The sequence below is a fragment of the Streptomyces sp. NRRL F-6492 genome (assembly GCF_001280125.1).
GTDB lineage: Bacteria > Actinomycetota > Actinomycetes > Streptomycetales > Streptomycetaceae > Streptomyces.
Map to the genome: position 1 here is coordinate 1 of NZ_LGEG01000268.1, position 42,123 is coordinate 42,123.

39 protein-coding genes are annotated in these 42,123 nt (G+C 74.2%); 9 read left to right on the forward strand and 30 right to left on the reverse strand.

All coding sequences use genetic code 11. The features are described 5' to 3' along the window. Window positions 1-205 precede the first annotated feature (205 nt). Window positions 206-1,393 (reverse strand): glycerophosphodiester phosphodiesterase, encoded by a 1,188-nt coding sequence (locus ADL08_RS31800; protein WP_053649157.1) that lies wholly within the window; start codon window positions 1,391-1,393, stop codon window positions 206-208. Window positions 1,394-1,634: 241 nt separating this feature from the next. Here ADL08_RS31800 and ADL08_RS31805 point away from each other — a divergent pair, with 241 nt between their 5' ends. Further along, a complete protein-coding gene (locus ADL08_RS31805) occupies window positions 1,635-2,306 on the forward strand; it encodes a lysophospholipid acyltransferase family protein (protein WP_053649160.1) in 672 nt (223 codons plus the stop codon). 73 nt (window positions 2,307-2,379) lie between these two features. Here the strand turns inward: ADL08_RS31805 and ADL08_RS31810 are convergent, their stop codons facing one another. Both ADL08_RS31810 and ADL08_RS31815 read right to left on the reverse strand, forming a co-directional pair. Then, window positions 2,380-3,924 (reverse strand): MFS transporter, encoded by a 1,545-nt coding sequence (locus ADL08_RS31810; protein ID WP_053649162.1) that lies wholly within the window; start codon window positions 3,922-3,924, stop codon window positions 2,380-2,382. Continuing rightward, window positions 3,921-4,472: a TetR/AcrR family transcriptional regulator gene (locus tag ADL08_RS31815; protein ID WP_053649164.1), complete on the reverse strand. Its 552-nt coding sequence runs from the start codon at window positions 4,470-4,472 to the stop codon at window positions 3,921-3,923. Before ADL08_RS31815 ends, ADL08_RS31810 begins: the two co-directional genes overlap by 4 nt. Window positions 4,473-4,557: 85 nt before the next feature. Here ADL08_RS31815 and ADL08_RS31820 point away from each other — a divergent pair, with 85 nt between their 5' ends. After that, on the forward strand, window positions 4,558-5,067 hold the full coding sequence (locus ADL08_RS31820; protein ID WP_053649217.1) for an HAD domain-containing protein: 510 nt from the start codon (window positions 4,558-4,560) through the stop codon (window positions 5,065-5,067). Window positions 5,068-5,077: 10 nt separating this feature from the next. On the opposite strand, the gene argH is transcribed toward ADL08_RS31820, so the two are convergent. Continuing rightward, complete coding sequence (gene argH, locus ADL08_RS31825; protein WP_053649166.1) at window positions 5,078-6,505, reverse strand: argininosuccinate lyase; 1,428 nt, start codon at window positions 6,503-6,505, stop codon at window positions 5,078-5,080. Window positions 6,506-6,688: 183 nt separating this feature from the next. Between argH and ADL08_RS31830 the strand changes: the two genes are divergently transcribed. Both ADL08_RS31830 and ADL08_RS31835 read left to right on the forward strand, forming a co-directional pair. Beyond that, on the forward strand, window positions 6,689-8,008 hold the full coding sequence (locus ADL08_RS31830) for a hypothetical protein (RefSeq protein WP_053649168.1): 1,320 nt from the start codon (window positions 6,689-6,691) through the stop codon (window positions 8,006-8,008). A 14-nt stretch (window positions 8,009-8,022) separates the two neighbouring features. Further along, a complete protein-coding gene (locus ADL08_RS31835; protein ID WP_053649170.1) occupies window positions 8,023-8,628 on the forward strand; it encodes a pyridoxamine 5'-phosphate oxidase family protein in 606 nt (201 codons plus the stop codon). 47 nt (window positions 8,629-8,675) lie between these two features. Here ADL08_RS31835 and ADL08_RS31840 read toward each other — a convergent pair whose 3' ends face one another. The 6 genes from ADL08_RS31840 to ADL08_RS31865 all read right to left on the reverse strand — a co-directional run bounded on the left by ADL08_RS31840 (window position 8,676) and on the right by ADL08_RS31865 (window position 15,632). Next, window positions 8,676-9,206 (reverse strand): arginine repressor, encoded by a 531-nt coding sequence (locus ADL08_RS31840; RefSeq protein ID WP_053649172.1) that lies wholly within the window; start codon window positions 9,204-9,206, stop codon window positions 8,676-8,678. 7 nt (window positions 9,207-9,213) lie between these two features. After that, window positions 9,214-10,449 carry an acetylornithine transaminase gene (locus ADL08_RS31845; protein WP_234352342.1) on the reverse strand — a complete coding sequence of 412 codons (1,236 nt, stop codon included), beginning with the start codon at window positions 10,447-10,449 and terminating at the stop codon, window positions 9,214-9,216. After that, the gene (argB, locus tag ADL08_RS31850; protein WP_053649174.1) at window positions 10,449-11,360 is read right to left on the reverse strand and encodes an acetylglutamate kinase; all 912 of its coding nucleotides are present in this window, start codon (window positions 11,358-11,360) and stop codon (window positions 10,449-10,451) included. Before argB ends, ADL08_RS31845 begins: the two co-directional genes overlap by 1 nt. Next, a complete protein-coding gene (gene argJ / locus ADL08_RS31855; protein ID WP_053649176.1) occupies window positions 11,357-12,499 on the reverse strand; it encodes a bifunctional glutamate N-acetyltransferase/amino-acid acetyltransferase ArgJ in 1,143 nt (380 codons plus the stop codon). The genes argB and argJ overlap by 4 nt, the downstream gene beginning before the upstream one ends. Window positions 12,500-12,587: 88 nt before the next feature. Then, window positions 12,588-13,616 (reverse strand): N-acetyl-gamma-glutamyl-phosphate reductase, encoded by a 1,029-nt coding sequence (gene argC / locus ADL08_RS31860; protein ID WP_053649178.1) that lies wholly within the window; start codon window positions 13,614-13,616, stop codon window positions 12,588-12,590. A 129-nt stretch (window positions 13,617-13,745) separates the two neighbouring features. Further along, window positions 13,746-15,632 carry an ankyrin repeat domain-containing protein gene (locus ADL08_RS31865; protein WP_234352343.1) on the reverse strand — a complete coding sequence of 629 codons (1,887 nt, stop codon included), beginning with the start codon at window positions 15,630-15,632 and terminating at the stop codon, window positions 13,746-13,748. Between the two features lie 165 nt (window positions 15,633-15,797). Here ADL08_RS31865 and argG point away from each other — a divergent pair, with 165 nt between their 5' ends. After that, entirely contained in the window at window positions 15,798-17,243 is a 1,446-nt protein-coding gene (argG, locus tag ADL08_RS31870; protein WP_053649182.1) for an argininosuccinate synthase, read from the forward strand. A 161-nt stretch (window positions 17,244-17,404) separates the two neighbouring features. Here argG and ADL08_RS31875 read toward each other — a convergent pair whose 3' ends face one another. From ADL08_RS31875 to ADL08_RS31900, 6 genes are all read right to left on the reverse strand, one after another. Next, window positions 17,405-17,830 carry a MerR family transcriptional regulator gene (locus ADL08_RS31875; protein ID WP_053649184.1) on the reverse strand — a complete coding sequence of 142 codons (426 nt, stop codon included), beginning with the start codon at window positions 17,828-17,830 and terminating at the stop codon, window positions 17,405-17,407. A gap of 45 nt (window positions 17,831-17,875) precedes the next feature. Beyond that, window positions 17,876-18,895 (reverse strand): MDR family NADP-dependent oxidoreductase, encoded by a 1,020-nt coding sequence (locus ADL08_RS31880; protein ID WP_053649186.1) that lies wholly within the window; start codon window positions 18,893-18,895, stop codon window positions 17,876-17,878. 141 nt (window positions 18,896-19,036) lie between these two features. Further along, entirely contained in the window at window positions 19,037-20,197 is a 1,161-nt protein-coding gene (locus ADL08_RS31885; protein WP_078968560.1) for a methyltransferase, read from the reverse strand. 120 nt (window positions 20,198-20,317) lie between these two features. After that, on the reverse strand, window positions 20,318-20,893 hold the full coding sequence (locus ADL08_RS31890; protein WP_053649221.1) for a histidine phosphatase family protein: 576 nt from the start codon (window positions 20,891-20,893) through the stop codon (window positions 20,318-20,320). A 69-nt stretch (window positions 20,894-20,962) separates the two neighbouring features. After that, the gene (locus ADL08_RS31895) at window positions 20,963-21,415 is read right to left on the reverse strand and encodes a GNAT family N-acetyltransferase (protein WP_053649190.1); all 453 of its coding nucleotides are present in this window, start codon (window positions 21,413-21,415) and stop codon (window positions 20,963-20,965) included. A 103-nt stretch (window positions 21,416-21,518) separates the two neighbouring features. Then, the gene (locus tag ADL08_RS31900) at window positions 21,519-22,955 is read right to left on the reverse strand and encodes a PLP-dependent aminotransferase family protein (RefSeq protein ID WP_053649193.1); all 1,437 of its coding nucleotides are present in this window, start codon (window positions 22,953-22,955) and stop codon (window positions 21,519-21,521) included. Between ADL08_RS31900 and ADL08_RS31905 the strand changes: the two genes are divergently transcribed. Both ADL08_RS31905 and ADL08_RS31910 read left to right on the forward strand, forming a co-directional pair. Then, a complete protein-coding gene (locus tag ADL08_RS31905; protein WP_078968561.1) occupies window positions 22,954-23,985 on the forward strand; it encodes a DMT family transporter in 1,032 nt (343 codons plus the stop codon). The genes ADL08_RS31900 and ADL08_RS31905 overlap by 2 nt on opposite strands. Before the next feature lie 122 nt (window positions 23,986-24,107). Further along, a complete protein-coding gene (locus ADL08_RS31910; RefSeq protein WP_053649225.1) occupies window positions 24,108-24,308 on the forward strand; it encodes a DUF1918 domain-containing protein in 201 nt (66 codons plus the stop codon). Between the two features lie 25 nt (window positions 24,309-24,333). On the opposite strand, the gene ADL08_RS31915 is transcribed toward ADL08_RS31910, so the two are convergent. Next, the gene (locus tag ADL08_RS31915; protein ID WP_053649195.1) at window positions 24,334-25,626 is read right to left on the reverse strand and encodes a glycoside hydrolase family 10 protein; all 1,293 of its coding nucleotides are present in this window, start codon (window positions 25,624-25,626) and stop codon (window positions 24,334-24,336) included. 170 nt (window positions 25,627-25,796) lie between these two features. On the opposite strand from ADL08_RS31915, the gene ADL08_RS31920 reads away from it, so the two are divergent. After that, window positions 25,797-26,657 (forward strand): 3-hydroxybutyryl-CoA dehydrogenase, encoded by an 861-nt coding sequence (locus ADL08_RS31920; RefSeq protein WP_053649227.1) that lies wholly within the window; start codon window positions 25,797-25,799, stop codon window positions 26,655-26,657. Window positions 26,658-26,773: 116 nt separating this feature from the next. Here ADL08_RS31920 and ADL08_RS31925 read toward each other — a convergent pair whose 3' ends face one another. The 10 genes from ADL08_RS31925 to infC all read right to left on the reverse strand — a co-directional run bounded on the left by ADL08_RS31925 (window position 26,774) and on the right by infC (window position 38,295). Beyond that, window positions 26,774-27,304, reverse strand: a complete 531-nt coding sequence (locus ADL08_RS31925; RefSeq protein ID WP_053649196.1) for an NUDIX hydrolase — start codon at window positions 27,302-27,304, stop codon at window positions 26,774-26,776. Window positions 27,305-27,436: 132 nt separating this feature from the next. Further along, on the reverse strand, window positions 27,437-28,777 hold the full coding sequence (locus ADL08_RS31930; protein ID WP_053649198.1) for a hypothetical protein: 1,341 nt from the start codon (window positions 28,775-28,777) through the stop codon (window positions 27,437-27,439). A gap of 358 nt (window positions 28,778-29,135) precedes the next feature. Next, window positions 29,136-30,203, reverse strand: a complete 1,068-nt coding sequence (locus tag ADL08_RS31935) for a PP2C family protein-serine/threonine phosphatase (protein ID WP_053649200.1) — start codon at window positions 30,201-30,203, stop codon at window positions 29,136-29,138. A gap of 286 nt (window positions 30,204-30,489) precedes the next feature. Further along, the gene (gene pheT / locus ADL08_RS31940; protein WP_053649202.1) at window positions 30,490-33,018 is read right to left on the reverse strand and encodes a phenylalanine--tRNA ligase subunit beta; all 2,529 of its coding nucleotides are present in this window, start codon (window positions 33,016-33,018) and stop codon (window positions 30,490-30,492) included. Next, the gene (gene pheS / locus ADL08_RS31945; protein ID WP_053649204.1) at window positions 33,018-34,157 is read right to left on the reverse strand and encodes a phenylalanine--tRNA ligase subunit alpha; all 1,140 of its coding nucleotides are present in this window, start codon (window positions 34,155-34,157) and stop codon (window positions 33,018-33,020) included. Before pheS ends, pheT begins: the two co-directional genes overlap by 1 nt. A 157-nt stretch (window positions 34,158-34,314) precedes the next feature. Next, on the reverse strand, window positions 34,315-35,592 hold the full coding sequence (locus ADL08_RS31950; protein WP_107092153.1) for a sensor histidine kinase: 1,278 nt from the start codon (window positions 35,590-35,592) through the stop codon (window positions 34,315-34,317). A gap of 94 nt (window positions 35,593-35,686) precedes the next feature. Continuing rightward, window positions 35,687-36,526 carry a TrmH family RNA methyltransferase gene (locus tag ADL08_RS31955; RefSeq protein WP_053649207.1) on the reverse strand — a complete coding sequence of 280 codons (840 nt, stop codon included), beginning with the start codon at window positions 36,524-36,526 and terminating at the stop codon, window positions 35,687-35,689. Between the two features lie 298 nt (window positions 36,527-36,824). Further along, window positions 36,825-37,211 (reverse strand): 50S ribosomal protein L20, encoded by a 387-nt coding sequence (gene rplT, locus ADL08_RS31960; RefSeq protein WP_015032398.1) that lies wholly within the window; start codon window positions 37,209-37,211, stop codon window positions 36,825-36,827. A gap of 106 nt (window positions 37,212-37,317) precedes the next feature. Then, window positions 37,318-37,512 carry a 50S ribosomal protein L35 gene (rpmI, locus tag ADL08_RS31965; protein ID WP_015032399.1) on the reverse strand — a complete coding sequence of 65 codons (195 nt, stop codon included), beginning with the start codon at window positions 37,510-37,512 and terminating at the stop codon, window positions 37,318-37,320. A 123-nt stretch (window positions 37,513-37,635) separates the two neighbouring features. Continuing rightward, entirely contained in the window at window positions 37,636-38,295 is a 660-nt protein-coding gene (gene infC / locus ADL08_RS31970; protein ID WP_078968563.1) for a translation initiation factor IF-3, read from the reverse strand. A gap of 354 nt (window positions 38,296-38,649) precedes the next feature. Between infC and ADL08_RS31975 the strand changes: the two genes are divergently transcribed. Then, the gene (locus ADL08_RS31975) at window positions 38,650-39,027 is read left to right on the forward strand and encodes a DUF1844 domain-containing protein (RefSeq protein ID WP_053649211.1); all 378 of its coding nucleotides are present in this window, start codon (window positions 38,650-38,652) and stop codon (window positions 39,025-39,027) included. A gap of 70 nt (window positions 39,028-39,097) precedes the next feature. On the opposite strand, the gene ADL08_RS31980 is transcribed toward ADL08_RS31975, so the two are convergent. The 3 genes from ADL08_RS31980 to ADL08_RS38885 all read right to left on the reverse strand — a co-directional run. Beyond that, window positions 39,098-39,838 carry an SseB family protein gene (locus ADL08_RS31980; RefSeq protein WP_053649213.1) on the reverse strand — a complete coding sequence of 247 codons (741 nt, stop codon included), beginning with the start codon at window positions 39,836-39,838 and terminating at the stop codon, window positions 39,098-39,100. 45 nt (window positions 39,839-39,883) lie between these two features. Then, entirely contained in the window at window positions 39,884-41,065 is a 1,182-nt protein-coding gene (gene mycP, locus ADL08_RS31985; protein WP_053649215.1) for a type VII secretion-associated serine protease mycosin, read from the reverse strand. Further along, window positions 41,062-42,123, reverse strand: a 1,062-nt coding sequence (locus tag ADL08_RS38885; protein ID WP_324615461.1) for a hypothetical protein, incomplete at its 5' end; no start/stop codon positions are given. The genes ADL08_RS38885 and mycP, both read right to left, overlap by 4 nt.

Below are 42,123 nucleotides of genomic sequence, written 5' to 3' on the forward strand. Positions count from 1 at the left end.
GTGCGGGGGTGCCGGGGGTGGGTGCGGGGGTGCCGGGGGCGGGGGTGGGGGTGCCGGGGGCGGGTGCGGGGGTGGTCATGCCCCGCACGATGCCGGGGCACGCGCCCGTGGTTGCGGTACGGGGCGTAAACCACCCGGGAGGGGGTCGTACGGGCCGATGGCGGGGAGGTTCGCGCGGGCCCGGGAGTCCGGGCCCGCGGGAGCGTCAGCGGTGGGCGGTGAGGTCCGCGGCGGCGAGCAGGGCGGTGTCCGGGTTGTCGGAGAAGATGCCGTCGATGCCCGTCTCCAGGTACTTCTTCAGGGCCCCGAAGGAGTCGCCGTAGGCGTTCGGGTCGGTGCCCCTGCGGAACTCGGCGGGCAGGAAGGCGTTCTCGTTGCGGTGCGTGTACGGGTGGAGGACGAGCCCGGCCGCGTGGGCGTCGCGGACCAGGGTGGTCGGGGTGCCGAGCCGGCCGTCCGCGCCCCGGGGGATCACCAGGTCGAGCGTGGGCCCGATGCCCTTCGCGTACGAGGAGATCCACCGCAGGCCCTCGGGGGTGACCAGGTCCGCGACCGTGCGCGGGTCCCCGGCCTCGGTGAAGTCCCAGGGGCGGGTGCCCGCGCCGGAGAGCAGGACCACGCCGGGGGCGTCGACCAGCTTCGCCAGGCGCCGGATGCTGCTCGGCTCGAAGGACTGGAGGATGACCGGGGAGTTCGCGCGGTGGCGTCCGTACCGGCGCAGCAGCCGGGCGAGCCGCTCCTCCAGGCCGAGGCCGAGGGAGCGGAAGTAGCTGGGGTGCTTGGTCTCGACGTACAGCCAGACCTCGCGGCCCCGGCGGCGGCCCTCCTCGTCGGCCCAGCGCAGCACCTCCTCGAAGGTGGGGACCGTCCAGCGCCCGTCGTAGAGGGTGTTCTCCTGCCGGTTGCCGGGGATGCGCTCCTTGGCGCGCAGGGTCTTGAGCTCGGCGAGCGTGAAGTCCTCGGTGAACCAGCCGGTGATCGCGGTGCCGTCGACGGTCCTGGTGGTCCTCCGGGAGGCGAACTCGGGGTGGTCGGCGACGTCGGTGGTGCCGGTGATGTCGTTCTCGTGGCGGCAGACCAGGTGTCCGTCCCGGGTGGGGACGAGGTCCTGCTCGATCACGTGGGCGCCGAGGTCGAGGGCCAGCCGGTAGGAGCCGAGGGTGTGTTCGGGGCGGTAGCCGCTCGCGCCGCGGTGGCCGATGACGGTGGGGACGGGCAGGGAGCGGTAGCCGCGGCCGCGGCCGTGCGCGCCGCTCGCCGCGACGGCCGGTGCGGCCTGGGCAGCGGCCTGCGCGGGGCCGGCGGTGAGGGCCGGGGAGGCACCGAGGACGGTGGCGCCCGCCACGCCGAGAACCGTTCTCCGTGCCGGGGTCCGGCGTTCGGCCTGGGTCATAAGGGATCCTCCTGAGTGGACCGGGGTGTGATGTCCCGCACCTGTCGGCGGTGATCCCGACGCTAGGCACGCGGCCCCTACGGGCGGCGGACCTGCGCCGAACTCGGCGGAAACACATGTCAACACTGCGTATCCACCCGGTGAACCCGATGTGCGCGCGGTGGTGACCCGCGAGTATCGTCGCCACCTGCACCGTCGGTGCGGCCGCCTTCGCCCGACCCGCTTCCCACCGGAGGAACCGTTGTCCCGTCTCGCGATCATCAAGGCAGTGCTCGGGCCGGTCATGCGCCTGATGTTCCGCCCCCGCGTGGAGGGCGCCGAGAACATTCCGGGGACGGGTCCCGTGATCCTCGCGGGCAACCACCTGACCTTCATCGACTCGATGATCATGCCGATCTGCCTGGACCGTCCGGTCTACTTCATCGGCAAGGACGAGTACGTGACGGGCAAGGGGCTCAAGGGCCGGGCGATGGCCTGGTTCTTCACCAGCGTCGGCATGATCCCGGTGGACCGGGACGGCGGCCGGGGCGGTGTGGCGGCGCTGATGACGGGCCGCCGGATCCTGGAGGAGGGCAAGGTCTTCTCGATCTACCCGGAGGGCACCCGCTCCCCCGACGGCCGGCTCTACCGGGGCCGTACGGGCATCGCGCGGCTGACCCTGATGACGGGCGCGCCGGTGGTGCCGTTCGCGATGATCGGCACCGACAAGATCCAGCCGGGCGGGGCGGGCTTCCCGCGTCCGGGCCGGGTGACGGTCCGCTTCGGCGAGGCGATGGAGTTCTCGCGGTACGAGGGGATGGACCGCGACCGCTACGTCCTGCGGGCGGTGACGGACTCGGTGATGGCCGAGGTGATGCGGCTCTCCGGGCAGGAGTACGTGGACATGTACGCCACCAAGGCGAAGGCCGCGTAGGCCTTCCGCACGCGCGTGAGGGTGCCCCCGTACGGTCCGGCCGTACGGGGGCACCTTCGTATGTGGGGGCGCGTCAGTGCTCGACGCCGTCCTCCAGCTTCTGGCCCCTGAGCAGGAACCAGGCCGCGACCGCCGTCGCGAGGAGGACCGCCGCGCCGACGCCGGCCGCGATCCGCAGGCCGTCGACGAAGGCCTCCTGGGCGGCCGACACGAGGGCCGTCGCCGTGTCCGGGGCGAGGGTGCCGGAGGCTTCGACGGCGCCGCCGAGGGACTCGTGGGCGGCCGCCGTGACGTCCGAGGGGACGCCGGACGGGGTGGGGAAGCCCCGGTAGACCCCGGTGACGATGGAGCCGAGGACGGCGATGCCGAGCGCGGCGCCCAGTTCGTACGCGGTCTCGGAGACGGCGGACGCGGAGCCGGCCTGCTCCTTGGGGACGCTGGAGAGGATCACGTCGGCGGTGACGGTGAAGGCGAAGCCCGCGCCGACGCCGACGACGAGCAGGGCGGCGCCGAGCAGCGGGTAGCCGGTGTGCTGGTCGAGACCGGTCAGGACGGCGAGGGAGAGGCCGACCGCCGCGAGACCGCCGGCCACCACGGACCGTACGGAGAAGCGGCGGGCCACGATGCCCGCGACCAGGCCGGCGGTGACCGCGCCGACCGCGGCCGGCAGCTCGGCGAGTCCGGCCTCCAGGGGCTGGCGGCCCTGGACCAGCTGGAAGAACTGGGACAGGAAGAACACCAGGCCGGAGAGGCCGAGGATGGTCAGCAGGTCCGCGAGGACGGCGCCGGAGAAGCCGCGGTGGCGGAAGAGGCGCATGTCGAGGAGGGGCGCGGGCAGGGTCAGCTGCCTGCGGACGAACCAGGTGAGCGCGCCGGCGCCGGCGAGGGCGGCGAGGCCCGCGTCGAGGGAGGGGCCGTGCGAGGCCAGTTCCTTGATCGCGTAGACGACGCCGATCATGCCGACGAGGGAGAGCGCGACGCTGGGCAGGTCCCAGGGGCCGGGGTCCGGGTTCTTCGACTCGGGGATCAGCTTGACGCCGACGAGGACGAGGACGGCCATGACGGGCAGGTTGATGAGGAAGACCGAGCCCCACCAGAAGTGCTCCAGGAGGAAGCCGCCGACGACCGGTCCGACGGCCGCGCCGGCCGAGGCCATGGCACCCCAGATGCCGATGGCGAGGCTGCGCTCGCGCGGGTCGTGGAAGAGGTTGCGGATGAGCGCCAGGGTGGACGGCATCAGGGTCGCGCCGGCGACGCCGAGGAGCGCGCGGGCCACGATCATCGTCTCGGGGCTGGTCGCGTAGGCGTTGAGCACGGAGACGGCGCCGAAGGCGGTGGCGCCGATCAGCAGCAGCTTCTTGCGGCCGATGCGGTCGCCGAGGCTGCCCATGGAGACCAGGAGTCCGGCGATGACGAAGGAGTAGACGTCGCCGATCCAGAGCAGCTGGGTGCCGGTGGGTTCGAGGTCCTCGGAGAGGAAGGGGGTGGCGAGGCCGAGCACCGTGGCGTCGACCGCCACGAGCAGGACGGCCAGGACGAGGACGGAGAGGGCGAGCCACCGGCCGGGGCGGCGCACGTCCTCGGTACGGCCGGTGGTCCCGAAGGTGCTGGTGGTCACTTCTCCACGCTCCTGCGCGCTCCGCCGAGCAGCAGCTCGACGATCATGTACTGGAAGTCCTTGGCGGCGACCCGGCCGTCCTGCACGGCCCAGGCGCCGGAACCGACGAGCCCGTAGAAGGCCTCGGTGAGCCAGGCGGGGGTCAGGTCGATCCGGAAGACGCCGTTCTCCTGTCCGCGCCGGAAGAGCGCGGACACCCGGGCGTCGATGCGTTCCCAGCCCTCGTTCTGCTGGTCGCCCTCGAAGAGCTGGTTCTCGGTGACGAGGAACGAGAGCAGGGGGGCGACGGGTTCGACCGCGGCGACGAGCCGGCGTACGGCCTCGTCCTCGGGTCCCTCGTCGATCCCGGCCCCGTCGAGGGCCGCCTCCAGCTCCTGGAGCCCGAGCTCTTCGAGCGCCCGCACCAGGGCGTCGCGCCCGGCGAAGTGCCGGTGCAGCGTGGCGCGGCCGATTCCGGCGGCCCGGGCGACCTCGTCCATGGTGGCGGTCGCCTTGCGGGTGAGCAGGGCGGCGGCGGCGCGGAGCACCTGGATGCGATCGACTGACATGAGACGAGCATACACACAATGAGACACAGATGTCTCATTCGATAAATCGACGCCTCGCCGGAGGCGAGAACGGAATGCTGTGAACATGACGAAGCCACTACTGCTCATCGACGTGGACGGGCCGCTGAACCCGTACGGGGCGAAGCCCGAGCGGCGCCCGGAGGGGTACGAGACCCATCGGATGAGCCCCACGGGCTGGACGGGGGCGAAGCCGCTGCGGGTGTGGCTCAATCCGGGCCACGGGGGCGAGCTGCTGGCGCTCGCGGAGGCGTACGAGCTGGTGTGGGCGACGACGTGGAAGGGTGAGGCCAACGAGTGGATAGGGCCTCCGCTGGGACTGCCCGAGCTGCCGTACATCGACTGGCCCCAGATGCACGGAAGGGCCCCTCGCGGGACCTTCTGGAAGACGCAGTACGTCCTGGAGTACGCGGCGGGGCGGCCGTTCGCCTGGATCGACGACGACATCACGCCGTACGACCACGAGTACGTGGAGCGGAACCACCTCGCCGCCGCCCTGCTCCTGCGCGTCGACGAGCGGATCGGGCTGATCCGGCCGGACTTCGACGCGCTCGCGGAGTGGGCGGCGGCGCTGTAGCGCTTGGGGGTCAGTGCTTGGCGGTGGCCCAGGCGTGCTGGATCACCAGGTCCGCCTTGACCTCGACGAGCTGGACGGCGACGGCGGAGGGGGCGGTGCCGCCCCGGCCGTCGCGGGAGGCGAGGGCGCCGGGGACGTCGAGGACCGTGCGGACCTCGGGGGTGAGGTGCTCGGAGATCTTGGCGAACTGCTCGTCCGTCAGCTCGTCCAGCTCCTTGCCCTCGGACTCGGCGACCTTCACGCACTCGCCGGCCACCTCGTGCGCCACCCGGAACGGCACGCCCTGCCTGACCAGCCACTCGGCGATGTCCGTGGCCAGCGAGAAGCCGGCCGGGGCGAGGGCCTCCATGCGCTCCCGGTGGACGGTGAGCGTGGCCATCATGCCGGTGAAGGCGGGCAGCAGGAGTTCCAGCTGGTCGCAGGAGTCGAAGACCGGCTCCTTGTCCTCCTGGAGGTCCCGGTTGTAGGCGAGCGGGAGCGCCTTGAGGGTGGCCATCAGGCCGGAGAGGTTGCCGATGAGGCGGCCGGACTTGCCCCGGGCGAGCTCCGCGATGTCGGGGTTCTTCTTCTGCGGCATGATCGACGAGCCGGTGGAGAAGGCGTCGTGGAGGGTCACGAAGGAGAACTCCTTCGTGTTCCAGATGATGACCTCCTCCGCGATCCGGGAGAGGTTCACGCCGATCATCGCGGTGATGAAGGCGAACTCGGCGACGAAGTCGCGGGAGGCCGTGCCGTCGATCGAGTTGCCCGCACTGCCCCGCTCGAAGCCGAGGTCCTTCGCGACCGCCTCCGGGTCGAGGCCGAGGGAGGAGCCGGCCAGGGCGCCGGAGCCGTACGGGGAGACCGCCGTCCGGGTGTCCCACTGGCGCAGCCGCTCGGCGTCCCGGGAGAGGGACTGGACGTGGGCCAGGACGTGGTGGGCGAAGAGCACCGGCTGGGCGTGCTGGAGGTGGGTGCGGCCGGGCATGGCGACGTCCGCGTGCGCCTCGGCGAGGCCGACGAGGGCGTCCTGGAGGTCGGCGAGCAGACCGCCGATGATCCGGGCGTGGTCGCGCAGGTACATCCGGAAGAGGGTGGCGACCTGGTCGTTCCGGGACCGGCCGGCGCGCAGCTTGCCGCCGAGGTCCGGGCCGAGGCGCTCCAGGAGGCCCCGCTCCAGGGCGGTGTGGACGTCCTCGTCGGCGATCGTGCCGACGAAGGAGCCGTCGGCGACGTCCGCCTCCAGCCGGTCGAGCCCGGCCAGCATGCGGGTCAGCTCGTCCTGGGTGAGCAGGCCGGCGGTGTGCAGCACGCGCGCGTGGGCGCGGGAGCCGGCGATGTCGTACGGGGCGAGGCGCCAGTCGAAGTGGACCGACGCGGACAGCTTCGCCAGGGCCTCGGCGGGACCGTCGGCGAACCGTCCGCCCCAGAGCCGTACGTCACCGTTGTTGCTGCTCACAGCTGCTGCTCCTCGGGAGGGTGGGGTACCGCCGCCTTCCCGCCCCGGGGCCTCGCGGCACGGGAGCGGAGAAGACGATGGCATAACTATGCAATCCTCCGTATGGTTTGTCAACGCGGGCGGGCCAGGCCGCCGCCCCGATATCCGGCGGCGTCCCCGGCCCCGCGGATCTAGGCTCCGCCCATGCCCACCAGTGCTTTCGACGACCTCGCCGACCGGCTCGCCCACGCCCTGGCCGGGACCGACGCGCGCGCGTGGACCGACTTCGACGAGGACGTCCGGGCCGCGCTGCGGTGGGACTCCCGCGTCCCGCCGGTCCCCACCTGGTTGCCCGGCACCCCGGGCGGGCGGCCCACCGCCGTCGCGACGGCCGTCGCCCTGTGCGGTCCCGACGGGCGGACGCGGGAGGCCGCCCTCTCCTTCGCGGGCGGCTTCCCCGAACTCCTCCCCCTGGTCGTCGTCCGGTGCGCCGACTGGGCCGGGCCCGTGAGGGAACGGGCGCGCTCCGTGCTGCGCGCGGAGCTGCCGGGGCTGTCCCCCGGGGCGTTCGGCGGCCTCCTGGCGGTCGCCCTGCTGACCGCCGGGCGGCTGCGCGGGGACGCCGCGCGGGAGCTGCTGGCCGGAGCCCTGCGGGAGGGCTCCGGGAGCCGGGTGACCGCGCTGCTCGGGAACGGCGACCGGAGGGTCCGGCGGCTCGCCCACCGGATCGCCGTGGAGCGCGCCCTCCTCTCCCCCGTACGGCTCGCGGAGACAGCCGCCGCCGACCCCGACGCGGTCGTCCAGGACCTCTGCGCGAACGCCGCGCTCGCCGCCGCCGGGGACGGGGACGGGGACCGGGGGGCCGTCCTCGCCCCGCTCCTGCGCTCCCGGCAGGGGCGGGTGCGGGCCGCCGGGGTCACGGGGCTGCGCCGGACGGGACGGGCGCCCGAGGCCGAGCCGTTCCTGTACGACCGCTCCGCGCTGGCGCGCGCCTGTGCCCGCTGGGTGCTGCGACAGGCGGGCACGGACCCGCTGCCCCTCTACCGGGCGGCCTGCGCCGCCGGAGCCGGGGTGCCCGACGACGCGCCGTCCGGTCTCGGCGAGTGCGGCGACCGGGCCGTGGACGCCCCGGTCCTGTGGGAGCTCACGGGCCACGAGCGGCCCCGCGTGCGGGCGGCCGCCGTGGCGGGACTGCGCCGGCTCGACGCCGTACGGGTGGAGCCCCTCGTACCCCTGCTCGACGACGGTTCGGCGCGGGTCGTGCGCGAGGCCGTGACGGCGCTGCTGCCGTGGGCCGACCGGCTTCCGGCCGACGGGCTCCTCCGGCGCGCGACCACCGCCCCCGCCCCGCACGTCCGCGGGGGCGCGCTGCGCCTGCTCGCCGAGACCGGGGGCGCACCGTGGCGGGAGGCGGTCCGGGTGCTCGTCGACGACCCGGATCCGAAGCTGCGGGCCCGGGCGCGGGGAGAAGCGCCTTCTTCCGCAAGGGACTTGCCAAACGTTCGCTCCGGGCAGGTGCGGTGAGCAGAATGTCGGCCATGGGAAAGACATACGAACGCATCGACGGACGGCTGCGCACCTTCATCGAGGAGCAGCCGGTGTTCTTCACCGCGACCGCTCCCCTGACCGGCGACGGCCACGTCAACCTCTCCCCCAAGGGACGGCACGGCACCCTCGTGGTGCTCGACGAACTGACCCTCGCCTACGTGGACTTCGGCGGCAGCGGCGCCGAGACGATCGCGCACCTGCGGGAGCCGGGCAACGGGCGGATCACCCTGATGTGGACCGCGTTCTCGGGGCCGCCGACCGTGGTGCGGGTGCACGGGACCGGGGAGGCGGTGTTCCGGGACGACCCGCGCTGGGGCGAGCTGTTCGCCCGGTTCCCGGCCGAGGCCGTGGAGGGGCAGGGCAGCGCCCGGGCGATCGTCGTGGTGCGGGCGCGGCTGATCAGGGACGCCTGCGGGTTCGCCGTCCCGCTGATGGAGTACCGGGACGAACGGACCCTGCACGCGGAGTACTTCAACCGGAAGACGGACGAGGAGTTCAACGCGTACTGCGAGGGCAAGGAGCACATCGCGAGCAGCCTGGACGGGCTGCCCGCGCTGCCGCTGCCGCTGCCGCCGCTGCCCGCCGCGGCCGGGTGACCCGTACGGGTCCGAGCTGATCGGCCGTACGGGTCCGCACCGCGGGCCTACTCCTGGGCCAGTTTCAGGAGGTGGTCCGCCAGGGCCTGGCCGCCCACCGGGTCGCGGCTGATCAGCAGGAGGGTGTCGTCGCCCGCGATCGTGCCGAGGATGGCGTGCAGTTCGGCCTGGTCGATGGCCGACGCGAGGAACTGGGCGGCGCCCGGCGGGGTCCGCAGGACCACCAGGTTCGCGGAGGCCTCGGCGGAGATCAGCAGTTCGCCGGAGAGGCGCCGCATGCGCTCCTCCTTGGCGGACTCGCCGAGCGGGGCCTGCGGGGTGCGGAAGCCGCCCTCGCTGGGGACCGCGTAGATCAGCTCCCCGCCGGTGTTGCGGATCTTCACCGCGCCCAGCTCGTCGAGGTCGCGGGAGAGCGTCGCCTGGGTGACGCTCAGGCCGTCGTCCGCGAGGAGCTTGGCCAGCTGGCTCTGCGAGCGCACCGGCTGCCGGTTGAGGATGTCGACGATCCTGCGGTGGCGTGCGGTGCGGGTCTGCGGAACGGACGGCCCTCCGTGCTCGTTCTCCTGCGCGTCGGTCATCGTCGTCTCATTCTCCGCTTCGTCCTTGCCCGTTCACCACGTCGAGGACCCCGGGCAGCGCACCGACGAAGGCGTCCGCCTCGGCGTCGGTGAGGAGCAGCGAAGGCATGATCCGTACGACATCGGGGGCGGGCGCGTTCACCAGGAGGCCGGCGTCCTGAGCCGCCTGCTGCACCTGGGGCGCGAGGGGCTCCGTGAGCACGATACCCAGCAGGAGGCCCGCACCACGGACGTGGGAGACCAGCGGGTGGCCCAGACCCTCGATTCCCTGCCGCAGCCGCTCCCCCACCGCCTTCACGTGGTCGAGGGCCGCGTCGGCGGCGAGGGTGTCCAGGACGGCGAGTCCGGCGGCGCAGGCGACCGGGTTGCCGCCGAAGGTGGTGCCGTGGTGGCCGGGGCCGAAGAGGTCGGCGGCCGGGCCGAAGGCGACGGTCGCGCCGATCGGGAGGCCGCCGCCGAGGCCCTTGGCGAGGGTGACGACATCCGGGTCGACGCCCTCGTGGGCCTGGTACTCGAACCAGTGGCCGCACCGGCCGATGCCGGTCTGGACCTCGTCGAGGACGAGCAGGGTGCCGGTGGCGCGGGTGATCTCCCGGGCCGCCTTCAGATAGCCGGGCGGCGGGACGACGACGCCGTTCTCGCCCTGGATCGGTTCGATGACCACCAGGGCGGTGTCCTCGGTGACCGCGGCCCGCAGCGCCTCGGCGTCGCCGTACGGGACGTGGGTGACGTCGCCGGGCAGCGGCAGGAAGGGGGTCTGCTTGGCGGGCTGGCCGGTGAGGGCCAGGGAGCCCATGGTCCGGCCGTGGAAGCCGCCCCGCGTGGCGACCAGGTGGGAACGGCCGGTGAGCCGGCCGATCTTGAAGGCGCCCTCGACGGCCTCGGCGCCCGAGTTGCAGAAGAAGACCCTGCCGGGCCGGCCGAAGAGGCCGAGGAGCCGCTCGGCGAGGGCGACGGGCGGTTCGGCCACGAAGAGGTTGGAGACGTGGCCGAGGGTCCCGACCTGCCGGGAGACGGCCTCGACGACCGCCGGGTGGGCGTGGCCGAGTGCGTTGACGGCGATGCCGCCGACGAAGTCCAGGTACTCCTTGCCGTCGGCGTCCCAGACCCTGGCGCCCTCGCCGCGGACGAGGGGCAGCCGGGGCGTGCCGTAGTTGTTCATGAGCGAGCCCTGCCACCGCCGGGTCAGCTCCGCGTTGCCGGTCTCGACGCCGTCGCCGGTCTCCATGCCGTTGCCGCCCATCAGTCCCCCTGTCCGTCCTGGCCGTCCGGTACGACCATCGTCCCGATGCCCTCGTCGGTGAAGATCTCCAGCAGGATCGAGTGCTGGACCCGGCCGTCGATCACGCGGGCCGTGGTGACCCCGTTCCGCACGGCGTGCAGGCAGCCCTCCATCTTGGGGACCATGCCGCTGGAGAGCTCGGGCAGCAGCTTCTCCAGCTGGCTCGCGGTGAGCCTGCTGATGACCTCGTCGCTGTTCGGCCAGTCCTCGTAGAGGCCCTCGACGTCGGTCAGGACCATCAGGGTCTCGGCACCCAGCGCCGCAGCGAGTGCCGCAGCCGCCGTATCAGCATTGACGTTGTAGACATGTCCGTCGTCCCGGGAGCGTGCGATGGAGGAGACGACCGGGATCCGGCCGTCCTCCAGGAGTGCTTCGATGGCGCCGGTCTCGATGGCGGTGATCTCGCCGACCCGGCCGATGTCGACCTGCTCGCCCCCGATGACCGGGCGGTGCTGGACGGCGGTGATGGTGCGGGCGTCCTCGCCGGTCATGCCGACGGCGAACGGCCCGTGCTGGTTGAGCAGTCCGACCAGCTCGCGCTGGACCTGCCCGGCGAGCACCATCCGTACGACGTCCATCGCCTCGGGGGTGGTGACCCGGAGGCCGGCCTTGAACTCGCTGACCAGGCCGTGCCGGTCGAGGGCGGCGTTGATCTGGGGGCCGCCGCCGTGCACCACGACCGGCCTGAGGCCGGCGTGGCGCAGGAAGACGACGTCCTGCGCGAAGGCGGCCTTGAGGTCCTCGTCCACCATGGCGTTGCCGCCGAACTTGATGACGACGGTCTTGCCGTGGTGGCGGGTGAGCCAGGGCAGCGCCTCGATGAGGATCTCGGCCTTGGGGAGCGCGGTGTGCTTCCGCGTGGCGCCGGTCACGACGAGTACGCGCTGTTCTCGTGGACGTAGTCCGCGGTCAGGTCGTTGGCCCAGATGACGGCGGACTCGGAGCCGGCGGCGAGGTCGGCGGTGACGGTGACCTCCCGGTAGCGCATGTCCACGAGGTCGCGGTCCTCGCCGACCGAGCCGTTCCGGCAGACCCAGACGCCGTTGATGGCGACGTTGAGCTCGTCGGGCTCGAAGGCCGCCGCGGTCGTGCCGATGGCGGAGAGCACCCGGCCCCAGTTGGGGTCCTCGCCGTGGATGGCGCACTTGAGGAGGTTGTTGCGGGCGATGGACCGGCCCACCTCGACGGCGTCGTCCTCGGTCGCGGCGTTGACCACCTCGATGCGGATGTCCTTGCTGGCGCCCTCGGCGTCGCCGATGAGCTGGCGGGCGAGGTCGTCGCAGACGGCCCGTACGGCTCCGGTGAACTCGTCCTGGGCGGGGGTGGCCCCGGAGGCGCCGGAGGCCAGGAGCAGGACGGTGTCGTTGGTGGACATGCAGCCGTCGGAGTCGACCCGGTCGAAGGTGACGCGGGTGGCGCCCCTCAGGGCGTCGTCGAGGCCCTTGGCGTCCACGTCGGCGTCGGTGGTGAGGACGACGAGCATGGTGGCGAGGCCGGGGGCGAGCATGCCGGCGCCCTTGGCCATGCCGCCGACCGTCCAGCCGTGGACGGTGTCGGTGGTCTTGATGGCGATGGCGGCCTTCTCGCCGCCGTGCTCGGAGAGTTCGGCCGCGGCCTTCTCGACGCCGGGGAGCAGCCTGTCCATGGGGAGCAGGATGCCGATGAGTCCGGTGGAGGCGACGGCGACCTCGCCGGCGCCGACCTCCTCCCCCTTCGCGGAGAGGACCTCCGCGACCTTCTCGGCGGTGGCGTGGGTGTCCTGGAAGCCCTGCGGGCCCGTGCAGGCGTTGGCGCCGCCGGAGTTGAGGACGACGGCGGTCAGCTCGCCGTCGGCGAGGACCCGCTGGGACCAGACGACGGGGGCGGCCTTGACGCGGTTGGAGGTGAACACTCCCGCGGCGGCGCGGCGGGGCCCGGTGTTGACCACGAGGGCCAGGTCCGGGTTGCCGTTCTGCTTGATCCCGGCGGCGATGCCCGCCGCCGTGAATCCCTTCGCTGCGGTGACGCTCACTGTGCTTCTCCGTTCGCTTCTCCGCCCGCACGGCGCAGGGGTGCGGGCTTCGTCGTCGTCTGCCGGCCGGCGGCCGTGCGTGCGTCGCTCACGGAGCGACTCCGATCGTGGAAAGTCCGGTGCTCTCGGGGAGCCCGAGGGCGATGTTCATGCTCTGCACCGCGCCGCCGGCGGTGCCCTTGGTGAGGTTGTCGATGGCGCTGATCGCGATGATCCGGCGCGCGCCGGGGTCGTACGCGACCTGCACCTGGACGGCGTTGGAGCCGTAGACGGACGCGGTCGCCGGCCACTGCCCCTCGGGGAGCAGGTGGACGAACGGCTCGTCCGCGAAGGCCTTCTCGTACGCGGTCCGCACGGCCTCGGCGGTGACGCCCGGCTTCGCGGCGGCCGTGCAGGTGGCGAGGATGCCGCGGGGCATCGGGGCCAGGGTGGGCGTGAAGGAGACGGTGACCCGCTCCCCCGCCGGGCCGCTGAGGTTCTGGATCATCTCGGGGGTGTGGCGGTGGCCGCCGCCGACCCCGTACGGGGACATGCTGCCCATGACCTCGCTGCCCAGCAGGTGCGGCTTGGCCGCCTTGCCGGCGCCGGAGGTGCCGGAGGCGGCGACGATCACGGCCTCGGGCTCGGCGAGGCCGTCCGCGTACGCCGGGAAGAGCGCGAGCGAGACGGCGGTGGGGTAGCAGCCGGGCACCGCGACGCGCTTGGACCCCTCCAGGGCGGCGCGGGCACCCGGCAGTTCGGGGAGGCCGTAGGGCCAGGTCCCGGCGTGCGGGGAGCCGTAGTACGTCTCCCAGTCGGCCGGGTCGTCCAGCCGGAAGTCGGCGCCCATGTCGACGACGAGGACGTCCGGTCCGAGCCGCTCGGCGACGGCGGCGGACTGGCCGTGCGGCAGCGCGAGGAAGACGACGTCGTGCCCGGCGAGCTCCTCGGCGGCGGTGGGCACGAGGACGCGGTCGGCGAGCGGGAGCAGCTGGGGCTGGAGGGCCCCGAGGCGCTGACCGGCGTTGGAGTGGCCGGTCAGGGCGCCGATCTCGACGTGGGGGTGCGCCAGGAGCAGACGCAGGAGCTCTCCGCCCGCGTATCCGCTCGCACCCGCCACCGCTGCTCGTACCGTCATCGAAAGCCTCCTCAGGGATGGCATGACTATACGCAAGACCGCAGTTTTATGCAACGAGTCGTGAGGAGCCGCCCGGTCGCTCCGCACGGCTCCCGCCGCCGGGGGCGTCACTTGGCAGCGGAACGCCCCCTACTTCCGATCCCAGATCACGGAGAGGCGGTGGTCGTGCTCGTAGCCGGGCCGGGAGAGCGGGCCGAGGCGTTCGATCGCCTCGTCGGCGCGCGGGTCGTCGCGCCGGAGGAGGCCGTAGGCGACGTCGAGCCGCGTCACGAAGTCGTCCTCGTCCAGCAGTGCGGCGAGGGCATCGGCGATCACCCCGGTGCGGTCCGCGCCGCTCGCGACGGCGTCCGCCGCACAGGCCCGCACCTTGGCCTCCGGGTCCCGCAGCAGGCCGACGACGGCATCCGTGAAGCCGGGACCGGCTTCGTGGGCCGCGACCACCGGCCGGACGGCTCCGGCGCGCACGTCGTGGTCCTCGTCCCCGGCGAGCGCGAGCAGGGCGGCGCGGGTCGCCGCGCCGAGGAGAGGGGAAGGGGCCCGTCCGTCGAACAGGAGAACGGGGACCTCGCCGCGGACACGCGGATCCGGATGACCGGCATGCCGCAGCCCCACGGCCTCCAGCTCCCCGTGCTCCGCCTCGCTCAGGACGCGGAGCACCTCGGCGAGGACGCGGGGGTCGTCATCGCCGTCGGTCGCCCAGGCGACGAGCAGTTCCGCCGTCTCCCGCTCGTAGGAGTTCCGCCGGTTCGAGGTGAGGAGGAGATGGAGGCAGAGGACGTCCAGGACGAACAGCCGGCGCTCCGGGTCCGGGGCGTGGCGGTGCGCCGTGACGGCCGACCACGTCTCCCTGCTGCGGCGCTTGTCGAGGGTCCACAGGGCGGAGGACCGGTCGACGTGCTCGGGGTCGCGCCGGGCCACGGCCCTGGCCACCAGTTCGTCCACGGGCGTCAGAATGCGGAAGGCCCGTTCCAGGTCGGTGAGGATCGCGCCGTGCCCTTCGCGGACCGTCAGGCCGCCGAGCGTCAGCTCCGACACGGAGGCGTACGCGTCGTCCCTCACCGACGACCGGCGGGCGGGTCCGGACCCGCCCGCCCTGTCGCGGAGTCCGCCCTCCGCGCCCCGCTCGTACCAGCGCCGGGCCAGGGCGAGCAGCCGCCCCCTCTCGGCCTCCGGGAGGCGCAGCCGGGGCTCCCGGCCCAGCACGGCGCTCACGACCGCCGGAGAACCGCCGTCGACCGCCCGCACCAGCGGGGTCGTTCCGTCCGGCAGTCTCCGGTCCGGATCCGCACCGCCCCCGAGGAGCGCCTCCGCGACGGCGGCGTCGTAGGCGGCGACCGCCAGGCACAGCACCGGCAGACCGTCGTCCGCGACCGTGTCCGGGTCCGCCCCGGCCTCCAGCGACGCGGTCACGGCTTCCGCGTCCCCGCGCCGGACCGCCCTCACGAGCCTCGTGTCGTCCATGTTCCGCCGTGCCCCCGTCTCGCATCCGTCTCGCATCCGTCTCGCAGTGGAATGCATCGTCGACCCCGCCCGCCACAGTCGTACTACAGACAGCCGCACCCCTACAGGTGGTCGAAGAATCCGGTCCGCCAGGCGACTCCACCACCGGGGCCGACCCACTCGGTCATGCGCGTCACGCCGTCGCAGGGGGCGCCGCAGGGCCGGTTCCGAGACCAGTACGCAACCGAGGGAGCGCGCCGCCTCCTCGGCGACGACGGCGAGGTCTGCGAAGTCGCTCAGCCGGAGCGTGATCCGCTCCCCGGCCTCCGCCGCCCCGGCCGGGACGGCGACGTCCGCGTGGAAGCCCGCGTCCTGGATGCCGGTGCCGGCCGGGCAGGGGCAGTCGAAGGCGGCCCGCGGCCGTTCGACCAGCGCGCGGACGCGGGCGAGGGCCCCCGCGCGGTCGAAGCCGTACGGGAACTCCGGGTGGGCGGGGGTCGGCGCACGGTCGGCCGCGCACAGGACCGCGACGGCGTCCGCGTCTTCCGTCGCGTCTTCCGTCGCGTCTTTCGTCACGTCCGTGGTCGGCCCTTCCGTCGCGTCCGCCCTCGCCCCTTCCGTCACGGGTTCACTCTCCCGCGGAGCCACCGGCCGGGCGCGGGCGGTGCGGGCCCCGGTCCCCTCGCCCGGAATTCCCCGACCCTCTTTGCATGACCATGCGAGATGATGCATACTCTTCCTATGTCCAAGGTCCTCACCTCCCTGCCCGCCGGCGAGCGCGTCGGCATCGCCTTCTCCGGCGGCCTCGACACCTCCGTCGCGGTCGCATGGATGCGCGACAAGGGCGCCATCCCCTGCACCTACACCGCCGACATCGGCCAGTACGACGAGCCCGACATCGCCTCGGTGCCCGGTCGCGCGAAGACCTACGGTGCCGAGATCGCGCGCCTGGTCGACTGCCGGGCGGCGCTGGTCGAGGAGGGCCTCGCCGCGCTCACCTGCGGCGCGTTCCACATCCGCTCGGGCGGCCGTGCCTACTTCAACACCACGCCCCTGGGCCGCGCCGTCACCGGCACCCTCCTGGTCCGGGCGATGCTGGAGGACGACGTCCAGATCTGGGGCGACGGCTCGACCTTCAAGGGCAACGACATCGAGCGGTTCTACCGCTACGGGCTGCTCGCCAACCCCCACCTGCGGATCTACAAGCCGTGGCTGGACACCGACTTCGTGACCGAGCTCGGCGGCCGCAAGGAGATGTCGGAGTGGCTCCTCGCCCACGACCTCCCCTACCGCGACAGCACGGAGAAGGCGTACTCCACCGACGCCAACATCTGGGGCGCCACCCATGAGGCCAAGACCCTGGAGCACCTGGACACCGGCGTCGAGACCGTCGAGCCGATCATGGGCGTCCGGTTCTGGGACCCGTCGGTCGAGATCGCCGCCGAGGACGTCACCATCGGCTTCGACCAGGGCCGTCCGGTCACCGTCAACGGCAAGGAGTTCTCCTCCGCCGTCGACCTCGTCATGGAGGCCAACGCCATCGGCGGCCGCCACGGCATGGGCATGTCGGACCAGATCGAGAACCGGATCATCGAGGCCAAGAGCCGGGGCATCTACGAGGCCCCCGGCATGGCCCTGCTGCACGCCGCGTACGAGCGCCTGGTCAACGCGATCCACAACGAGGACACCCTCGCCCAGTACCACAACGAGGGACGGCGTCTCGGCCGGCTCATGTACGAGGGCCGGTGGCTCGACCCGCAGGCGCTGATGGTCCGCGAGTCCCTCCAGCGCTGGGTCGGCACGGCCGTCACCGGCGAGGTGACGCTGCGGCTGCGGCGCGGCGAGGACTACTCGATCCTCGACACCACGGGCCCGGCGTTCAGCTACCACCCGGACAAGCTGTCCATGGAGCGCACCGAGGACTCGGCCTTCGGGCCGTCGGACCGGATCGGCCAGCTCACCATGCGGAACCTCGACATCGCCGACTCCCGCGCCAAGCTGGAGCAGTACGCGGGCCTCGGTCTGATCGGCACGGCCAACCCCGCCATCGGCGCCGCCCAGGCCGCCGCGACCGGGCTGATCGGCAGCATGCCGGAGGGCGGGGCCGAGGCCATCGCCTCGCGCGGCGAGTCCTCGGACGACGACGAGCTGCTCGACCGGGCCGCGATGGAGTTCGGCACGGACTGACGCGCGGGCCGTCGGGCGACGGCTCGTCAGCGGCGAAAGGGCCGGTCCGGCACCCTCGGTGCCGGGCCGGCCCTTTCGCCGAGCGGCCCTGAGAGGGCCCGGAGGCGGTACGGACGGTCTTCTCGCGAGCCTCCTGGACCCGGTGCGGGCGGTACGGCGGGTCAGGCCGTCACGCCGCCGGGCGGGGCCGTCGTCTCCTCCGGGTTCCGGCCGCCGCGCGGCGCGGCCGCGCGGGAGGCCAGTCCGTCGCGCATCCGGGTCAGCCGGGCGATCTCCTCGTCGAGGGCCTCGATCCGGCGGTTCACGACCGGGGAGGTCCGCGCGCAGACGCCCTCCGGGACCCGCCGGGAGCGGATCGCCTCCACGTCGAGGAGGGAGAGGCGGTCCACGCAGGCGCGGACGTCCTCGATCGTCAGGCCGAGGGCGAGGAGTTCGCGCACCACGCGCACGCGTGCCACGTCGTCCGGGCCGTACTCCCGCTGACCGGCCGGGGTGCGGACGGGGGGCGGGAGGAGGCCCCGCTGCTCGTACAGGCGCAGGGCCCTGGGCGTGGTCCCCGCCGCTGCCGCCGCGTCGCCGATCCGCATGCCGACCGCCCTCCGTCGCCGCCGTGGCCCGGGCGGCCACCTCCGTCAGGGCAACTCGACCACGACCGCGCCGAGATGCCGTCCCGTCAACACCTCGTGCAACGCGTCGGCGGCCCGTTCCATGCCCGTCACCGCGACGTGCGGGAAGGTGATCCCTCCGGTGCGGAGCCACCCCCCGAAGCGCTCCCGCCACTCGGCGTCCGTGTCCGGGTGGTCGAGCGGGCTGAAGCCGCGCAGCGAGATCCTCTTGAGGACGAGCGCGTACGAATCGAGCTCCACGCGCGCGGTGGCGCCGGTTCCGGCGGGGTCGAGCTGACCGGCGAGCGCGCCGACGAGCACGGCGCGGGCTCCGGGGCGGGCCGCGTCGACGGCCGCGCGCAGTTGTTCGCCGCCGACGTTGTCGAAGATCACGTCGAGGCCGTCGGGCGCGGCCTCGGCGAGCTGCGCGGCGAAGGGGACGCCGGCGTCCCGTACGACGGCCGCGTCGTAGCCGAGTTCGGTGACGAGCCGTTCGGCCTTGGCCGGGGAGCCGGTGGTGCCGACGACCCGGCCCGCGCCGAGGAGCCGGGCGATCTGCCCGGCCATCGTGCCGACGGCGCCCGCCCCGCCGGTCACGAGGACCGTGTCGCCCGCGCGCATCCGCGCGCCCCGGGTGAGCGCCGCGTACGCGGTCCTGCCCTGGGAGAGGTGGGCGACCGGGTCGGGCAGCGCGTCGCCGAGGGGCGTGCAGGCGGCGACGGGGACGGCGGCGTACTCGCGCCAGCCCTGCCAGTGGGAGACGAGCTCCCCGGGACGCGGGCCGCCGCCGTGCGGGGCGGACACGACCTCGCCGACGGCCGCGCCGAACAGCGTGTCGCCCGGCTCGACGGACGGGAGGGGCGCGCCCTCGATCCGGCCGGAGATGAGGGTCCGCAGCGCGGCCTGGACCGCGAACCAGCGGTTCCTGACGAGGACTTCGCCGGGGGCGGGCACGGGGAGCGCGGTCGTGACGAGTTCGAGGTGGTCGGGGGTCGGGAGGCCGTGCGCGGGTCGGGCGCGCAGCCGGATCTCGCGGTGGGTGGCCATGGCGTGCTCCAGGAGGAGGGCGGGCGGGTCGGCGGGACCGTAAACCCTGACCCGCGCGTCAGGGTCAAGCCCGCCCGCCGGTCGCCCCTCCGGAGACCCTGGTTCGCCGCTCCGGAGACCCTGGTCGCCCCTCCGGAGACCTTAGGAGCGGACCGCGCGCAGGACCACGAACTTCGGGTCGCTCGCGACCAGTTCGCTGTTGCCGAAGATCCGGCGGAGGGTGGCGTGGTAGCCGAGGTGCCGGTTGCCGACGACCCACAGTTCGCCGCCGGGGCGCAGGGCGCGCCGGGCGTCGGCGAACATGCGGCGGGCGGTGCGGTCGGTGGTGGCCTGGTGGCTGTGGAACGGCGGGTTGTTGAGGACCAGGTCCACCGAGCCGGGGGCCAGGTCCGCGAGTCCGTCGCCGACGAGGAACTCGGCCGCGCGCCCGTCGCCCGCGTGGGCGCGGAAGTTCGCCTCGGCCGAGGCGACGGCCTGGTACGACTCGTCGGTGAGGACCAGTTCCGCGTCGGGTTCGGCGAGGGCGACCGCGAGGCCCACCACGCCGTTGCCGCAGCCGAGGTCGGCGACGCGGGCCCGGCCCAGGTCGCGGGGCAGGTGCGCGAGGAGGAAGCGGGTGCCGATGTCGAGGCGGTCGGCGCAGAAGACGCCCGCGTGGTTGGTGACGGTCCGGCCGGGGAGGCCGGGCGCGGGGGTGTCGGCGGGCAGGGCGTACCGGTACGGCCAGGGGTTCGGGCCCGGGGCGGCGGCGGGGTCCGGCGTGGTGTGGATCAGCCGGGCCTTCTTCACCGCGAGGGAGGTGCGGGTGGGTCCGAGGATCCGCTCGAAGAGCTTCAGCGTGGAGGTGTGGATCTCCTTGACCATGCCGGTGCCGACGACGACGGTCCCCTCGTGGACGGCGGGGGCGAGGCGGTGCAGCTGGTCCTCCAGGAGCGCGAGGCTCTTGGGGACGCGGACGAGGAGCACGTCGATCCGCTCGGGCGGCGGGTCCTGGGTGGTGAGCAGCCGGACGGCGTCCGGGGCGGCGCCGGCGCGGGCGAGGTTGGTCCGGGTGGCCCGTCCGCCGAGGTACGAGTCGGTGATCTGGACGAGTTCGCCGGGCCCTGCCGCCCGGAGCGCGGTGACGAGGGCGCCCCAGCGGTCGCCGAGGACGACGACGGTGCCGGAGAGGTCGGTGCCGGTCTCGGCCAGGTGCCCCAGGAGGTACTCGTCGGACGCGTCCCAGGCGCGCAGCGGGTCGCGCGGGTCCTCGGGGTGGCGGGTCAGCGCGAAGGCGCCCCATGACGTGCTCAAACGGTTCATCGTGGGTTCAGGCTAGCCGGTCGCGGGGCCGGGCCGCCCCTCGTCCCGGTCGCGGGGCCGGGCCGCCCCCCGTCCCGGTCGCGGGGCCGGGCCGCCCCCCGTCCCGGTGGCGCGGGCCCGTCAGCGCAGGGCCGCGTCGAGCTGGAGGTGCCAGAGGCCGGGGCGGCCGGTGAGGGTGACGGTGGAGAGGGGGCGGACCTCGACGTTCCAGTACGTGGCGGGCGGCGCCTTCAGGGCGTACACGAGGGCGGCCCGTACGACGGAGGGTTCGGCGACGGCGACGATGGCGCCGTCCTCGGCTGGTCTGGTGTCGAGCCAGTTCCCTATCCGGGTGATGAAGGCGAGGAGGGGTTCGCCGCCGTGCGGGGCGGTGCGGGCGTCGGTGAGCCAGGCGTCGACGGCGACCGGGTCGAGGGCGGCGACCTCGGCGAGGGTCAGGCCGCGCCAGCGGCCCATGTCGCAGTCGCGCAGCGCGGGCTGGACGAGCGGCGCGTAGCCGAGGGCGGTGCCGGTGGCGCGGCTGCGCGGAGTCGGGGAGCAGTAGCGCAGTTCGGCCGCGCCGAGCGGGATGAGCGCGGGCGCGGCCTGCTGCACCTCGTACCAGCCGGCCTCGTCCAGCGGCCGGTCGTCGTCGAACCGTTCGGCGAGGAGGGAGGAGCTGCGTCCCGCCGTGACGAGCGTCACACGAAGACTCATGGCCGCGATCGTGAGGCCGGTGGCGCCGCTGGTCAAGGGGTCGTTTCGAGGGGGCGGAGGGGGTCCGGCTCACTGCCGCCCGAGAGCCATCCAGTTGTCCGGATTTCGTAGTGGCGCGAAACCCACCTTCTCGTACACGCCGTGGGCGTCGGCGGTGGCGAGCATGATGCGGCTCAGTCCGTACGGCTCCAGGAGGTCGCGGACGGCGGTGACGAGCGCGGTGCCGAGGCCGGTGCCCCGGGCGGGGCGGTCGACGTAGACGTCGCAGAGCCAGGCGAAGGTGGCGTAGTCGGTGACGACGCGCGCGTAGGCGCTCATCTCGCCGGTCTCGCGGTGGTAGGCGCCGAGGTTGAGCGAGCCCGCGATGGCCCGGTCCTGCTTCTCCCGAGGTCGGCCCGGGGCCCAGTAGGAGTCGGTGGAGATCCAGTGGTGGACGCGGGCGGCGTCGATCCGGGCGGGGTCGGCCGATATCTCGTACGCCCCGTGCATGAGGGGGCCCTTCGGGGCGGTGCTGTCGCTCATGGGTGCAGGCTTCCAGGAGTACGGGGCGTTGTCAGGCGAATGTGCCGGGTGCGGTTGCGGGGCCGGGGGCGGGCGGGGCGCCCGTACGACCCGGCCCCGGACGTCAGGCGGTGAGTTCGTCCACCGCCGCGCGCAGGCGGCGCATCCCCTCCGCGATCTCCGCGGGGCCCGCGACACCCGCGAAACTCAGCCGGATGTGGCCGGCGGGCGGTTCGGCGCAGAAATAGGGGCGTCCGGGGGCCGCGGCGACCCCGGTGCGCAGGGCGGTGGCGTGGAGGGAGGCCTCGGGCAGGGCGTCGGGGAGGCGCAGCCAGAGGTGGTAGCCGCCGTGGGGGACGTGGGGCAGGGCGAGTTCGGGGAGGTGGCGGGCGAGGGCGCCGGTCATGGCGTCCCGGCGGCTCCTGAGCTCCTGGGACACGGCGCGGAGGTGGCGGGGCCAGGCCGGGGAGCCGACGAGTTCGAGCGCGGCCTCCTGGAGGGGCCGGGGGACGAAGAAGCTGTCGACGACCTGGATGGCGCGCAGCCGTTCCAGGACCGGGCCGCGGGCGGCGAGGGCGCCGACGCGGAGGCTGGGCGAGGTGGGCTTGGTGAGGGAGCGGACGTGGACGACGACGCCGTCCGGGTCCTCGGCGGCGAGGGGCTCGGGGAGCGGCGGGGCGTCCTCGTGCACGAGGCGGCGGGCGAAGTCGTCCTCGACGACGAAGGCCCCGGCGGCGCGGGCGATCCGGACGACCTCCCGGCGCCGCTCCGGCCCGAGGACGGCGCCCGTCGGGTTCTGGAAGAGGGGCTGGCAGACGAGGACGCGGGCCCCGGTGGCGCGGAAGGCGGCTTCGAGGAGGTCGGGGCGGACTCCCCCGGCGTCGGCGGGCACGGGGACGGGGCGGAGGCCGGCGGCGCGGGCGGCGGCGAGCATGCCCGGGTAGGTGGGCGACTCGACGAGGACGGGGGTGCCGGGCGGGGCGAGGGCGCGCAGGGCGGTGGTGATCGCGGACTGGCCCCCCGCGGTGATGAGGATCTCGGCCGCGGTGACGCTCCCGCCGATCTCGCGGGCGAACCATTCGCGCAGCTCGGGCAGGCCGTCGATGGGCGGCCTGCCCCAGGCGCCGGGGCGGCGGCCGGCCCGGGCGAGGGCGGCGGCGAGGGCCCGTTCGGGCTGGAGGGAGGGGTGGAGGTAGCCGCCGTTGAACTCGATCACGCCGGGCGGTGGCGCGGCGAGGGTGACGAGGACGCCGGAGGCGTCGACGGCCCGGGGCACGAGTTCGGTGGCGGTGTCGGCGCTGAGCGCGACCTCCTGCCAGGAGGTGTCCCCGGTGGCCGGGGTGGCGGTGCGGGGCTCCGCCCGGAAGGCGCCGGCGCCGGGCCGGGTGACGACGAGCCCTTCGGCGGCGAGCTGGGCGAGGGCGCGGGTGACGGTGACCGGGGAGACGCGGTAGCGCTCGACGAGCACCCGGCTCGACGGCAGCTTTCCACCCGGAGAGTAGCGGTCGAGTTCCGCTCTCAGGGATTTCGCCAGTTCCGCGACACTGCTACGCTCATGCATGAGGACACACGATAGCGCTACTACTCCTACCGCGATAGCGGTCACCGCCCCGGAGACCCGCACCGCCGGAGCGTCCGCCCCCTCGCTCCCCGGCACCGCCGGAGCCACGGCCGTTCACCGGGCCCCGGGGGCCGCCGGAACCACGACCGCCCGCCGGACCCCCGCGCCCGATCCCCGGGCCCGTGGCACCCTGCTCGCCGGGCTGGGCGTCGTCGCGTTCTCGCTCACCTTCCCGTCGACCGTCTGGGGCCTGGAGAGCTTCGGCCCCTGGTCGCTGGTGGCCGTGCGCTCCACCCTCGCCGCGCTCGTCGCCGGGGTCTTCCTGCTCGCCGGCCGGGTGCCGCTGCCGGACCGGCGGCACTGGGCGGGGCTCGCGGTGGTCGCGGGCGGGGTCGTCATCGGCTTCCCGCTCCTGACCAGCCTGGCGCTCCGGACGTCCACCACCTCCCACGCCGCCGTGGTGGTGGGCCTCCTGCCGCTCACCACGGCGGCCCTCGCCGCCCTGCGGACGGGCCGGCGCCCGTCCCGCACCTTCTGGACCGCGGCCGTCTCCGGCGCCGTGGTGGTGCTCGGCTTCACGGTCGTGGAGAGCGGCGGCGGGCTCTCCACCGGCGACCTGTACCTCTTCGGGGCGCTGCTCGTGTGCGCGGCCGGCTACACCGAGGGCGGGCGGCTCGCCGCGCTGATGCCGGGCTGGCAGGTCGTCGGCTGGGCGCTGATCCTCTGCCTGCCGCTGATGCTGGCCGGTTCGGCCGTCGCCCTGTCCCTGGAGCCGGTCCACCTGAACGTCCACGGCGTCGTCGGCCTGGTGTGGGTCGCCGCCGGTTCGACCTTCTTCGGCTTGTACGTCTGGTACCGGGGCATGGCCGCGATCGGCATCCCGAAGGCCAGCCAGCTCCAGCTCGCCCAGCCGCTCCTCACCCTCGTCTGGTCGGTCACGCTCCTCGGCGAGACCCTGTCGCCGACCGCCCCCGTCGCGGCGGTCGCGGTCCTGGTCTGCATCGCGGTCACCCAGCGCTCGAAGTCGTGATCCGGCGGCCGGAGAAGGGCCCGGCGCGACGGACGGGGGTGACGGGGCCACAATGGCAAGCAGAGACCCGCAGGAGGCGCGCGCCGGCGCGGCGCGTGCCCGTTCGCGAGGAGGTCACCCCGATGCAGGCGAGCGTGGGCGACACACTGCTGGTGCACGGACGGACCGTCGGCCACCACGACCGCATGGCCGAGGTCCTTCAGGTGCTGGGGGAGGACGGCACTCCCCCGTACCGCGTGAAGTTCGACGACGGACACGAGGCCCTGATGTCGCCGGGCCCCGACACCGTCGTGCGTCACCACCCGGAGGCGGAGGCCGGCTGAGCCACCGCCGCCGACCGGGACGCCCCTATCCCGGCGGACGGACCCTGGTCGGGTAGTGATCGGCCACCACGGTGGCCATCGCCCCGATCCGGTCCCGCGCGACCTCCTTGGCCGAGAAGAAGCAGTGGCCGCCGACGCCCGGATACCCCTTGGCCAGCTCCAGGTGGCGGGAGAGCTCCTCCGGGTCCTGCCAGGCAGCGGGCTGGGCGGGGTCGCCCGCCTTGTGGAGCGCCTCGCCGACGTAGAGGCCGACGCCGGTGCCCCGTACCGTCTCGTCCCACCAGGGCAGCAGCTCGGCGTAGTCGGCCGCGGGCAGGCCGATGTTCCAGTACAGCTGCGGGACGATGTGGTCGAGCCAGCCCTCCCGCACCCACTTGCGGGTGTCGGCGTACAGGTCGTCGTACGTCTGGACGCCCGCGGCGGTGTCCGAGCCCTCCGGGTCGGTGGCGGCGTTCCGCCAGACCCCGAAGGGGCTCACGCCGAAGGCCACGTCCGGCCTGGCCTCCTTGACGCGGACGGACATCTCGGAGACCAGCAGATCGGTGTTGTGCCGCCGCCAGGACGCCTTGTCGGGGAAGCCCCCGCCGTGGCGCGCGTACGTCCCGTCGTCGGCGAAGGCCTGCCCGGCGACCGGGTACGGATAGAAGTAGTCGTCCCAGTGCACGGCGTCGACGTCGTAGCGGCGCACCGCGTCCAGCATGGCGTCCTGGACGAAGCGCCGGACCTCGGGAAGCCCGGGGTCGTAGTACAGCTTCCCGCCGTAGGGCAGCACCCACTCCGGGTGCCGCCGCGCCGGGTGGGAGGCGACGAGCCGGGCCGGATCGGTGTGGTTCGCCACCCGGTACGGGTTGAACCAGGCGTGCAGCTGGAGGTCCCGCGCGTGGGCCTCGGCGACGGCCGTGCCCAGCGGGTCCCAGCCGGGGTCGCGGCCCTGGGCGCCGGTCAGGCACTCCGCCCACGGCTCGTACGGCGAGGGCCACAGGGCGTCGGCGGTCGGCCGGACCTGGAGGACCACGGCGTTGAGCCGCCGCCCGGCCGCCGTGTCGAGGTGGACGAGCAGCTCGGAGCGCTGCTGCGCGGCGGTCAGGCCGGGCCGGGAGGGCCAGTCGATGTTGTTGACCGTCGCCAGCCACACGCCGCGGAACTCCCGGCGGCGGTACGGCCTGCCCCGCGTCCGGCTCCTCACCTCGGGCGCCGCGCCCGCGCCCGTGACCCCGCGGTCCGCCCCCGCCGCCGCCGTCGTCCCTGTCGTTCCCGTCACGGCGAGCGCCGCCCCGGTGGTGCCGACCACGAACCCTCTTCTCCCGATAGGCCGCATTTGCGCTCCTCCTCTGTCGGATACGTCACACTCACCGGGAGAGCATGCCCACGCCCCGGGCGATCGATCATCGGTTAATGAGCGGTAACGTCGTGGGATCGAGGCGGACGCACGGAATCACACGGACCCGCCCCCGGCAGAAGAGCGAAAGGCACGAGGTGACGGACTCCATGGCCGACATTGAGCGCGTCGGAGTGGTGGGCTGCGGCCAGATGGGCGCGGGCATCGCGGAGGTGTGTGCCCGGAGCGGCCTTGAGGTGAAGGTCGCCGAGACCACCGGCGAGGCGCTGGAGATCGGCCGCACGCGGCTCTACAACTCGCTGGCGAAGGCCGCCGAACGCGGCAAGATCAGCGAGGAGGAGCGGGACGCGACGCTCGCGCGCCTCAGCTTCACCACCGACCTGGGCGAGTTCGCCGACCGCGACCTCGTCATCGAGGCCGTGGTGGAGAACGAGCAGGTCAAGACCGAGATCTTCCAGGTCCTCGACCAGGTGATGACCCGGCCGGACGCCATCCTGGCCTCGAACACCTCCTCCATCCCGCTGGTGAAGCTGGCCGTGGCGACCTCCCGCCCCGACCAGGTCATCGGCATCCACTTCTTCAACCCGGCCCCGGTGCAGAAGCTCGTCGAGCTGATCCCGGCCCTCACCACCTCCGAGGGCACGATCAGCCGGGCCCAGGCCTTCGCCGAGAAGACGCTCGGCAAGCACGCGATCCGCGCCCAGGACCGCTCCGGCTTCGTGGTGAACGCGCTGCTCGTGCCGTACCTGCTCTCCGCGATCCGGATGTTCGAGTCGGGCATCGCGAGCCGCGAGGACATCGACAACGGCATGGAGTTCGGCTGCGCCCACCCGATGGGCCCGCTGAAGCTGTCCGACCTGATCGGCCTGGACACGATCGCCTCGATCGCCGACTCGATGTACTCGGAGTTCAAGGAGCCGCTGTACGCCGCTCCCCCGCTGCTCCAGCGCATGGTGGACGCGGGCCGGCTCGGCCGGAAGTCGGGCTGGGGCTTCTACCCGTACTCCTGACGCTCCCCCTCGCTCCCGGCGCCCGGCCGCCGGGACCTCACGACCACTCTCCGCACCACCCGGACGGCCCGTACTCCCGCACAGGTACGGGCCGTCCGGCCTTTCCCGGGCCCGGCTCAGCCGAGGCGCAGATGGTGGAGCATCAGCAGTCCGGCGGCCATGTTGGCGGCCGGGACCTCGCCCCGGGCGATCATGTCGGGGATCTGCTTCAGCGGGATCCAGGCCCGCCGCGAGGACTCGAAAGCGTCCTCGGGCGGCCCGGTGTACGTGGCCCGCTCCGCCCAGTAGAGGTGGTGGCGGGCGTCGGTGAGGCCGTTGGAGGGCTCGACGGTGAGGAGGTGGCGCAGCGGCCCCGGCCGCCAGCCGGTCTCCTCCTCCATCTCGCGGGCGGCGGCGGACTCGACGTCCTCGCCGTCCTCGACCACGCCGGCGGCCAGTTCCCAGCCCCAGCTGTCGGTGATGAAGCGGTGGCGCCAGAGCATCAGGACTTCGTCGGCCTCGTTGACGGCGGTCGCGACGGCGACCGGACGGAGCCGGATCAGGTAGTGGTCCAGGTGGCGGCCGTCCGGGAGTTCGACGTCCGCGAGGTTCACCCGGAACCAACGGTTCTCATAGACAGAGCGTTCGCTCAGTTTCGTCCACTGCACGTTCTTGCCACCTTCCGACTGGTCGGAGCCTTTTCGGTGGCAATATCGCAGCACTTGACGGAGCGAAGGGGATCAGAAGAGACCGGAGGAGACTGGAAAGGATCGGCACGGGTTGGAAAAGGCCAGAAAGGGTCAGAGGGGGACCCGCAGCGTCCCGTCGATGAGGGCCGCCGCCTCCCGGGCGTCCCGCGCGCCGCTCGCCAGGAGGCGCTCCCGCGCCTCCCGCAGCCGGTCCCGCAGCCGCCGCGACTCCATCCCGCGCGCCAGCTCCGTCATCTCCACGGCCGTGTGCGCCGCTCCGTCGGCCTCCCCCCGCCGCAGCTGCACCTGGCACAGCATGGCGAGCCGGTGCACCCGCCCCCGGTCGTGCGAGGGCGCCCCGACCGCCGCCGTGGCGTGCTCGTGGGCCGCCGGGAGATCGCCCAGGCCGAGCAGGGCCTCCGCGATCTGCACGTTGACGAGCCCCGGCTGCACATAGCCCGTCTCGGCCGGCTCCTCGCCCGGACTGATCCGCTCCGCCGCCGCCTCGGCCCGCCGGATGCAGGAGAGGGCGGCCGTGCCGTCGCCCAGGTGCGCGTACGCCTTCGCCTGCATCGCCGTCAGGTCGGCGGCGAGCGCCGGGGTGATCCCCGGCCCCGCCGCCCGCAGCGCCGCCTCCGCGAACGCCACCGCCTGCCGGTGCTCCCCCGTGAACAGCGACTGGTTGACGAGGAGCGCGATCACGTACGCGCCGAGCCCCCGGTCCCCGCTCGCCTTCGCGAGCCGCAGCGCCTGGTGGAAGTAGCGCTGGGCCAGGCCGTGCGCGTCGGCGTCGTAGGCGCAGATCCCGGCCACCGCCACCAGACCGCCGGCGGCGCGGTGCAGCCGCCGCCCGAGGACGTCGCCGTACGTGCCCCGGAGCAGCGGCGCCGTCTCGGCGGTGAGGAAGCCGACGACCCGGGCCCGGGTCGCGACGCCCCCCGCCTTGCGGTACATCTGCTCGTAGTGGGACCGGGCGGCGACCAGGACGGCGATGTCGGCCGCCGAGACCGCGGTCCGGCCGGTGCGGGAGACGTCCGTGTCCTCCGGCGGGTTCTCCCACTCCCACACGGGCATCACCGCGGGGGTGCCGGTCAGGGCGGGCGCGGCGACGATGTGCGGCCGCTGCTGCTCGTCGGAGCGCCAGAGGGCGGCCGCCCGCTCCACGAAGCCGGAGAGCGGCGAACCGGCCGCCGGGACCGGGCCGCCCGGGACCCCGAGGCCGATGTCGTCCAGGGTCACCTGCCGGTCCAGCCGGGCGGCGAGCACCTCGCAGATCAGGTCGGGCACCTGGCCGCGCGGCCGCTGGCCCTTCAACCAGCGGGCCACGGCGGTGTGTTCGTAGCGCAGGGCGAGTCCCCTGGCCCGGCCGGCCCGGTTCACCCGGGTGGCGAGGCCGGCGTGCGAGACGCCCGCTTCGTCGAGCAGGGCGTCGAGCAAGGTGTTGGGCTGCATGGCCGCTCCGGTCCGCTCGGTGAACTCAGCGTAGCGGTGGCCGATTTCGTACGGGGCGAAGTGGCGCGGAGTGGCCCCGTACGAGGGGAATCCCGTGCACGGGGTGTACGCGCGGGGGGCCGCGCGAGTCCTCCGCGGGGATTTCGCACGGGGTGTGAACGAAGCACCCGTTCTTCCGGCCCGCGCGCGCTGCCGCGCCCGGCCCGCCCCCGGTTGACTGTGCTTCTCGCCGCAAGGCGACGACCGGGCCGCCGGCTCCCCCTCGTACAGTGCGGCCGCCCGGTCCGCGTCGCCCGCCCCGCTGATCTGCCCGACACTCCGTGGCGGGGCGGGCGGCGCCGGTACCGTCCCCCTCCTCTCAACAGTGGGAGGAGGGGGCGGGCCGGGGACGGCGCAGCCCGGGTTCGGCGGGCTGCGCCGGCACCCTGGCACGGTCGTTCCGTACGACGAGGAGCGCGACGTCGTCGGCGGGCCGACCGCCCGTGTGGCGCAGCAGCTCCGCGTGGACCCGGCGGACGAGGGCCGCGGGCGCCTCGCCGGGCGGCCCGGTCAGGGCGGCGTCGAACGCGAAGAACCGGCCCCGGTGGTCCCGGGCCTCCTCCGCGCCGTCGGTGTGCAGGACGAGGGTCTCGCCGGGCAGCAGCCGGGCCGCGGTGTGCGGCGCGAGGCCGGCGGGCAGCGGCAGCACCCCGAGCGGGGGCAGCGGGTCCCCCACGGGAAGGCGCTCCGCCTTCCGGCCGAGGCGGTACGGGCCGGGGTGACCGCAGTTGAACACGGCGAGCCGCCCGTCGGGCGCGACCTCCAGGAGCAGCAGGGTCACGAACTCCTCCGCCGCCGGGTGTTCGGGGTCCGACCCGGCCCGCGCCGGGTGCTCGTCCCGGGCCCGCTCCCTCAGGTGCCGCTCCAGGGCCCGCTCCAACCGCCTCAGCACCCCGGCGAGTTCGGGCTCGTCGTGGGCGGCCTCGCGGAAGCTGCCGAGCACCGCCACCACCGCGCCGAGCGCGGCGAGCCCGTGGCCCCGGACGTCCCCGACGACGATCCGCACCCCGTAGGGGGTGGCCACCGCCTCGTACAGGTCCCCGCCGACGGACGCGCCCCGGGAGGCGGAGAGCTGGCCGGCGGCCAGGGTCAGCCCTTCGAGGCGGCCCGGCGGCGGCCGCAGCAGCACCCGCTGGGTGGCGGCCGCGACGGCCCGCGCCCGGGCCAGCTCGCGTACGAGCCCGCGCCGGACGCCGAGGACGAGACCGATGCCGACGGAGAGGAAGACGGCGCTGGTGGCGATCCGTATCGGCAGCCCCGGCTCCCTGGCCGGCGGACAGGCGAACCTCCACGCCACGGCCACCGCGCCCCAGGCGGCGGGAAGAGCGAGCGGGGCCAGCCGGCGGAGCCGGGAGCCATCGGAGTCCAACGACCTCGTACGGATCATGCACGGCCCTTCCCGAGCCCCGACAGCACCCGAAGGCACCGCGGCACGCAGGTCCGCCCCTGCGGCCGCGTCGATTGTCCCGACCGCGCGCACCCCCGCGGAACACCCCCGGACGATCTCACCCGAAGGAGTGAGCACCCTCGGCGCGCCGCCCTTCGCCGGGGCCACGCCGTCGGCACGGACGCGCGAGCCTCGTGAAGGTGTGCGTGTCGCGGGCCTTCGAGAAACGGCGGAGGGCCGCCCCGGGAAGAACTCCCGGGGCGGCCCTCCTGGTGCCGCTGCGAGGTCAGGCGCCGCGCAGGACGGCGCCCGTGCGGTCGGACGCCAGGGCGACGGCCGCGTCGCGGGCCGCGGAGGCCTCGTCGACCGTCAGGGTGCGGTCCGGGGCGCGGAACTTCAGGGCGTACGCCAGGGACTTGGTGCCCTCGCCGAGCTGGTCGCCGGTGTAGACGTCGAACAGCCGGATGGACTCCAGGAGTTCGCCCGCGCCCTCGCGCAGGGCGGCCTCGACCTCGGCGGCCGGGACGCCGTCGGCGACGACCAGGGCCACGTCCTGGGTGGCGACCGGGAAGGCGGAGATCCGGGGGGCCTTGAGGGGGCCCTCGGACGCCGCCTCGACCAGGTCGAGGTCGAGCTCCATCGCGCTGGTCCGGGCCGGCAGGCCGAAGGACTTCACCACGCGCGGGTGCAGCTCGCCCGCGTAGCCCGCCGTGTGCTCCTCGCCGTCGACGACGACGCGCAGCTCGGCGCAGCGGCCCGGGTGCCACGGGCCGTACTGGCCCTGGCGCACGATCAGTTCGGCGCCGGCCTCACGGGCGACCGTGCGGGCGGCCTCGACCGCGTCCGCCCAGTCGGTCGGGTGGCCCTTGCCCCACCAGCCGGCCTGCTCGCGCGCGCCGGCGAGGACGACGGCGGCGTGCCGGGGCTGCGCGGGCAGGGCCGCGTTGACCTCGGCGATCTGCTCGTCCGTGGGACGCCGGTCGACGCCCAGGCGGACGGCGACGCCCGGCCGCTCGCCGGCCAGGAAGACCAGGCCGGTCTCGAAGAGCGCCAGGTCGTGGCTGCCCCGGCTGTCGTTGCGGCGCAGCGCCCCGAGCAGGCCCGGGAGCAGCGTCGTACGGAGCGCGGGCTCCTCGTCCGAGAGCGGGTTGACCAGCTTCACCACGCGGCGGGAGACGTCGTCCGCGTCCAGGCCGAGCTGGTCGAAGACCTGCTCGCCGAGGAACGGGTAGTTCAGCGCCTCGACGTAGCCGGCGCCGGCCAGGGCGCGGCCCACGCGGCGGTGGACGCGCTGGCGCTCGGTGAGCCCGCGGCCGGCCGGGGGCCTGGGCAGCGTGGAGGGCAGGTTCTCGTAGCCCTCCAGCCGGATGACCTCTTCGGCCAGGTCGTTCGGCTCGTTGAGGTCGGGCCGCCACGAGGGGACGGTGACGATCAGCTCGTCCTGGCCGTAGACGTCGCAGCCGACCTCCTGGAGGCGGCGGACGACGGTCTCGCGGCCGTAGGCGACGCCCGCGACCTTGTCCGGGTGGTCCGCCGGGACGACGATCGTCCGGGGCGCGGACGGGGCGACGACCTCGGTGACGCCGGCCTCGGCCGTGCCGCCCGCGAGCAGCACGAGCAGGTCGACGGTGCGCTGCGCGGCAGCGGCGGCGGCCTGCGGGTCGACGCCGCGCTCGAAGCGCTTGGACGCCTCGGAGGCCAGCTTGTGGCGGCGGGCCGTGCGGGCGATCGAGATCGGGTCGAAGTGCGCGGCCTCGACGACGACCTCGGAGGTGCCGGTGACGACGCCGGTCTCCGGGTCGGTGACCGGGTCGGCGATCTCCGTGTTGGCGCCGCCCATGACGCCCGCGATGCCGATCGGGCCGCGGTTGTCGGTGATGACCAGGTCCGCGGCGTCCAGGACGCGGACGGTGCCGTCGAGGGTGGTGATCTTCTCGCCGGCCTCGGCGCGGCGGACCCCGATGGGGCCGTCGAGCCGGGTGCGGTCGTAGGCGTGCAGCGGCTGGCCGAGCTCCAGCATCACGTAGTTGGTGACGTCCACGGCCAGCGAGATCGGGCGCATGCCGGCCTTCTGGAGGCGGCGCTGGAGCCAGATCGGGGAACGGGCCTCGGGCGCCAGGCCGACGACGGTGCGCGCGGTGAAGCGGTCGCAGCCGATCGGGTCGGTGATCTGGACCGGGTGGCCGTACGAGTTCGGCGCGGGCACGTCGAGCAGTGCCGGGTCGCGCAGCGGCAGGCCGTAGGCGGTGGCCGTCTCGCGGGCGACGCCGCGCATCGAGAGGCAGTAGCCGCGGTCCGGGGTGACGGCGATGTCGAGGACCTCGTCGAACAGCTCCAGGAGGACCGTGGCGTCGGTGCCGACCTCGTGCTCCGGCGGCAGCACGATGATGCCGTGCGAGCCGTCGTCGCCCATGCCGAGCTCGTCGCCGGAGCAGATCATGCCCCGGGAGACGCGGCCGTACGTCTTGCGCTCGGCGATCCGGAAGTCACCGGGGAGGACGGCGCCGGGCAGGGCCACGACGACCTTGTCGCCCTCGGCGAAGTTCCGGGCGCCGCAGATGATCTCCTGGGGCTCGCCGGTGCCGTTGGCCCGCCCGACGTCGACGGTGCAGAAGCGGATGGGCTTCTTGAACTCCGTCAGCTCCTCGATGGTCAGGACCCTGCCGACCACCAGGGGGCCGGTCAGGCCGGCGCCGAGCTGCTCGACGGCCTCGACCTCGAGGCCCGCCGAGATGAGTTTGGCCTGGACGTCGCGGCCGGTCTCCGTCGCCGGCAGGTCGACGTACTCCCGCAGCCAAGAAAGCGGGACCCGCATCAGATCTCCATCCCGAACGGCCGGGTGAACCGGACGTCACCCTCGACCATGTCTCGCATGTCTTCGACGTTGTGGCGGAACATCAGCATCCGCTCGATGCCGAACCCGAAGGCGAATCCGCTGTACTTCTCGGGGTCCACGCCGCAGGCGACGAGCACCTTCGGGTTGACCATGCCGCAGCCGCCGAGCTCGATCCAGCCCTCGCTGCCGCAGGTGCGGCAGGGCCGGTCCGGGTTGCCGACGGACTGGCCGCGGCAGACGTAGCAGAGCATGTCCATCTCGGCGGACGGCTCGGTGAAGGGGAAGAAGTTCGGGCGCAGCCGGGTCTTCATGTCCGGGCCGAAGAGCGCCTGGACCATGTGGTCGAGGGTGCCCTTGAGGTCGGCCATGGTGAGGCCCTCGTCGACGGCGAGCAGCTCGATCTGGTGGAAGACCGGGGTGTGCGTGGCGTCGAGCTCGTCGGTGCGGTAGACGCGGCCGGGACACACGACGTAGACCGGGGGCTCCCGGTCGATGAGCGTGCGGGCCTGCACCGGGGAGGTGTGGGTGCGCAGGACGACGCCGGACTCGTCGCCGGTGGTGGCCGTTCCCTCGGCGGACGTTCCCTCGACGAAGAAGGTGTCCTGCATCTGGCGGGCCGGGTGGTCCGGGACGAAGTTGAGGGCGTCGAAGTTGAACCACTCCGCCTCGACCTCGGGACCCTCGGCGACCTCGTACCCCATGGAGACGAAGACGTCGGAGACGCGCTCCATGAGGGTGGTCAGCGGGTGGCGGGCGCCGGCCGGGACGCGGTCGTACGGCAGGGTGACGTCGACGGCCTCCTCGACGAGGACGCGGGCGTCGCGCTCGGCCTCCAGCTCGCTCTGGCGGGCGGCGAGCGCCTTGGAGACGGCGCCGCGGGCCTGGCCCACGAGCTTGCCCGCGGCGGCCTTGGCCTGCGGGGGCAGGGCGCCGATCTCCCGGTTGGCGAGCGCCAGCGGCGAGGTGCCACCGGTGTGCGCGGTCTTCGCGTGTGCGAGCGCGTCGAGGTCGCCCGCGGCGGCGAAGGCGGCGAGCGCCTCGTCCCGCATGCGCTCGATCTCTTCCGGTTTCAGTGCCTCGACCTCAACCGGGTCGTACGACTTATTGGGTGCGGACATCTCTTCCCGTGCTTCCGTTGGCTTGGCTGGGCGGCCCCGCTCGACGTCAAGGGCGCAAACGTGCCAAAGGTCGAGTCTAACGGGGTGGGGGGACGCGAATGAGCCCGTGGGCGGGCCGGACGGCTCCTGATCGTCCCCGGTCTCGCGGGGCGAGACGTCAGAGGAGGTGGGCCGGGGTGCCGACGGGCAGGATAAATCGGAACTCGGCCCCGCCGCGGGGGCCCCGTCCGACGGTGATGGTGCCGCCGTGGGCCTCGACGACGCCCTTGACGATGTAGAGGCCGAGACCGGTGCCGCCGCGCTTGCTGCCCCGCCAGAAGCGGGTGAAGACGCGGCTCATGGACTCCTCGGGGATGCCGGGGCCCTCGTCGCTCACGGTGACCTCCGTTCCCTCTTCTCCGTCGTCGCCCGCCGTGGTGGGCGCCACCTCGATGGTGACGGTTCCCTCGCCGTGGCGCACCGCATTTTCGAGGAGGTTCCCGAGGATCTGGTCGATCTTGTCGGGGTCGGCCCAGAGCGGGGGCAGCTGCGGCCTGATCCGTACGAAGAAGCGGTCCGGGGACTGGCCGCCGCTGGTGTGGGCGTGGACGTGCCGGCCGACGGCCGCCGCGATGTCGACGGGCTGGCGGCGGACCTCCAGGCGGCCGGAGTCGATCCGGGAGATGTCGAGGAGCTCGGCGATCAGCCGCTTGATGCGGCCGGCGTCGGCGTCGACGGTCTCCAGCATCAGCCGCTTCTGCTCGTCGGTGAACCGCTCCCACTTGTGGAGGAGGGTGGCGGTGAAGCCCTTGACGGAGGTGAGCGGGGAGCGGAGCTCGTGGGCGACGGTGGCGATGAGCTCGGCGTGGCTGCGTTCGGTGCGGCGGCGCGCCTCGGTGCCGCGCAGGGAGACGACGACCCTGCGGACGGGGCCCGTGGGGTGCTCGCGGACGTAGCGGGCGGAGACGAGGACCTCGCGGCCGCCGGGGAGGAGCAGGTTGCGCTCGGGCTGTCCGCTGCGGGTGGCGATTCCCCCGTACGGGTCGGTCAGCGTCCACCAGCGGCGGCCCTTGAGGTCCTCCAGGGGCAGCGCCCGGTCGAGGGGGAGGCCGAGGGCCCGGTCGGCGGGGACGGCGGTGATGCGGGCGGCGGCGGCGTTGAAGCAGACGACGCGGCCGGTCCCGTCGGCGACGACGAGCCCGTCGGGCAGGTCGTCGGGGTGGAGCCCGGCGAAGCCGACGGGATCGCCGGGGTCGGCGGAGTCGGCGCGGTCGGCCGGGCCGGTGGCGTCGGCGCGGTCGGCCGGGCCGGTGGTTCCGGCCGTCAGGGCGGGGCCGGTCCGATCGGCGGAGGCGTCCGGGCCGGCGGGGTCCGCGGTCTCGGCGGGGCCGGCCCGTTCCGGGACGTGCGGGCCGTCGCTCCGTGCCTGTGCGGGACTGTCCGTGCCGGCCGTCATCCCCGTTCCCCACCCCTCCGTGTAGCGCAGTGGGCCCCCCGAGTGCGCCACTCTACTGGGCGGGAGGGGCGGAATGGGCCCTTCCGGGGGTCCCTCAGGGGGAGGTTCGGGGGCGCTGGGCGCGCGCGGAGGCGTACAGGCAGACCGCGGCGGCGGTGGCGAGGTTGAGGCTCTCGGCCTTGCCGTGGATCGGGACGCGGACGACGGCGTCGGCGAGGGCCCGGGTCTCCTCGGGCAGCCCCCAGGCCTCGTTGCCGAAGATCCAGGCGGTGGGCCCGCCCATGGTGCCGGCGTCCAGCTCGTCGTCGAGGTCGTCCCGCCCGGCCCCGTCGGCGGCGAGGATCCGTACGCCCGCCGCCTTGAGTCCGGCGACGGCCTGCTCGACGGGGACGCCGACGGCCACCGGCAGGTGGAAGAGCGAACCGACGGAGGCGCGCACGGACTTGGGGTTGTAGAGGTCGACGGAGGCGTCGGTGAGGACGACGGCGTCGGCGCCGGCCGCGTCGGCGCAGCGCAGCACGGTGCCGGCGTTCCCGGGGTCGCGCACGTGGGCGAGGACGGCGACCAGCTTGGGGCGGGCCGCGACGATCTCCTCGAACGGCGAGTCGAGGAAGCGGCAGACGCCGACGAGCCCCTGCGGGGTGACGGTCTGGGAGACCTCGGCGAGGACGGCGTCGGAGGCGTGGTGGACGCGGACCCCGGCGGCGCGGGCCGCGTCGACGATGGCGGCGTACCGCTCGGCGGCCTCGACGGTGGTGAACAGCTCGACGAGGGTGGGCTCCCCGCCGGGTCCCCGGTGCTCGACGGCCTCGCGGACGGCCTGGGGGCCCTCGGCGATGAAGAGGCGGTCCTTGCCCCGGAAGTTGCGCTTGGCGAGCCGCCGGGCGGCGACGACGCGCGGGGAACGCGGGGAGATCAGCTCGGGGGTGACCATGGCGTGCGGCGGTTCTCTCTTCGGGGCCGGGGGCTGCGGGGCAGCCGGGTGCGGTCGCGGTCCGGCGCGGTGCCGGAGGGACGGTGCCGCGCGGTACGGGCGGGGTGGGGCGGCGCCGCCCGGTACGGGCGGTGCGGTGCCGCGCCGTACGGACGGTGCCGCGCGACCGGGGGCGGCGCGGTCCGGCGGGCGCGGTGGGGTCGCGGCGCGGTCCGGGTGTTCCGGGGGCCGACGCACCCGGACCCGCAGGCGCGTGGGCGTCTGCGGGTCCGGGCGGAAGTACTGCGGGCCTGGAAGATCAGGCGGCGGCCTTCGGGGCGTTGACGTCGGCCGGGAGGGCCTTCTGCGCGACCTCGACCAGCGCGGCGAACGCGTTGGCGTCGTTGACGGCCAGCTCGGCGAGGATCTTGCGGTCCACCTCGATGTTGGCGGCCTTCAGACCCTGGATGAGGCGGTTGTACGTCATGCCGTTCAGGCGGGCAGCGGCGTTGATGCGCTGGATCCACAGCTGACGGAAGTCGCCCTTGCGCTTCTTGCGGTCGTTGTAGTTGTAGACCAGCGAGTGGGTGACCTGCTCCTTGGCCTTGCGGTACAGGCGCGAACGCTGACCGCGGTAGCCGGAGGCCGCCTCGAGGATCGCCCGGCGCTTCTTGTGGGCGTTGACTGCCCGCTTGACGCGTGCCACTTGTTAACTCCTTGTAGCGGGGTCGTGGTTGGACTCACACGACCCGAAAAACGAATGGGTCCCGGACCTGGCCGGTTGCCCTCGTCGCCGAGGGCGGGTGATCAGATCAGATGCCCAGCATCTTCTTGATCTTGGCCGCGTCGCCCGGGGCCATCTCCGCGTTGCCGGTGAGGCGGCGGGTCAGCTTGGACGACTTGTGCTCGAGCAGGTGGCGCTTGCCGGCGCGCTCGCGCAGGATCTTGCCGGAGCCGGTGACCTTGAAGCGCTTCTTGGCACCGGAGTGCGTCTTGTTCTTCGGCATCGCGCCGTATCTCCTCGTCAGTGGCGCTCCCCCCGGTGCGGACACCGGACGTCCGGGAGCGTCAGTTCTTCGTTCGGTGGGTCCGGGCGGGGCCCGGGGCCGCCTGGGTGGCAGCCCCTCGGGTCACGCCTCGGGGGTCTCGGCCGGAGCCTCGGCGACCGGGGCCTCGGCCTCGGGTGCCGGAGCCTCGGACGTCTCCTCGGCGGTGACGCCCTGGCGCTCGGCCTTGCGTGCGGCCTGGGCCTCACGCGCCTCGGCCATGGCCTCGGTCTTCTTCTTGTGCGGGCCGAGAACCATGATCATGTTCCGGCCGTCCTGCTTCGGGTTGGACTCGATGAAGCCAAGCTCCTCGACGTCCGACGCCAGCCGCTGCAGCAGCCGGAAACCAAGCTCGGGGCGGGACTGCTCACGACCACGGAACATGATCGTGATCTTGACCTTGTCGCCCTGCTTGAGGAACCGGACGACGTGACCCTTCTTGGTGTCGTAGTCGTGCGGGTCGATCTTCGGCCGGAGCTTCATCTCCTTGATGACCGTGTGCGCCTGGTTCTTGCGCGCCTCACGGGCCTTCATGGCCGACTCGTACTTGAACTTCCCGTAGTCCATGAGCTTGCACACGGGCGGACGGGCGTTCGCCGCGACCTCGACCAGGTCGAGGTCGTACTCCTGTGCGAGCTCCAGGGCCTTGGCAAGCGGAACAATCCCGACCTGCTCGCCGCTGGGTCCGACAAGTCGCACCTCGGGAACGCGAATCCTGTCGTTGATGCGGGGCTCGGCGCTGATGGATCCTCCTCGGTAGCACCACGCGACCGCCTGGCGGACGGACGCGCAACGTCTGTTTCTGAGACCAACCGAGCCGGTACATGAAAAATGCCCCGGACGGGACACAGGCGGGGCTCCAGGGAAATACCGGAACACCGCCGCGGTCAACCGCGGGGCGCACATCGGGCGGCTCCATCGTCCGTACGGAACGATGGGCACCACCTGACCGGTGACCCGCCGCCCGTGAGGGTGGTCGGGTGGGAGTACGGAGCCTCCACTTGTGGGCCGGACACACACGTGTCCAGCCGGTCGTAACACAAGGTTAGCAGGACCCGCCGGTCTCCGCTAACCGGAGACCGGCATATCGTGTGGGGCATGAGCGAGACGCCCCAGAACGAGTCCACCGACTCCTCCGACACCCTCGACTTCGAGGCCATGACCCACGACATCGCCGAGGTCCCGGCGGTCAGGGTGATCGTGACCGTCGCCGTCAACCTGATGAGCGCCGCCGCGGTGAAGCTCGGCCTCACCGAGGAGGGTGACAAGTACAAGGACCTCGACGAGGCCCGCAAGCTGGTGCACGCGCTCGCGGGCCTGCTCGACGCCGGCGCGACCGAGGTCTCCTCCTTCCACGCCGCGCCCCTGCGGGACGGCCTGAAGTCCCTCCAGCTCGCCTTCCGCGAGGCCTCCCTGATCCCGGACGAGCCGGGCCAGGGTCCGGGCGAGAAGTACACCGGACCGGTGTACGGCTAGGACCCGTCACGGGGGTACGGGGGTCGCCCCCCGAGGAGAACAGCCACGGGGCCGGGTACGGCCAGGACCCTTACCTCCCCGCGTCCCGTACGTAGAAGGGCTCGCCCGGAGGCGTGGCCGAGGCCGGCAGGAGTGCCAGGTCGAGGCCCCGCACCAGGCGGGCCCTCAGTGTCTCGTCGGCGGCCAGGGCGCGGGCCACGCCCCGGGCGGCCTCCGCGGGGGAGGCGTCCCCGGCGAGGACCAGGGCGAGGGTGCCGTCGGCGCTGCCGGGGCCCAGGTGGGCGCGGAGCACGGCGGGCTCGGCGGCGACGGCGGCCCGGACCGCCTCCCGCACGGCGGGGTCGTCGAGCGGGTCGGCGCTGGCGCGGCCCTCGGCGAGGGCGAGCAGGGCCGGTCCGGTGACCTGGTACGGCACGGGGCCCGCGAGGTCGAGGAGGAGCGTGTCCGCCTTCTCGTGGGCGACGGCCTGGAGCGCCTGGTGCAGCGGGACGGCCACGGGCCGGGCCTCGGGGTCCCAGAGGGCGAGCGCGGCGGTCGAGGTGAAGGCGGGCAGGGCCCGCCGGTCGCCGGCCGTGAGGGTGGGGACCGCCATGTCGCTGGTCTTCTCGCGGCGCAGGCCGTTCTCGTCGGTCTCGACCTCGCCGAGGACGGCGACGACGGGGACGAGCAGCCGGGCCTCGCGCAGGGCTTCGAGGACGGGGCCGTGGGCGGTCCTGTCCTGCGCCCAGGCCGCGAGGGCCGCGGTGAGCCGCGGGTCGGCGGTGCCGTCGTCGTCGGAGAAACCGGGGTCCGGGATGTTCTTGAGCGCCACGCCCCGAGCCTAGCCGCCGGGCCGGTGCGCGCGGTCCGCCGGGTGTCAGCCGGTGCGGTGGGCGCGCCGGAGCACCACGGCGGTGAGGAGCAGCAGGGCGCCGAGGCCGCCGAGGAGCGGGGCGAGCAGGCCGAAGGAGCGGGGCTCCTCGGCGGCGGCGACGGGGCCGGGGCCGAAGTACCGCCCCCGGTAGCCGGTGGCGGTGTCCTTCGGGTCGCCGCCCTCGAGCCGGGCGCCCGCCTCGATGGCCGCGGCCGGGTCGACCGTCCCGTACCCCTTGGCGTCGCTGCGGCCGTCCTTGGGCCGGCTGCGCGCGGTGTCGATGAGCAGGGTCTTGATCCGGGCCGGGGTGAGGTCGGGGTGGGCGGCCCGGACGAGGGCGACGGCCCCGGAGACGAACGCGGCGGCGGCGCTGGTGCCCCAGCCCTCGTAGTAGCGGCGGTCGGGGTCGGCGATGACGACGTCGACGCCGGGGGCGCTGACGGTGGCGTACCAGCGGCGGGTGGAGAAGGAGGCGCGGGTCCCGTAGCGGTCGACGGCGGTCACGGCGATGACGCCGGGGTAGGCGGCGGGGTACGAGACGTGGTCGCCCTTCTCGCCGCCGTTCCCGGCGGAGGCGACGACGGAGACCCCCTTGGACAGGGCGTACTGGACGGCGGCGTCCTCGCCCGCGTCGGGGTGGGCGGACTCGGAGTCGTCGCCGAGGGAGAGGTTGATGACGTCGGCGCCGTGGTCGGCGGCCCAGCGGATGCCCTGGGCGAGGGCGGTGCCCCGGCTCTTGCGGGCCTTGTCGCGGGCCTTGTCGGAGGACTCCAGGATGACCCGTACGGGGAGGATCCCGGCCTCGGGCGCGATGCCGAGGACGCCGTCCCGGCCGTCGGGGCCGTGGCCGTGTCCGGCGATGATCCCGGCCATGGCGGTGCCGTGCCGGGCCCAGGCGCGGTCGCCCCGTTCGGCGCCGAAGCCGATGAGGTCGTGTCCGGGCAGGACGGAGCCTTCGAGGTCGGGGTGGTCGGCGTCGACGCCGGTGTCGAGGACGGCGACGGTGACGCCCTCGCCCTTGGTGGTGCGCCAGGCCTCGTCGGTGTGGAGGGCTTCGAGGCCCCACTGCCGGGCCCGGATGGTGTCGGCGTGCGCGGGCGCGGTGGTGGCGGGCAGGACGGAGAAGGCGGCGGCGAGCAGGACGGCCGCGCCGCCGCGCGCGTGCCGGCGGACGGATCGGTTCACCGGGTCTTCTCCTTCGCCGCCGCGGTGGCGGTCGTGCGCAGCAGACGCTCCAGGCGCTCGGTGATGCCCTTGGCCTCGTGGCCGAGGCCGGACTGGGCGACGGCGTCGGTGCGGCCCTCGGCCGTGGCCCGGTCGGCGGGCTGGGGGGCGTCGACGGTCCGGCCGTCGGCGAAGCCGGAGACGGCGGTGACGACGACGGGGAGGTCGGCGGGGGCGCTCGTCCACCAGCTCGCGCGCTGCCGGTCGCCGAAGCGGGCGGCGACGGTGGAGGGGCCGGAGAGGGCCGGGGGGACGTCCTGGCCGAGGCGGGCGGTGAGGCCCCGGCCGAGGGTGCGCTGAGCGGCCGCGTCGGCGCGGGTGAAGACGAGGCCGACGGTGATCACGCTGCTGGCGGTGGCGTCGGTGTACGTGGCGCGCAGGACGCGCTCGCAGCCGAGCGGCTCGACGGTGGCGAGCAGGCCCTCGGCGAGGACGGCGGGCGAGCAGGCGGCGTCCGGGGCGACGACGATCCGGGTCCAGGTGCGGGCGGCGGAGCCGGGGCCCGCGCCGGGGCCCGCGAGGGTGCGGGGGAAGAGGGTGTCGACGGGGGCGTTGTGCCAGAGTTCCCGGGCCTCGGCGTATCCGGCGGGCTCGGCGGGCTTGCCGGGCTCGGCGGCCGCGAGCCACACCCCGGCGAGGGCGCCGCCGATGAGCCCGAACCCGAGCACGGCGCAGACGGCGACCGCGGCCGTCCGCCCGGCGCTCCTGCGGTCCCGGACGGGCCGCAGCCGCGTGGTGATCTCGACGGGCGCCTCGGGCGGCGCGGCGCGGTGACCGGGGGCGCGGCCGTACGACGGCGTGAAGGACGCGGGGGCGGCTGTCGGGCGGACCGTCGGCCTGGCGGGCGCGGCCGGGGTTGCCTGCGGCGGCACGAAGGGCGCGGCCGGGGGCCGGGGCGGTACGGCCCGCGGGGGCGCGGCCGGTCCGGACGCCGGACGTGCCGGCGCGGGGAACGGCGCCGGCGGACGGGAGGGGGGCGCCTGCGGCGGGGCGAGCGGCCCGGACGCGGGCCGTACGGG

Coding starts and splice junctions, on each gene's coding strand:
- ADL08_RS31935 (WP_053649200.1), bottom strand. CDS start 30,203: ATGATCCGTACGAGGTCGTTGGACTCCGATGGCTCCCGGCTCCGCCGG.
- ADL08_RS31835 (WP_053649170.1), top strand. CDS start 8,023: ATGGGAAAGACATACGAACGCATCGACGGACGGCTGCGCACCTTCATC.
- ADL08_RS31880 (WP_053649186.1), bottom strand. CDS start 18,895: ATGGCCACCCACCGCGAGATCCGGCTGCGCGCCCGACCCGCGCACGGC.
- pheT (WP_053649202.1), bottom strand. CDS start 33,018: ATGCGGGTCCCGCTTTCTTGGCTGCGGGAGTACGTCGACCTGCCGGCG.
- rpmI (WP_015032399.1), bottom strand. CDS start 37,512: ATGCCGAAGAACAAGACGCACTCCGGTGCCAAGAAGCGCTTCAAGGTC.
- ADL08_RS31915 (WP_053649195.1), bottom strand. CDS start 25,626: ATGCGGCCTATCGGGAGAAGAGGGTTCGTGGTCGGCACCACCGGGGCG.
- ADL08_RS31885 (WP_078968560.1), bottom strand. CDS start 20,197: ATGAACCGTTTGAGCACGTCATGGGGCGCCTTCGCGCTGACCCGCCAC.
- ADL08_RS31930 (WP_053649198.1), bottom strand. CDS start 28,777: ATGCAGCCCAACACCTTGCTCGACGCCCTGCTCGACGAAGCGGGCGTC.
- ADL08_RS31975 (WP_053649211.1), top strand. CDS start 38,650: ATGAGCGAGACGCCCCAGAACGAGTCCACCGACTCCTCCGACACCCTC.
- ADL08_RS31950 (WP_107092153.1), bottom strand. CDS start 35,592: ATGACGGCCGGCACGGACAGTCCCGCACAGGCACGGAGCGACGGCCCG.
- ADL08_RS31845 (WP_234352342.1), bottom strand. CDS start 10,449: ATGGGCGGCAACGGCATGGAGACCGGCGACGGCGTCGAGACCGGCAAC.
- argC (WP_053649178.1), bottom strand. CDS start 13,616: ATGACGGTACGAGCAGCGGTGGCGGGTGCGAGCGGATACGCGGGCGGA.
- ADL08_RS31815 (WP_053649164.1), bottom strand. CDS start 4,472: ATGTCAGTCGATCGCATCCAGGTGCTCCGCGCCGCCGCCGCCCTGCTC.
- ADL08_RS31820 (WP_053649217.1), top strand. CDS start 4,558: ATGACGAAGCCACTACTGCTCATCGACGTGGACGGGCCGCTGAACCCG.
- ADL08_RS31900 (WP_053649193.1), bottom strand. CDS start 22,955: ATGCATGAGCGTAGCAGTGTCGCGGAACTGGCGAAATCCCTGAGAGCG.
- ADL08_RS31920 (WP_053649227.1), top strand. CDS start 25,797: ATGGCCGACATTGAGCGCGTCGGAGTGGTGGGCTGCGGCCAGATGGGC.
- ADL08_RS31800 (WP_053649157.1), bottom strand. CDS start 1,393: ATGACCCAGGCCGAACGCCGGACCCCGGCACGGAGAACGGTTCTCGGC.
- ADL08_RS31895 (WP_053649190.1), bottom strand. CDS start 21,415: ATGAGCGACAGCACCGCCCCGAAGGGCCCCCTCATGCACGGGGCGTAC.
- argG (WP_053649182.1), top strand. CDS start 15,798: ATGTCCAAGGTCCTCACCTCCCTGCCCGCCGGCGAGCGCGTCGGCATC.
- ADL08_RS31905 (WP_078968561.1), top strand. CDS start 22,954: ATGAGGACACACGATAGCGCTACTACTCCTACCGCGATAGCGGTCACC.
- ADL08_RS31830 (WP_053649168.1), top strand. CDS start 6,689: ATGCCCACCAGTGCTTTCGACGACCTCGCCGACCGGCTCGCCCACGCC.
- ADL08_RS31955 (WP_053649207.1), bottom strand. CDS start 36,526: ATGGTCACCCCCGAGCTGATCTCCCCGCGTTCCCCGCGCGTCGTCGCC.
- ADL08_RS31875 (WP_053649184.1), bottom strand. CDS start 17,830: ATGCGGATCGGCGACGCGGCGGCAGCGGCGGGGACCACGCCCAGGGCC.
- pheS (WP_053649204.1), bottom strand. CDS start 34,157: ATGTCCGCACCCAATAAGTCGTACGACCCGGTTGAGGTCGAGGCACTG.
- ADL08_RS31890 (WP_053649221.1), bottom strand. CDS start 20,893: ATGAGTCTTCGTGTGACGCTCGTCACGGCGGGACGCAGCTCCTCCCTC.
- ADL08_RS31910 (WP_053649225.1), top strand. CDS start 24,108: ATGCAGGCGAGCGTGGGCGACACACTGCTGGTGCACGGACGGACCGTC.
- ADL08_RS31840 (WP_053649172.1), bottom strand. CDS start 9,206: ATGACCGACGCGCAGGAGAACGAGCACGGAGGGCCGTCCGTTCCGCAG.